Below are 44,750 nucleotides of genomic sequence, written 5' to 3'. Positions count from 1 at the left end.
TAGTTTCGGCAAAAACCATCCTACCCGCCCGGAAAGGGCAATGCTCTAATTTTTACATCCGCCTACCCACAGATTCTGCGGAGGAGGCATAAATCTTATGAATGTCCCATCTGGTTCCGTGGCAACTCAAATCCGTTGCGATTTGTCAACTTGTCAAGCACGACCCCTTCACGACCCCAAATTTCGCGACAAAGCCAGACTCAATGGCGCCATTGAAATGGCCCTCTCCCACAAAACCCTGCACAATTTTCTCGCCTTCAAACGCCAGCTGGAGCAGGCCTTCCAGTGCCGATCGACCTTGGCTTCGAAAGCACCCTGAATCCAGAAGTGAAAAAGGGACATCGCCGGGAAGGTGTTCTATGCCCAGGTCGCCGGCTACCAGCACCCACAGCCCGGCCAAGAGATCTTCTCGACTTACGATCAGACGACACCTTTGTTTACGATTGGACGACATTCCGCTTTACAGATGGACGACAATAGTTTTTACTGTCAGCCATCATGGACAATACTGACTATCCACGCTTACTGCAGCTCCGACTGGAAGAAGCCCTCGGTGACACTCCCGTGGTACTGATCCACGGCCCACGCCAGTGCGGCAAAACCACATTGGCGCAAAAAATCGGCAAGCAGTACGGCTACCACTACCTGAGTTTTGACGATGTCAACCTGGTTGCGGCCGCCAAGGCTGATCCGGTTGGATTTGTCGACCGCCTGGGCCAACGGGTTATTCTCGATGAAATTCAGCACGTCCCGGAGCTGTTCAGTTCCATCAAGCAAAGCGTGGACCGTCAGCGTCAGCCTGGCCGCTTCCTTCTTACCGGCTCCGCCAACGTACTGCTGCTTCCCAAGCTTGCGGACTCCCTGGCCGGGCGCCTGGAAATCCTGCCTTTGCGCCCCCTGGCCCGTTGTGAAATTGAACAGAGCGGCTCCGGATTATTGTCGCAGCTGCTGAACAGAAGCTTTGATATCCACTGTACGGGCAAGCTGGGAGAACAGCTTGCGGCTCACATTGTCGCCGGAGGTTTTCCGGAACCCCTGCAACGACGGAGCGAGCGGCGCAGGCGGCTGTGGTATCAGAATTATGTCGAAACGCTGGTACAGAGGGATATTCGCGACCTGGCACGCATCAGCAACCTTGATGCGATCCCCAAAGTTCTGCAGCTGGTCGCAGTGCAAAGTGCGCAATTGCTCAACATGAGTACGATAGCCGCGCCGTTTCAGATCACCCGCCAGACAATAACGGCCTATTTCGCCCTGCTGAAAAATATCTTTCTGATCGACACCTTGCCGGCATGGCACGGCAACAGGGGAAAGCGCCTGGTCAAAACCCCCAAAGTGCATATGACCGACACCGGCCTGGTGGCTGCCCTGCTGGGGATGAATGCCGCTCAACTGGAAGCCGACCGCATCATGCTCGGGCACCTGCTGGAAAGCTTCGTCTATAATGAATTGCGCCGCCAGGCGAGCTGGGCCGACAGCAATCTTGAATTTTTTCATTTCCGGGACAAGGATCAGTACGAGGTCGATATCGTTATCGAGCTGGATGGACGCGGAATGATTGCCATAGAAGTCAAGGCTGCAGCCACCGTCACCGAAAAGGATTTCAAAGGGCTGAAAAAGCTGCGCTCAATAGCGGGCCCGGCCTGGCTGGCGGGCATTGTGTTCTACGACGGCGAAAGAGTCCTTCCCTTCGGAGAGCAGATGCTTGCCGTGCCGATCAGTGCTTTGTGGGGTTCCGGCAGAGAATCCTGAATCCGTGGGTTTGTGCCGGATGAAGAGTGTAAGTGCTTGGCCTGGATGCGATTTTCAAAAAATCTAAGGCGCACCCATAGGTTCGCCGGTGATTTTTGGGAAACGCAGGCAGGTCAATGGCTTGCGCTATTCGCCGGTGACAAGCTCACGGATTCAGGAGAATGACATGTGATTTCAGCCTGGACACATGTTTCAATCCTTGCCCCTGTCAGCGTCCATCGGCGTAATCGGCGGCAGAAAAGGGTTTTTGCAGTCCCCCGTGGGGAGATGGAGGAGCCAGGCTGATTCTGACCAGAGACGGACTAAACACTACAGGAGAACCGTCCTGCGCGCCAACGGCTTAAATCCCCCAAAAAAACCGAGCAGCCTCCGCCCCGGATTTTTCCTTGACAGCCCCCCGACAGGGGCCCTATAGTTCGTTGTTCCGGGTGAATTCCCGGGAAAAAATCAAAGCGAGAGTGAGGTGAAGTGGTTATGTACGCGGTGATCAAGACCGGAGGAAAACAATATAAAGTTTCCGAAGGCGACCTGCTCAAGGTCGAAAAGCTCGTCGGATCGGTGGGAGATTCCATCGAACTGGACGAAGTCCTCATGGTCGGCGGAGAAGAGGTTAAAGTCGGAACACCTCTATTGCCCAATGCGAAAGTCACTGCCCGGATCGTCGAACAAGGCAAGGATAAGAAAATCCTCGTCTTCAAGTCGAAAAAACGGAAGGGCTATCGCAAGAAGAACGGGCACCGTCAACCCATTACCCGACTCAAAATTACCGGTATCGAGGCCTGAGGGAGGAAACCATGGCACACAAAAAAGCTGGTGGCAGCTCCAAGAACGGTCGCGATAGCGTTGGTAAGCGCCTCGGCGTGAAACGCTTCGGCGGCCAGAATGTCAGTGCGGGATCGATCCTGGTGCGGCAGCGCGGCACCACCATCCATCCCGGCAACAACGTCGGTTGCGGCAAGGACTACACCCTGTTCGCCCTGATCGACGGCGTGGTCAAATTCGAGCGGCTCGACAAGACCCGCAAAAAGGTCAGCGTCTACGCCGACTGAATTTCGCCACCGAGAGAACAACTGCCCAAAGCCCGAGGTTCACTGAACTTCGGGCTTTTGGCTTTCAAAGGCGGCTAAAGGCACAAGGCTAAGGGCAAAAGGATCTCCTTTGGCCTTTCGCCCTTAGCCTTGTGCCGATTTTAAAACCTATGAACTTCGTCGATGAAGTAAAAATCAATGTCAAGGCTGGTGACGGCGGTCGCGGCGGGCTCTCTTTCCGCCGGGAAAAATTCATTCCCCGCGGCGGGCCGGACGGTGGTGACGGCGGTGACGGCGGCAATGTCATCCTGCGCGTCGATCCCGGCCTCGGCACCCTGCTCGACCTGCGCTACAAGATCCACTACAAGGCCAAAAACGGCGCCCCCGGTCTGAGCCGAAACATGCACGGCAAGAACGGTGAGGACTGCGTCATCAGCGTCCCCCCCGGAACCCTGGTCTATGACGACGACAGCGGCGAACTGCTGGCCGACCTGACCGGCCGCGACGAGCGGATCGTCCTGCTCAAGGGCGGCATGGGCGGTCGCGGCAACGCCCGCTTCGCCACCAGTACCAATCGCGCACCGCGGCATTTTCAGCCCGGCACCGAGGGCGAGGCCAGGCGCCTGCGACTGGAACTCAAGCTGCTCGCCGACGTCGGCCTGGTCGGACTGCCGAATGCCGGCAAAAGCACCCTGATCAGCGCCATCTCGGCGGCCCGACCGAAAATTGCCGACTACCCCTTCACCACCCTGGTGCCGAACCTCGGCGTGGTCGGTTTCGGCGGTTATCGCTCCTTCGTGGTGGCCGACATTCCCGGCCTGATCGAAGGTGCCAGCGATGGTCAGGGGCTCGGCAGCCGCTTTCTGCGTCACATCGAACGGACCGACCTGTTTCTGCACCTGGTCGACCTATCTCCGCTGCAGGAGGCCGACCCGCTGGAAAGCTTCGCCATCCTCAACCGCGAACTCGGCCGCCACAACCCCGAACTGGCCGACAAACCACAGCTGATCGCGCTCACCAAGCAGGATCTCACCGAGGTCCGCGACCGCACCCCGGAGGTACGGGCCCATTTTGAGCAGCTCGGCTACCAGGTTTTCTGCATCTCGGCGGCCACCGGCGAGGGACTGGAGCCGCTGGTCCACGCCCTCGGCCGAAAGCTGGACGAACAGCGCCGATCGACCCCGGAAACGGAAAGTTGACAGCAATCCCGGACAAAGGGTAATCTTGACCTCTTTTTTCAACAAAAATCGCTAGTTATACTATGAAAAAACAGCTTCCGGCAGACATAAGACGGGTCGTCATCAAAATCGGCAGCACCGTCATCTCCGATGAGACCGGCCTCGACGACAAGATGCTGGATGCCATCTGCGAGGATGTCCACCAGCTGCTGCTGCGCGGTCACGAGGTGATCCTGGTCTCCTCGGCGGCCGTCGCCGCCGGCAAGGCCGACCTCGGCATCAGCGGCCGGCCGCAGACCATCCCCCTGCGCCAGGCCGCCGCCGCCATCGGCCAGAGCCGTCTGATGCGCGCCTACAAGGAACGTCTTCGCCCCCACGGTCACAAGGTCGCCCAGGTGCTGCTGACCCGTGACGACCTTGCCAACCGGCGCCGTTACCTCAACGCCCGCAACACCCTGATGACCCTGATAGAGCACCGGGTGGTGCCGATCATCAACGAAAACGACACCGTGGTGGTCGACGAACTGCGCTTCGGCGACAACGACAACCTCTCGGCCATGACCGCCAACCTCGCCGAAGCCGGGCTGCTGGTCATTCTTTCCGACGTCAACGGGCTTTACGACCGGGACCCCGGTCGGCACCACGACGCCCGCCTGATCCCGACGGTCGAGCGGATCGACGCCCGGATCGAAGCGATGGCCGGGGAAAGCGCCTCCAACCTCGGCACCGGCGGCATGGCGACCAAACTCAAGGCCGCCAAACAGGCCGCCCTGTGCGGGGCAGCGACGGTGATTCTCAACGGCCGGGTTCCCGGCAACCTGCTGCGCCTCTTCAACGGCGAACAGGTCGGCACCTCTATTCTGCCTGCGCAGGACAAACTGGCCGCCCGCAAGCACTGGATCGCCTTCACCAAGAAACCGCGCGGCAGACTGCTGCTCGACGCCGGCGCTCTCAGAGCCGTCTGCGATGGAAACAAGAGCCTGCTGCCCTCCGGCATCAGCACCATCGAGGGCCGCTTCGAACGGGGTGACGCGGTTCGCCTCTGCGACCTGCAGGGACTTGAGGTCGCCCGCGGCATCGTCAATTACGCCGAGGCTGAACTGCTGCAGATCATCGGTCGAAAGTCATCCGAGATCGCCGCCATTCTCGGCTACAAGTACGGGGATGAAGTGGTTCACCGCGACAACCTGGTGCTGCAGCCCGAGTTGCCGGACGGAGGACCAGGCCCTGAAATGAGCGAACCTAGGGAGAAGAACTGATGACCATCGCCGAACAGATGAAGCAGATTGCCATCGATGCCCGCCGCGCTTCGCGACGCATGGCTGACGTGTCCAGCGGCGTCAAGAATCAACTGCTGATCAACATGGCCGCGGCCCTGGAGAATGAAGCCGCCACCCTCCAGCGGGAGAATGCCAGGGACCTTGAGGCCGGCCGCGCCAAGGGACTTTCGGCCGCCATGCTCGACCGGCTCGAATTGGACGACAAGCGCATCCGCGGCATGGCCGACGGTCTGCGCGAGGTCGCCGCCCTGCCCGACCCGGTCGGCGAAATCACCGGTATGTGGCGCCGCCCCAACAACCTGCAGGTCGGACGGATGCGGATTCCGCTCGGGGTGATCGGCATCATCTTCGAGAGCCGTCCCAACGTCACCGCCGACGCCGCCGCGCTGTGCCTGAAAAGCGGCAACGCGGTCATCCTCCGCGGCGGCAGCGAAGCCCTGCACTCCAACAGCGCCATCGGCGCCATCCTGCAACGGCAGCTGACCGATCTCGGCCTGCCCGCGGCGGCCGTGCAGGTGGTGACCACCAGCGACCGGGCGGCGGTGACCGAGCTGCTCAAGCTCGAAGAACAGATCGACCTGATCATCCCCCGCGGCGGCGAAGGCCTGATCCGCTTTGTCTCCGAACATTCGCGCATCCCGGTCATCAAGCACTACAAGGGGGTCTGCCACGTCTTTGTCGATGCCGGCGCCGACCTGGAGATGGCGGAAAAGATCGCCGTCAACGCCAAGGCTCAACGTCCCGGCGTCTGCAACGCCATGGAGACCCTACTGGTCCACCGGGAGATCGCCGCCGAGTTTGTCCCGCGGGTGGTCAAAGCTCTCACCGCAGCCGGGGTTGAAGTGCGCGGCTGCCCACAGGTGCGCAATCTCGCCCCCGAAGTCAAGGCGGCGACGGAAGAGGACTGGGACGCCGAATATCTCGACCTGATCCTGGCGATGCGGGTGGTCGACGGCCTCGAAGCCGCCGTCGACCACATCAACGAACACGGTTCGCTGCATACCGAGGCGATCGTCACCCGCGACTACGCCAACGCCCAGCGTTTCCTGCGACTGGTCAATTCGAGCACGGTGGTGGTCAACGCCTCGACCCGCTTCGCCGATGGCGGCGAACTCGGGCTCGGCGCCGAGATCGGCATTTCCACCACCAAGCTCCACTCCTTCGGCCCGATGGGCCTTGAAGATCTGACCACGCGCAAATTCATCGTTCTCGGCGAAGGGCAGATCAGGAGCTGAGGAATGAAACTGGGCATTCTCGGCGGCACCTTCAACCCGATCCACCTGGCGCACCTGCGCATCGCCGAAGAGGTCCGCGAAGCCTGCCGCCTGGACAAGGTGCTGTTTCTTCCGGCCGCCACCCCCCCGCACAAGCAGGTAGCTGCCGCGGTCCCGTTCGCCATCCGCTTTGAGATGGTGCGGGCGGCGATTGCCGACCACGACAAATTCAGCGTCAGCGACATCGAACAGCAGCACCCGGGGAAAAATTATTCCGTTCAGACCCTGCAGCTGCTGCGACAGGAATTTCCACGGGCCGAGTTCTATTTCATCATCGGTCTCGACTCGTTCCGTGACCTGCCGAGCTGGAAAAATTATCAAAAACTGTTCGAATTGACCCACCTGGTGGTCGTCACCAGGCCCGGCATCAATGACGGGAACCCCTTTGAACTGCTTCCCGTTGCAGTTCAAAATCAGTTCTGCTATAGTTGCTCACCCGAAAAATGGCAGCACCAGAAGGGCAAAACCCTGCTGTTCCTGAATGATACTCCTCTCGGGATTTCCTCCACCGGAATCCGGGAACTGGTCGCCACGGGTCGATCGATACGTTACCTGGTCCCTCCGGCGGTCGCGGCGTTGATCGCGCGACACGACCTCTACCGGAGCTAGAAAGGATACTTGGCTTGCAGTCGAAAGACCGGGCTCTGCTCTGCACCCACCTGGCGCTGGAAAAAAAGGCGCTGGATCTGAAAATTCTCGAAGTCAACGGACTCTCCTCCCTGACCGATTACCTGGTCATCGCCAGCGGCACCTCCGACCGCCATGTGCAGGCCGTCGCCGAAGAAATCCGCGTCGGGCTGAAACGGGACCACGGCATCCAGCCTCTGGCCGTTGAGGGCATGGATGACGGCCGCTGGGTTCTGCTCGACTACGGCGATGTGATGGTTCATGTCTTTCAGCCGGAGGTCCGCAGCTTCTATGACCTGGAAGGGCTCTGGAGTGAAGCCCCGGAAATTGTTCCGGAGGCGGAAGAGCCGACGTGAAACTGAGGCTGGTCTGTGTCGGCAAGCTCTCCCGGGACTGGCTTCGGGAAGCGGCCGCCGACTACCGGCAGCGACTGCAGCGCTATCTTCCTTTCGAGCTGGTCGAACTGAAGGAAGAAAAGGGCGGCGGCAAAAAACCGAACACGGCCCTGCTGCGGGAACGGGAAGGCGAACGGATACTCGCCCAGCTTGCCGCGCCGGGAACAACCCTGGTGCTGGACGAACAGGGGAAACAACTCAGCTCGGTTGAACTGGCCCGGCTACTCGACGAGCAGATGACCGCCGGCCCGCAGAATCTGAATCTGGTCATCGGTGGCGCCTGGGGCCTGAGTCCGGCCGTCAAACAGCGGGCCGACAGGATCCTCTCCCTGTCGCGGCTGACGTTCACCCACCAGATGGCACGCGTCATCGCCCTGGAACAACTCTACCGGGCGATGACCATTATCCGCAATGAACCGTACCACAATGCCTGAAGGAGGCTGGAGGGGCAATGAATCAGGAAGAACTCGAAGCAGCTAAACAACTCCTTCTGGAGATGCGCCGGCAGGTTCTCCAGGAGGTGCAGGGATCGATGCACACCTACCGTGAACTCGGAGAAGAAAGCCTGCCGGACATCAGTGACGTCTCGGCCAATGCCGCCAATCGCGACGTACTGCTCAATCTCGGCGCGACCCAGCAGCAGAAGATCCGCGATATCGATGCCGCCCTGGAGCGCATCCGCTCCGGCGAATACGGTGTCTGCGTCCGCTGCGAGGAGGAAATCAGCCAGGCCCGGATGAAGGTCCGCCCCTTCTCGCGCTTCTGCATCGACTGCAAAACCGACATTGAAAAGTTCGGCGAATAGACACCGGCCCGCCTCCCGCGGCGCGGCGCTCTGCCGGCAACAGGATAATCCGCCGGCCGGACAAGACAAACGCCTGGTTTCAGGTACAATGTTATTCCAGTGGGCAACCTGCCCCGGGAGCATGCCATGACAATTCTCGGATTTTTACTGCTGGTCATCCTTTTCCTGTCGTTCTTCATCTACTGCAGCTGGCTTAATCCGGAAGACATCACCCTGATCTACTGGACCGGCAAAAGCATCACCTTTTCGCCGGCACTGCTGATTCTCGGCTTTGTCCTGGTCGGCCTGTGCATCGGCTACGGCGCGCATATCTACAGCGTCCTGGTCCACGGGGTCAAACACTGGCGCCGTGAACGCAGCGAGAAGAAAAGCAAGGAAATCAGCGCCATCTACCGCGAAGGCGTCGGCAGACTGCTCTCCGGGGATCTGAAAAAAGCCCGGGTTCTGCTGCAGAAAACTCTCGAACGCGATCCGAAGAGCATCGATTCGCTGATCGCCCTGGCCAGCGTGCAACTGCAGGATGGTGAAGGCAGCGAAGCAGTCAAACTGCTGCTCAAGGCGCGGGACATCGACGGTAAAAACCTGGAAGTGCTGTTCAAACTCGCCACCACCTACCAGAAACTCGACCAGACCGACGAAGCGATCGAGGCCTACCAGGCGATCCTCGCCCTTGAGGCCGACAACCGCAAGGCGTTGCGCTCGCTGCGCGACCTGCATATCGCCGCCGGCAACTGGCAGGAAGCCTATGACCTGCAGAAACGGGTGATCAAGGTGGCCCAGAAGAGCAAACGCCTCGCGGATGAAAAGAAGCTGCTGGCCAACCTGCGCTACGAAGTCGCCCGCCTGATGCTCGAAAACGGTGAAGCCGACAAGGCCCTGGGAGAATTCCAGGACCTTGTCAAGGACGCCCCGGAACTGGTTCCCGCCCGCGTCTCTCTGGGCGACGCGCAGAAAGCCGTCGGCCGGGGAGACGATGCGGTCCGTACCTGGCAGGAAGGCTACCAGAAGCTGGGCCGCAGCATCTTCCTCTCCCGCCTTGAAGATTATTACATGGAGACCGAGGATCCGGCCGGCCTGCTGACCTTTTACCGCGACGCGACCAGCCGAAAACCTGACGACATGCTGCTGCGGCTCTTTTTCGGCAAATTCTGCCTGCGGCTGGAAATGGTCGAAGAGGCGATTGACCAGCTGTACATAGTCGAAAGTTCCGGCATCGAATCAACCCAGCTCAACTTCCTGCTCGGTGAAGCCTATCGACGACGTGACCGGATCGAGGACGCGGTCGAAGAATACAAGCGGGCGCTCGGCACCAACAAGCATCTGCGTCTCGGCTTTGTCTGCGATCACTGCGGCAAATCCTACCAGGATTGGCAGAGCCGCTGCGATGAATGCGGCAACTGGGGCGGGTTGAGTCTCATCAACCGCCAGCTGTTCCACGAAGCCCGGCCGATCGAGGTCAGGGAAATCCACCACGGTGAGAGATAGAAATGAAACACAATGCGAAAGCCCCCCTGGCCCTGGTCATCCTCGATGGCTGGGGCCAGGCTGATTGTACTCCCGACAACGCCGTCTGCCAGGCACGGACTCCGGTTCTCGATCGATTATTCAAGGAATTCCCCCACACCACCCTTGGCGCCTCCGGACTCGATGTCGGCCTGCCTGACGGACAAATGGGCAACTCCGAAGTCGGGCATCTCAACATCGGCGCCGGCCGGGTCGTCTACCAGGATCTGACCCGGATCAGCAAAAGCATCGAAGACGGCGACTTCTTCACCAACCCGGTGATGCTTGAGGGCATGCGCAAAGTTCGCGAAAACGGCGGCAAGCTGCACCTCTGCGGCCTGCTCTCCGACGGCGGCGTCCACTCGCACAATACCCACCTCTACGCGCTGGTCGAAATGGCCAGGCAGCAGGGCATCGGGGAGATCTGCATCCATGCCTTCATGGACGGACGCGACACGCCGCCGAAAAGCGGTGCCGGCTACCTGCGGGAGCTGGAAAATCAGCTCAAGAAAATCGGCGCCGGAGCTATCGCCACGGTCAGCGGCCGCTTTTACGCCATGGACCGCGACAACCGCTGGGAACGAATCGAACGCGCCTGGCAGGCACTGGTCAACGGCCGGGGAATAACCGCCACCGACAGCGCCGGGGCCATCGAAGAAGCCTACGCCGCCGGGCAGAGCGACGAATTCGTCGAGCCGCGCGTCATCCTGCGCGACGGCAAGCCGCTCGCGACAGTCGACGATGGCGACGGCATCCTCTTTTTCAACTTCCGCGCCGACCGGGCCCGCGAACTGACCCGGGCCTTCACCTTCGACGATTTCGACGGTTTTGACCGGGGAGGACATCCCGAACTGGCCTGCTATCTCTGTCTCACCGAATATGACGAAACCTTCGGCCTGCCGGTTGTTTTCCCTCCGGAAAGCTACCCGGACATCTTCGGCGAGGTTCTCGCCAAGGCGGGTAAAACCCAGCTGCGGATCGCCGAAACCGAAAAGTATGCCCATGTCACCTTCTTCTTCAACGGTGGCGTCGAGGAGCCCTTCGCCGGGGAGGACCGGGCGCTGATCCCATCTCCGAAAGATGTTGCCACCTACGACCAGAAACCGGAAATGAGTGCCGCCGAGGTGACTGACGAAGTCGTGGCGCGGATCGAATCAGGACAGTATGACGTCATCATCCTCAACTTCGCCAACCCCGACATGGTCGGACACACCGGGGTTTTCCCGGCAGCGGTCAAGGCGATGGAAACCGTCGATGCCTGTCTCGGCCGCGTGGTTGAAGCGGTCCAGGCAGCCGGGGGCGGCCTGCTGATCACCGCCGATCATGGCAACTGTGAAAAGATGAGCGATCACGGCCAGCCGCACACCGCCCATACCAGCGACCCGGTCGCCCTGCTGCTGGTTGATGACCGCTACCGTCGGGCCGGTCTGCAACCCGGGGTTCTTGCCGACCTGGCCCCGACCATGCTGCAGCTGCTCGGGCTGCCGCAACCGGCCGCCATGACCGGCCGCAGCCTGCTGCAGACATCCTCCTGAATCTGTGAAGCCCACGGATTCAGGATCCTGACGTCACATCGGAAGCCGGAGCAGGGGCTCGACAAACGTGACCTTCGGAGGGGGATGTGCACTGGAAACAAGCACTGCTTGATGAGTTTGCGGCGGCCGGCCGCTGGTTGCTGCCGGCCGTCTGCCCGCTCTGCGATGACCGGCGCGACGTCCACCTGCCCCTGTGCGGAAGCTGTCTTGACGCTCTGCCGCCATTGCCCGAAGCGCGTTGTCCGCGTTGCGACCTGCCCTACCCGGCCATAGAAGGATCACCCCATCTCTGTGGCGACTGTATCACCTCTCCCCCTCCTTTTGATGCCGTCTGTGCGCTCGGACCCTACAGCGGATTGCTGAAACAGGCCATCGGCCGGCTCAAGTACCACCGCCTGCCGCTGCTCGATCAACCGCTGGGCCAGCTGCTGGCCGCAACCGTCCGCCATCGCTGGCCGCATTATGCACCGGACCTGATTATCCCGGTGCCGCTGCACCCGCGACGATTGCGCGAACGCACCTTCAACCAGTCGCTGCTGCTGGCCCGGATGCTGGGAAAGACACTGTCGGCCCCGGTGTCCTCCCGGTTGCTGCGTCGGGTGCGGCATACACCACCACAACAGGGGCTGAATGCCGCTGAAAGGCAGAAAAACATGCAACAGGCCCTGAGGATCGATGATAAACTTAACGACAGATCGATCCTGCTGGTCGATGACGTCATGACCACCGGCGCCACCGCCCGGGCCTGCAGCAGGATGCTGCGGCTGGCCGGTGCGGTCGAAATACGGGTGGCGCTGCTGGCGCGTGCCCCACGCCATCTGCAACCATGAGGCACATTTTTTGCTGCCGACAAGGGTCAAGGACATTCCGTTGCAACCGGACAAAGAAACCATGAAACAGGCGCCATTAACCGATTTTCTCAAACTGCTGCCGGTCGAACTGCTGTTGCGCACCATGCCCAGCGGCCTGTTCCTGGTCGATACGGACCAGCGGGTGGTCTACTGGAACAGCGAAGCGGAACGGATCACCGGCTACAGCGCCGAGGAAGCACTCGGCCGTCACTGCTCCTTTCTCGAAGGAGTGGAATGCGGCCGCGGCTGCGGGCTCTACAGCCCGACCGTTGAAAAACCGGTTATCGGCGCCTTCTGTACCATTTACACCAAGACGGGCGATTCCCTCATCATCAGTAAAAATATCGACTATCTGCGCAAGGATGGTGAGATCGTCGGCGGCATCGAGTCCTTCATTGATGTCACCGAGCAGAAAAAACTCGAAGCCGCCCTGCGCCGCCAGAGCGAACAGCTGGAAAGCACTGTCGCCCAGCGCACCGCCGAACTGGAAAAGGAACGCAGCCGCCTGAACAGCCTGCTTGAGGCGATGACCGACTTCGCCTACATCGTCACCGATGATTACCAGGTTTCCTACATGAACCGGGCGATGATCGAACAGCTCGGCGACCATATCGGCGAGTGCTGTTTCAACTCCTTCCACGACCTGGACCATCCCTGCCCCGACTGTCCCATCGAGCGGGTCGGCGCCGGTGAAATCGTCCGCGAAGAACGCTTTATCCCGAAACTGAAACAGACCCACGAATTGCTGCACACCCCCCTGGCGAACAGTGACGGGAAGACGTTGAAACTGGCGGTCTGCCGCGATATCACCGAACGCAAGGCGGTGGAGCAGGCGTTGCGTGACGCCAATAAGGAGCTTGACGCCTTCGCCCACACCGTCTCCCACGACCTGCGTTCGCCGCTGACCCCGATTATCGGCTTCGCCGAGTACCTGCGCGAACAGTACCGGGACAAACTGGATGAGCAGGCCCTCGGGCTGCTGCAGGACATCGAAACCCAGGGACTCAAGATGCTGCAGCAGATGGAAGACCTGCTGGTCCTGGCACAGATCGGCAAACTGCCGCAACCGGCCGAGCCGCTGTCGACCAATGCCGTGGTCGCGGATGTGATGGAGAACCTGCGGGATGAGATCGCCGACAAACAGGCCGAGATCAGCGTCGGCCCGCTGCCCGCGGCCCGGCTGCCGGAAACCCTGCTGATCCAGATGTTCAGCAACCTGATCGGCAACGCACTGCGCTACGGCTGCGAACCGAGAGGCACGATCGAAATCAGCGGAGATCGGGAAGGCCGACGGTTGCGCTACCAGATCCGCGACCACGGCCGGGGACTGGAAGAAAAGGAACGGGAACGGATTTTCGAACCCTTCACCCGCGGCCGGTCCAGCACCGGCGAGGGCACCGGCATCGGCCTGGCGATCGTGGCAAAACTGGCCCGCATCTACAATGGCCGCGCCCGGGTCGAGGAAACCCCGGGGGGCGGCTGCACCTTCGTCGTTGAAATGCTCGAACCGGAATAATTCCTGACCCGGATTATTCGCCACACTCCAGCCGCCGCCGCAACTCCGCCAGGGCGGCAGCGACACCGCGACGACCCGCCATCGACAGCCCCATCCTCCGCTCAACCAAACCCGGCTCGACCGCGAGCAGACTGAACTCCTGCGGCAACGCGTCAAGAGCCATGGCCAGCTGCAGAACACCGGCCGGCCCGGCATGGGCATCAAAACCACCCGGCTCCAGGCAGAGCAGATCGGCGGCATCCAGCCAGCGCCAGCTTCCGGGACTCCGCCCCATGCGCACGGCATCAACCAGCCAGACCCGTTCATACCCCTGCCAGAGATCGAGCAGTCCGAGGCCGATCGTGCCGGCCTCGACCACGGCCACCCCGGCCGGAAGAGGCTCCCCGGCAAGACGTTCAGCGACCGTCACGCCGATACCATCGTCCCCCATCAACGGGCTGCCAACACCGATAATGAGCAGCTCAGGCGAAGTCAACGGTCAACAGGTGGGTTGAGCAACTGACACAGGGATCATAGGCGCGGATCAGTTTTTCACACTGACGGGTCAGCTCTTCGCGCCCGGACGACAGCAGTTGCGGCACCAGGGCACGCAGGTCGGCTTCAATATTGGCCAGGTTCTGGGCCGTCGGAATCACGCAGTCGGCCTGTTCGATACGTCCATCGGCGGCATAGCGATAAGCGTGGAAAAGCAGGCCGCGGGGGGCCTCGATAGCCGCCGCGCCCCAGCCCGGCCCCTTGGGTGTCGGCAGCTCTTCCGGCGCCAGGCCGGCAAGCAGCAGATCGTCGATCAGATGAATGGCCCGCTCGACGCCATGGACTACCTCCACCAGGCGCGCCGCCAGAATCCGGTAGGGATTGCAGGTGGTCGGTCCGACCTCCAGGGCCGCGGCGACCTGGGTCGCCATCGGCGAGAGATGGTCGAAATTGTTCCGCAACCGCGCCAGCGCGCCGACCATGAAACTTTCTCCCGACAGGCGGGCGAATTTGGCGTTTGAATGCGGCACCAGGTATTCCTCGATCACCTGCTGGTAATCCGCCACCGCGCAGTCAACCCCGGCACTGGAAACCAGGCGCCGGCCGAAAATTGGATAGTCTCCGTCACCGCGCAGGGAAAAGTATTCCGTTTCCCGTTCAAAATCGGGGTAATCGAGGGCGGCGAAAATATCAACGCTCGCTTCCAGATCGGGCAATGCCGCGACCAGGTCGCGACGCAGTCCCTGCAGTTCGGCCGCCTCCGGCAGCCGCAAAAATCCGCCGACCGTCGGCGTCACCGGGTGCACCGGGCGGCCGCCGACAATCCGGCAGATATCATTGGCCAGTTTTTTCAGCTGCAGGGCATGGCCGACCAGGGCGCGTTCACTGCGCACCAGCGGCAGAATACTCGAAACCCCGTAGTAATCGGGAATCGCCAGGAAAAAGAGTTGCAGCAGGTGACTCTGCAGAATTTCCCCATGGGCCAGCAGCAGGCGCAGGATACGGGTCTGTTCACTGACCTCGATACCGAGCGCCTGCTCGGTGGCACAGAGCGAAACCAGGGTATGAGAATTGGAGCAGATCCCGCAGATGCGCGCGGCAATGGGGGCCACTTCGGTGTAATGTTTGCCTTTCAGCATCGCCTCGAAAAAGCGGGGCGACTCGACGATTTCAAGCCGCAGCTCACGCAATGTGCCGCGCGCGCTGTCGATCACCAGGTTGGCATGCCCCTCGATGCGGGCCAGGTGCTGGACAGCAATTTTCATCCCCGCTTCTCCCCGCTCAGGTTGAAGATGCGCAACTCATTGAGGATATCCTCCTCACTCAGGCCGTGTTCTTCGAGAATCCGGTAATAGGGGCCGGAGCGGGGCGCGTCGACCTGGCCGCGACAGCCGCGGCAGCGGTCACCCTCGGCGATGCAATGGGCGTCGCAGCCGGCACGGGTCAACGGCCCGAGGCAGACCACTCCGCGTTCGAAGGTACAGGGCAGCTCCAGCAGCTTGCATTCGGCGCAGACAGCATAGGTCGGCAGCTCAGGCATCCGATCGATCAACAGGGACTGGAGGATGGCAAGAAATTCCCGGCCGTCGATCGGGCAGCCGGGGACCCGGCCGTCGACCTTGACGAAGGCCTCCAGCGGCCGGGGATGCCGGTATCGCAGATGGCCGACCGCCGTCCCGTAGACTTCCCCCACCAGCTGTTCCGAGGTCCTGTCCGTGCAAAGAGCGTTGATGCCGGTGGTGTCGGCACAGGCGCCCAGAGCGAACAGCTGCCGGCTGCGGGCGCGAATCGCTTTGAGGCGGCGGATCTCCGCGGAGCTGCAGATACTCCCTTCGACAAAGGCGATGTCGAGCGCCTCGCCCTGGTCCGAGCTGATCTCACGAAATTCGACGATCTCCATCAACTCGACCAGATCGAGCAGCTCCCGCTCAAGGTTGAGGACCGTCAACTGACAGCCTTCGCAACCGGTGAAATCAAAAAACCCGACTTTCGGCTTCATCGTTCAATCGCCTCGCGCAGGTGCTGTACCTGGCTGTAGGGGAAAATCGGCCCGCACTGGCAGACCGTGATATCGTTGATCTGGCACCGCCCGCACTTGCCGAGTCCGCACTTCATGTGCCGTTCCAGGTTCAGGTAAATGGTCTCGGTGGTGAAACCGAGACCGAACAGCAGCGGATTGACGTTGCGATACATCACCGCCGGACCGGAAACCGCCGCCACCGCGCGCGCCGGTACGATATCGAGATCCCGGAACAGGTGGGTGATATCCCCGCCGGTCACTCCCCACTGGGAACCGAAATGCTGCACCGCGAAGCGGCAGTCGAGCTGATCCCCCAAATGCCAGCGCTTCAGGTCATCCCGGAACAGGGCCTGGTCGATGCTGTGAGAGCCGTAAAGCAGCATCACCCGGCCGAACTCCCCGCGTCGGGCAAGGATGGTCAGCAGCAGAGAACGCAGGGTCACCAGGCCGATACCGCCGGCCACCAGCAGCACATCCCGGCCGACGAACTCCTCGACCGGAAAACCGTTACCGAAGGGACCGCGCACACCGATGGCGTCACCAGCCTTGAGCCGATGCAGCGCCCGGGTCAGGCTCCCCTTGGAACGGACCACCAGCTCTATTTCGTGGCCGTCGGCATCGGGCGCTGAAGCGATGGTCAAAGGCGCTTCACCGACGCCGAACACCGAGACCTGCATGAAGGCACCGGGACGGAAAGAGACCGGCTCGGGAAGCCGCAGGCGGAACAGCTTCTCCCGCCCGGTGAGAGAATCGACCGACAACAGCTCGGCCATCTGCGGCTGGTATTCAAGACCGGGAGAGGGACTCTGCTCGGCCGCGACCTGTTCGGCGAAGAGGCTGTTGAGAACCTCCGTGTTGTCGATCCCGGCCAGGCACTCGCGGGCGCAGCGGCCGCAGCCGACACAGGCGGTGCGCTGGTGTTTTTCCCACAGGTACTTGTACTTGCGAAAGAATCGATGACGCTGGCGGTCAGTCTGGTCGGGGCGGAAATCACTGCCGCCGGAAACCCTGGTGAACTGGTCGAACTGGCAGGAATCCCAGGTTCGCACCCGCTCGCCGCCCTGCAGATTGAGATCCAGCCGATCCTGGACATTGAAACAGTAGCAGGTCGGGCAGAGTAGATTGCAGGAACCGCAGCCGAGACAGCGCTCACCGATCTCCTGCCAGATGGCGTGGTCATAGACTTCGCCCAGCACCGGAGCGAGCGATTCCATCGGAAAACGGATGCTGCGCTGACAGCTTTTGCCGGCCGGAGGCAGTTGTGGATTGTCAACCTCGCGGATTTCCGGCAGATACCGGCGCAACAGACGCAGACCACGGGCCGAACCGACCCGGGCCAGGTACCCATCATTGCTACGATGGAGAAAAAGATCGAATCCACTGTCGATCTTGTCAGTGCCGAGACTGGTACAGAAACAGAACGCGTCCGGCTCGCAGTCGACACCGATCAGTACCGTTGCCTGACGCTTGGCCTGGTAGGTACTGTCGGCCTCCCCTTCAAACAGACAGTCGTCGAGGACCTGCACCGCGTGCAGGTCGCAGGGGTGCATGCCGAAGATCACCCGCGGCACGGCAGCCTTTTCGGCTTCCAGCATCACTTTGCCACCGAGCCGGAAACGAAACAATTTTTCCCAGTTGGGAAAAAGGAATTTTTTCGGCGAATGGACCCGCGGCGGGAATTCAAGCTCCAGCTCGGCCGGATCGCTGATGCGGTCGAGCGTGTAGCGTCCATCCTTCATCCGGGCACCAACCACCTCGTAGGCGACACTCAGGGAACGCACCAACCGGTCGATATCACCGCGGGAGAGGAGATACCAGGCACCGGGTCCAGCCTGTTTTTCAGGCTGACCGGGCCGGGGCTGGATCTGGAGAGCTTCGTTTTTGTCCAAGAGGAACCATTTCTTTCGCAAACAGGAGGCTTCAGTCTACGCAAGGGGGCTTTGCCGGGTCAAGCGGGAGGGATAAAGAGACCGCTCACCAATTCACCACATACGGTTCAAGGCGGCTCAAACGTCGTCAGATGCAAGGCACACGAAGACTGAAACCACAGGCGTAGCGGCAGCTACGTCGAGGAGTGAAGGCTGAGCGCAACGCCGCAGGCGGGTGCGTATCGGCCGCCCTCCCCTCACCACCGTTGAAGGCGGTTGAGACGTGCGTAGATGCAAGGCGTCTCACGCGCCGAGAAATGAGGCGTAGCGGCAGCTACGTCGGAATGACGAGGTGCGGGAGCAACGCAGCAGATGCGTGCGTATCGGCCGCCCTCGCAGCAGGCGGATGCTTATCGGCCGCCCTGCTCCTTAGTGATGTTGTATTGCTTGATCTTTCTGTCCAACGTCTTCCGGGCGATTCCGAGAATGCCGCTGGTCCTGAGCTTGTGATAACCGGTCTGACGGTAGACCTGCTCGATGTAAAGCCGCTCGACATCTTCGAGAGACAGCTGCTCCCCGGGCAGGGAAAATTCGACCGGACCTCCCTCGGAGATCTTGACCGGCAGGTGGGCGACGTCGATGACATCTCCCTCGGCGAGGATGGTGGCCATCTCGATGACATTTTCCAGTTCCCGGACATTGCCGGGCCAGTGGTAGCTGACCAGCAGAGAAAGCGCCTCGGAGGTGATGCCCTGATCGCCACGCGGCGAATATTTCTTGATGAAAAACTGTGCCAGCGGCGGAACGTCATCTTTACGCTCACGCAGCGGAGGAACCTTGAGGGTCACCACATTGAGGCGGTAGAAGAGATCCTCGCGAAAATTGCCAAGCCGGACTTCGGCCTCCAGGTCCTTGTTGGTGGCGGCAATAAAACGGACATCGGCCTTGCGGACCTTGGTCGAACCGACCGGGATGAACTCCTTTTCCTGGAGCACCCGCAGCAGTTTGGCCTGCAGGGCGGCGCTGATATCACCGATCTCATCGAGAAACAGGGTACCGCCGTCGGCCTCCTCGACCAGCCCGCGATGATTGGCCGCCGCCCCGGTAAAAGCGCCCTTGATGTAACCGAAGAGCTGACTTTCCAGCAGCGTATCGGTCAGCGCCGCACAGTTGATGGTCAGAAAACGCTCTTCATTGCGCCGGCTGCTGTAGTGGATGGTCGAAGCGACCAGTTCCTTACCGACACCGCTCTCCCCCTGGATGAGAACGCTCGCCTCGCTCGGCGCGACTTTCCTGGCCAGGTCAACGACCTTGCGGAAAGCACTGCTGCGAAAAATGACCTGGTCCGGATCAAAACGCCGGCGGATCTCGGCCTTGAGCGAACGGTTCTCGGTCACCAGGCGGTTACGCTCAATAATCTTGTCAACCAGAGCAAACAGTTCATCGGCGAAGAAGGGTTTGATCAGGTAGTCATGGGCCCCCTGTTTCATGCAGTCGACGGCGCCGCGCACGGTGGCAAAGGCGCTCATCATCACCACCGGCAACTGCGGCTGCATCACCCGCAGGCGGCGCAGCACCTCCATACCGTCCGTCCCCGGCATCTTCACATCGAGCAGCACCAGGTCGGGCTGGGCGTCACGCTGCTCCTGCAGCATCTTCAGCAGCGGCGCCCCACCGGCAAAGGTATCGACCTGAAACCCGCGCGATTCGAGCATGGCGCGTAGAAAATCCAGAATCTCCTGCTCGTCGTCACAAACCAGAATCCAGCCCTGTTGCATAATGTCATCCTTGATGGTCTCGCAAATTCTCTACCGATGGCTAAGCAAAATTTTCGCACAACAACGGGGTGCGGACATTTTGCGAGGTCATCATCCTTGGCTATTCAAATGGCGAAACCGCATTGTCGCAGCAGTTGATTCACTGGGCCGAACCATAGCAGATTCCGCAGACCTGCGGCAACGGCACGAATCCAGAATAAAGACGGCCGGGATGGCGGCCGATTATTTACATTGAGAAGAGAATGCCGAAAACCATCCCCGAATCAGTAATTCAGGGATGGTCAAAGAGATGAATCTGCGGTATATTAGTAAAATTGAATGGTAAGTACCACATCTTGCTACCCGGACTTCATTAGAACAAATGAGGCATCGGCATGTGGCAAAAAGCCCTGACCGTCATTTCAAGTGAACGTTACACCGTCCTGTTCGCATTGCACATGGGGGGCCTTTACCTGCTTCCCGGGCTGTTCGGCGGACACCCCTGGCAGCCGACTCCCACCTGGTTCTTTGTCTTCCTGACCCTCTCCTACCTGATGGCGGTTCTGTTTCGCAGCTGCTACCGCACCCGAACCGAACATCTCGCGGGACTTCCGGACCGCATGGAGCCCCCCTGGCTGTTCAAATTGATAGTTTTCTGTATCGAATGGGTCAAGGCGATTGCCGGTGCCGTGCTGGTGATCTGGTGGATCGGCGGTCTGCTCTTCATTCACGATTTTTTCAGCCAGTATTCTCTTATCATTCCATGGCTGGTCAGTCTTCTGCACTCCATCCTGATCTACCTGCTGGCCCAACTTAACCAGAGCCTGTTCGACCTCATTTCTTTCGGCGCCACCCAGGATTGATCCAGGCAGCACCTTCTCCACTTCCGGAGCCGGGAGCCGCGAAGCGACTCCTGACTCCGGTTCCCACACAACATGGCTCAACCGTTGAAATTCGCACCAATCCAGGCCAGGATGGGCCAGGCGACCAGGACCAGGGTACAGGTCGCAAAAAGCGCCAGAACGATGGTCAGCGCAGCGAGCCAGAGGTTGGCGACCGGGTTGCGTTCAACCTTACTGATACCGGCTTCATGGGTCATGGTTTGGGATTTGAGAGCTGTCATGACAAGCCTCCTTGTTGTCGTTGGCCACTGTGTTTAATGGTGACCATGGTTTAAAGTATCCTTCCGGTGAACAGTTCCTACTTCCGGTCATGCTCAGGGGCATTGATCAGGCCGAGGGCCCGCTTGTAGCCCTTGACGCCTTCATGGCAGACCGCGCAGCGGGTTTCTGACGAAAAGGCGGTGCTGCCATCATGGCAGGCTCCGCAGTAGTTCCCTTCCGCCAGACTCTTCATGGTGAAATCATCCTTCGCTTCCGCAGTGCCGGCCTCGTAGGCGAACAGCCCCTCGTGGCAGGAGTCACACTCCAGCCCCAACTCTTCAACATGCAGGGTATGACTGAACAGAACCCCGACCACCGGTTGCTTGAAATGGATATCACCTCCATGATCGACATCCTCGGCAAAACCGGGGCCGGCAATCAGCAAGACCAGTCCGCATATCAGACAGATGAAAAACAAGCGCATGACATGAACCTCCTCAGGGTCGACCCGCCGGCTTCAGCCACGGGTGTAGAAAACATTGGGTTTGGTTCCGGCTTCCGGCCGCAAGACCCAGACGGTCCGGCCGATCTGGTGAACCACCCGATGAACCGGATCGTCATCCCGGGACAAGTCACCGAAAATCCGTGCCTGTGCCGGACAGGCGGCGGCACAGGCGGTCAGCTTCCCGCCCCGGTCAAGCCGCGCCTCCCAACAGAAATCGCACTTGTCGACCGCCATCTTTTCCTCGTTGAAATAGCGGGCGTTGTAGGGGCAGGCCATCTGGCAGGTCAGACAGCCGATACACTTCTTCGGGTTCATCATGACGATGCCGTTACGCCGGTCCTTGTAGGTTGCCCTGGTCGGACAGACCCGAACACATTGCGGCAGATTGCAGTGATTGCAGAGCACCGGGATGAACTCACGCTGTTGCCCCTCGGCATCGGGTCGAACCCGTTCGAGAATGTCGGTCCGGTAGCCGTAGGCCGGCACGTGGTTGGTCTTGGCGCAGGCCTGCTTGCAGCGTTCACAGTCGATGCAGCGATCCTGGCGGATCAACATCCCGTAGTGCGGCTTGTAGGGATACTGGGCGAGGAAATCGCCGCTTGAGGCGAAACTCCGGCGAACACTGCTGGTCACCGCGAGAATGGTTCCCCCGGCGAACACTCCGGTGATGGCAAAACCGAGCTTGAGAAAATTGCGCCGCTGCCGGTCGGGCAGGTTCTCGATCCCTTCGTTTTTCAGATTGTCGAACTTCAAAGCTGTCATAACGATATCTCCAGTGTCGAATCACAGGGGTTCAGTGATGATGAGAGTCAACCTTGTGACCATCGAAAATCTTTTCTCCGAGCAGAAACAGGCAACCGGTCAGACCGAACCCGCCCAGAGTGACCAGGATTTCCAGATAGGACGGAAAATACTCGATCAGCCCTCTGGCCTCGTTGACCCCGAGGGAGTAGTAAACCGGAACGGCCTGTCCAACAATGACCATGTTGTAACGCATGAAGAACAGGCCGACGATCATCAGCGCCGACCCCACAAACATGAGGCGCAGATCGGTTCCCCTGGAGCAGATGAAGAGAATCAACGGCAGAACAAGGGCCAGGCCTATTTCAAAAACCCAGAAATTGACGGCGTAAGGACCACGGATCAGCGCCATGGCTCCCAAATAGGCACCGCCGGGCTCCCCGGCGAGCAGAGCGACCATCCGCCAGACGGTAAAGAACGACACGATGCAAATGCCGAGAATAGCCACCTTGCAGCAGGCGTTCATGGCCTTCGCCATGGTTTCGTTCATCGACTCGCCCCTGAGACGATAGGCCAGGACGTGGAAGAAGATCAGTACGGCGGCCCCGGTCATGACCGCCGAAGCGATGAAAAAGATCGGCAGGTAGGCGCCGTGCCAGAAGTCACGCCCATTGAGCAGGCCGAACACGCCTGCCAGGTTGCTGTTAGCCGCGACCTCGCCGATCACCGCAATGAAACCGCAGACAACCGCCAACCGGTATTTCCGGAGATAGAGAAAAGCGAACTCCAGGATCATAACCATCAGGGCGACCCCGTAGAGGGTGCCCATCCACCAGATATTCGATGTCAGATTGGGAGAGATGATATTGTAGAGCATCATCCGGATCGGAACCTTGATCTCCGCGCTGATCACGAAAAACCCGGCGCACAGGGTTACGATCGCCAGAAATACCGCACGCTTGGCGAGCGGCACGAATGATTCGACCCCGAAAATGTGACCGATGCTCGAAACCAGACAGAGGCCCGTCGACGTCACAACAAAATAAATGTACGTCGAGATGAGAACCCCCCAGGTCAATTCCCGACTGACGTTGTAATAGATGTGATGCCCCCCCACCGTAGCCATCAGCCCGGCGGCTGAACCGGCCAGCATGATCAGGGCGCAGATCAGCAGGGCCAGATAGTAGGAGTTGCTGCACGATTTGATGCGGTCGACAAGCAGGCTTTCAAGCTCATTGAGTGTCATGCCGTTGACGATGGTTCGCTGAGTCATGGTACAGTCCTTTCCTTCCCTGAATGATGTGATTCCAAGCCCACGGGGCCACTCCAAAGGGCTATCTCTGCTCACCAAACGGAAGAGCTTCGATCTTCGCGGAAACCGTTTCCGACAGGTTGCGGCGCACCTTGCCCATCAGACAGTAGGGGCTGCCGCTCTGGTTCGGTTCCGTCGCCGGCTGAAAATCCCCGCGCTGCCAGGCCAGCAGGGCACCCGCCGCCGAACCACTGACCCCGAGGTAGATCCGGATCCCGTGCCCGGTGAGCAGACGAAACGCCTTAGGGCCGACCCCCCCGGTCAGCACATGGGTCACCTGCAACTGGATCAGGACTTCCGCCGTCCGCTGCCCGGCCCCCTGCAGCACCGCCCGGTTCTCGCTGTTGTCCAGCACCAGCCAACTGTCCTCATCGAGGTTGTAGACCAGCAACCAGTAGGCGCGCCCCAGCCGGTCATCAATAGTGCAATCGGGGGTGGGGCCGCAGCTGCTGACAGCGATTTTCATGATCGGCTCCTCTGCCACCCGGGGCGATTCATAAAACCAGCGCCTGATTTCCGGCGTCTTCCAGGCTGCGCGTTTCCCGCCAGCGGGCCACCAGCTCCGCCGGTTCGGCGGGAGAAGTCTGCCAGTGCCAAACCCACTGCCGCTCCAGGCCGGACAGCAACCAGGTCGGGCGGTCACTGGAAACGATTCCGGAAACCAGCTGTTCGGCCAGCCACTGGCCGAAAGAGGCTGTCTCCGGATCGTAGGTATGCAACTGCCAGGAAGGATTCTGCTGCTCACCGGGGATGCTGACGATGAAGAAGAGGCGGGCCAGACCCTTATGGGGGGAAACCAGGCGATGGTAATAGGGAATGGCGACTTTCATAAACCGAGCCCTCCGAAACGCTGCAACACAAACCACGCCCGATAAGACTCCAAGAGCTGTGCCGAAAACACGATGAAACAAATTTAATTTTAAAATACCAACAAATTCAGTGACTTTTACCTTGGCCCGGCAACCTGGACCGGCCCGAAAGAAACCCGGCAGGTGTTGCAGGTGCAACGCCTATTTATTAAAACATTTTATGACAACCGTTGCGATCAACGTGTTTTTCGGCGATTTATGGTAGGCAGGAAACGATGAGACTGACAGGAAAATCCGGGAATCAACATCCGTTCTAAAAATTAGTCAAATATAATTGTTGCAGACAAATGAAGTGTTGCAGCAGGAAATGCAACATTTCAGCCACTGCGTCGCGTCCGGCAACCGCGGGACACGGCAGGCATAACGTCTGTGACCGAATCAGGGGGAGAAGGACTACAGGAGTTGGTAGCGCTTCATCCAGCGCCACAGGGTGGTCCGATCGACACCGAGATCGGCGGCGGTCTGCTGACGATTTCCGTGGTGCCGGTCGAGCATTTCAATAAGAGCTTCCCGTTGCGGCATCCGGGCAGGGCGAGACGGAGAAGCCTGGGCGGACAGGTGCTCGACAAATCCCCTGGGAAGATGTTCCGGCCCGAGTTCGCCATTACGCCCCAGGATCACCATCTGTTCAAGCAGGTTGAGCAGTTCGCGGACGTTGCCCGGATAGTCGTAGTCGAGCAGTTGCTGCAGAACGGCGGGCGCCAGTCCCCGGATCTGCTTGCCGTACTGGAGATTCAGACGTTCAAGAAAGCAGTCCACCAGCAGGGGGATATCCTCGGGGCGCTCCCGCAGCGGTGGGAGGCAAAGCGAAACCACGTTGATCCGGAAATAGAGATCGCGACGGAAGGTCCCCCTGTCAACCATCTGCTCGATGTTGCGATGGGTGGCGGTGACGAACCGCACATCGGCCTGCTGCGGCTGCCGGGCTCCCAGCGGCTGGTACTCGTGGTTCTCCAGCACCCGAAGCAGCTTGACCTGCAGCGGCAGGGGCAGGTCGCCGATCTCGTCGAGGAACAGCGTCCCCCCCTCGGCCATTTCCAGGCGGCCGGGCCGGTTTTCCACCGCCCCGGTATAGGCACCGCGCCGCGCTCCGAAGATTTCCGCCTCCAGCAACTGCTCGGGCAGGGCGCCGCAGTTGACCACCACCAGCGGCCCGTCACGGCGCGGACTCAGGTTGTGAACCGCCCGGGCGACCAGTTCCTTGCCGGTGCCGCTCTCTCCCTGGACCAGGACCGTGGCGTTGCTGGCGGCAATGTCCGGCAGCACATCAAACAGGCGGCGCATCTTCTCCGAGCGGCTGATCATCTCCTCAAAAGCATAGCGGGTGCACAGCTCTCTTTTCAGGCTGCTCAGCGAGGACAGATCGCGGATTGTCTCCACCGCACCGATGATCCGCCCGCCGGCGTCCCGCAGCACCGAAGCACTGATGGAAATGGGAACCTTGCGACCGCCTTTGTGCAGGATGTCGAACTCCCGGTTGATCACCGGCTGCCCGGTCGCCAGGGCCTCGCGAACCGGGCAGTCCGTGCCGCAGGCCACCGAGGCGAAAACCGCCTTGCAGGGCCTGCCGAGTACTTCGTCGCAACGATACCCGGTGATCTCTTCCGCTGCCCGGTTGAAAGAGGTGATGCACAGCTTCCGGTCGACAGTGAACACCCCGTCAGCCAGACTGTTGAGAACATCTTCGGACATCTCAGGATGGAGCTGAACAGTCTGATTCGGCATGTTGTGGACCTCGTTGCAGTACAGGACGAACCTGATGCAGAAACACGCACAGAAGAAAAACTGTGCCTAATTAGGATAATCAAACATTGGCTTTTCCGCAACAGAAATCGACTTCTGAATAGCTGGAATTTTCTCGGCAGATCCGCATCTTGCGAAATTTTCCGTTATCTTCAACAGGTTCCGCGCCGAAACCGTATACGGCAAACCCGCTTCCGGCCTCTTGATTTTTCCGCGGATAGCCCCGTATAGTGACTTTTCATCCTCACCCCTGAACCCGCGAGCGCATTCCGGCAGACCGGACAGTCATCCATGCACGAACTCGGCATCACCCGCAGCATTGTCGACATCGCCGAACGCACCGCCCGGGAACACGGCGGCACCAGAGTCACCTCGGTCACGGTCGAGATCGGCGCCCTCTCCGGAGTCATTCCCGATGCCGTGGAGTTCTGCTTTGAAGCCTGCAGCAAGGGCACCCTGCTCGACGGCGCCCGGCTGATCGTCGAATCAATTCCCGGCCTCGGCCGCTGTCCCGACTGCGGCCGGGAACAGGAGATCGACAACCACAGCTTTGCCTGCGGAGACTGCGGAGCCCTCGGCCTGGAACGGCTGCAGGGGGAAGAACTGCGTATCAAGGAACTGGAGGTCGACTGACCATGTGCATCGATTGCGGCTGTGCCGAACGGACCGAACAGGCTCACCATCATCACGACCAGAACCAGGCTGGCCGCACCATCCGGGTCGGCGAAGACCTGCTGGCCAAGAACGATCGGCTGGCGGCCGTCAACCGTGCCCGCTTCGCCGAATACGGGCTGCTGACCCTGAACCTGGTCAGCTCTCCCGGCTCGGGCAAGACCACCCTGCTGGAAACCACCCTGCGCGCGCTCAGCAATGAACTGCGCTTCGCGGTTCTCGAAGGCGACCAGCAGACCGCTAATGACGCCGAACGCATCGCCGCCACCGGCGTCCCGGCCCACCAGATCAACACCGGCGCCGGCTGCCACCTCGACGCCCACATGGTCGGCCACGGCGTCGACCATTTCGACCTGGCGAATCTCGACGTGCTGCTGATCGAAAATGTCGGCAACCTGGTCTGTCCGGCCTCCTTCGATCTCGGCGAAGACTGCAAGGTCGCCGTCCTCTCCATCACCGAGGGAGAGGACAAACCGCTCAAGTACCCGCAGATGTTCCGCGCCGCCGAACTGGTGATCATCAACAAGCTCGACCTGCTGCCGCACCTCGACTTCGATCTTGAAACCTGCCGCGACTACCTCCGCCAGGTCAACCCGCAAGCCCGCGTCATCGAACTCTCCTGCAAATCGGGCGCGGGGATGGAAACCTGGTACAACTGGCTGCGCGAACAGGTGGCGAAGAAAAAATAACCTGAATTCTCCTCTCGAAAAGAGGGAAGAGGTTTTCACCAAGAGCACAAACGCACCGAGGCCGATCAAAAGGTCATGGATGCAAGGCTTGCGAAGGCTGAGGCCGCAGGCGGGAGCTACGTCGAGGACCGAAGACTGAGCGTAACGCAGCAGACAGGGCCTTTTCATCGGCCCTCCCATAAAAACGCCAGGGCCGATCAAAAGGCTTGAGATGCAAGGCGCCGACAGGCTGAGACCACAGGCGTAGCGGAGCTACGTCGAGGATCGAAGACTGGCGGCAACGCCGCAGATTGAGTCTTTTCATCGGCCCCCTACGGAGACGAAAATGTGTTTAGGTGTTCCCATGCAGGTCAAATCCATCGCCGACGACACCGCCACCTGTGAAATCGACGGGGTCCGGCGCGAAGCCTCGCTGATGATGGTCGACGGGGTCGAGGTCGGCGATTTCGTTCTCATCCATGCCGGCTTCGCCATCGAAAAGATCGACCCGGAAGAAGCGGAGCTGACTCTGAAGGCGCTGCGCGAAGCCCTCGATATGGGACTGGTGCCGGAATGAACGAACTCAATTTGACCACCGCCTGGCGCGATCCCGAGGTGGCCCGCGGCCTGCTGGCGCGAATCGAACGGACTGTCGCCGGCTACCGGGGAGAAATGACCCTGATGGAGGTCTGCGGCACCCACACCATGGCAATCTACCAGCACGGCATCCGCGCCCTGCTGCCGGAAACGATCCGGCTGATTTCCGGCCCCGGGTGCCCGGTCTGCGTCACCCCGGTCGACTACGTCGATCATGCCGTGGCCCTGGTCCGCCGGCCCGACACCATCATCACCACCTTCGGCGACATGGTGCGGGTCCCGGGCTCGTCGAGCAGCCTGTTGCACGAGCAGGCCCGGGGTGCGCAGATCAGGATCGTCTATTCCCCCCTCGATGCCGTCGCCCTCGCCGCCCGCAACCCGGACAAGCAGGTGGTCTTTCTCGGCGTCGGCTTCGAGACCACCACTCCGACGGTCGCGGGAGCAATTCTGGTGGCTGAAAAACAGGGACTGACCAACTTCAGCGTGCTCGGCTCCCACAAGACCATGCCGGCACCGATGGCGGCCCTGACCAATGATCCCGAACTGCAGGTCGACGGCTATATCTGCCCGGCCCATGTCTCAACGATCATCGGCGTCAACGCCTATCGGCCGCTGGTCGAACAGTGCCGGGTACCCTGCGTTGTCACCGGCTTCGAACCGCTCGACATGCTCCGGGGGATCGAAATGCTCGCCCGCCAGGTGGTCGAGGGACGCGCCGAGGTCGAAAACGAATATTCGCGGGTCGTCAAACCGGACGGCAACCCGAAAGCGCGACGCATTCTCGAAACCGTCTTCGAACCCTGCGACGCAACCTGGCGGGGGATCGGCACCATCCCCGGCAGCGGTCTGAAGATCCGCACGGAGTATGCCGACTACAACGCCATCCGCAAGCTGCCGGTCAGTGTCGAAAAACCGGTCGAGCACACCGGCTGCCAGTGCGGCGAGATCCTCAAGGGCAAGGTCCGCCCCGGCGACTGCCCATTGTTCCGCACCGCCTGCACCCCGGAGAATCCGGTCGGAGCCTGCATGGTGTCGAGCGAAGGAACCTGCGCGGCGGAGTACAAATACGGCAATATCTCATGATGAAAATCCTTTCGCCGCCAGGACGCCAAGAGCGCCAAGAAAACCTTTTTTAACGGAGAGTCGCAGAGAGGGAGAGGACACAGAGAAAACCAAAAGCAGTTTCTGGTTTTAAACCCAAAAGATTTTCTCTCCGTCTCTGCTCCTCTCCGCCTCTCCGTTAAATGAGTTTTTGACCTTCTTGGCGTCCTTGGCGACTTGGCGGCCTAGTTTCTTTTTGCAAAGGCAGAATTCCATGAATCCCGACATCATCCTCCTCGGCCACGGCAGCGGCGGCAAACTGAGCCACCAACTGCTCGACGACATCATCATTCCCGCCCTCTCGGGAGTCGCTCCCGAACAGCAGAACGACGCCGCGGTGCTGCCGGCCGTCGACGGTGAGCTGGCCTTCACCACCGACTCCTACGTAGTCGACCCGATCTTCTTTCCCGGCGGCAATATCGGCGACCTGGCCGTCAACGGCACGGTCAATGATCTGGCCATGGCCGGGGCGGAGCCGGTGGCGATCAGTGTCGGGCTGATTCTCGAAGAAGGGTTGGCGATCACCGAACTGAGGAAAGTGCTGGAATCGATGCGGCAGGCGGCCGACGCCGCCGGGGTGAAGATCGTCACCGGCGACACCAAGGTGGTGCCGCGCGGCAAGGGCGACAAGATTTTCATCAACACCGCCGGCATCGGCCGGATACCCGCAGGGCGCAAGATCGGCGGCAACGCCGCAAAACCGGGTGACAAGGTCCTGATCAACGGCGCCATCGGGGACCACGGCATGGCGGTACTCGCCAGCCGCGAAGGGCTGGAACTGAACAGTGATATCGAAACCGACAGCGCCGCCCTCAACGACCTGGTCGAAGCCCTGTTCACCGCCTGCGGAGAAGACCTCCATGTCCTGCGCGATCCGACCCGCGGCGGCGTTGCCACCACGCTGCGGGAGATCGCCGGGCAGTCCCGGGTCGACATCACCCTCGACGAAACCGCGCTGCCGATCCACGAGAGCGTCCGCGGCGCCTGTGCCATTCTCGGCCTCGATCCGCTGTTCGTCGCCAACGAAGGAAAACTGCTGGCGATCGTCACCGCCGACCGGGCCGAGCCCGCCCTGCAGGCAATGCGCCGCCATCCCGCCGGCGGAGAAGCCGCCATCATCGGCGAGGTCAGCGCTGTATCAAGCGGCCGAGTGCTGATGCGCACCACCATCGGCGGCCTGCGCGCCATCGAAATGCTCGCCGGAGAACAGCTGCCGCGAATCTGCTGACAACGCCTGCAGGAACCATAACCGTCCCCCCGACCCTGACAACATCCCTGCGGATGATATACTGACTGCTGAATCGGTCTGTCCGGCACTGCACCAGCGACTCTGCCCGGATTGTAAAACTCTGCCTCCCTTCCGCCAGAGGTGGCATGTCCGCACCAGCTGTCCGACATTCTTCCCCCGGTTCTCCGGCAACGGTCTTCTTCCTGTTATTCTGCCTGCTGTTGCTCGGCCCGGTTGCGCACAGCGCAGCGCCTCCGCTGCAACTGACCAATGCCGAACAATCCTGGCTCCAGCACCATGCCCGGACCATCCGGGTCGGCATGCTGCCCAACTATCCCCCCATTGAATTCACCGAACAGGGGCGCCACCAGGGCCTCACCGCCGACTACCTGCGACTGCTTGAAAAACGCCTCGACATCCATTTCCGCCGCATCCCGGCGCGGAACTGGGACGAACTGCTGCAGATGGCCCTTGACCATCGCATCGATCTTATCGGCTCCATCCAGCAAACCCCGCAACGTTCCAGAAAACTGCTCTTCACCAGTGTCTATGTGCGCCTGCCCAATGTCATCATCACCCGCAAGGGCGGACCGAAGAAATTGACCGAACAACAGCTGGCCGATAAAAAGGTCGCTGTTGTCCGCGGCTACGCCAGCGAGAGCTACCTGCGGAAAAACGTTCCGGAAGCCCGGCTGGTGGCTGTCAACAGCGATCTCGATGGATTGCAGCAGCTGGCCTTCGGCAAGGTTGACGCCCTGGTATCAGATCTTTCGGTGGCCAGCTGGAACATCGACCGGCTGGGTCTGAGTAATCTGCAAGCCAGCGGTTTCATCGATTTCCGCTGGAATCTGCGCTTCGGCATCCGCAACGACTGGCCGGAACTGCAGAAAATTCTCAACAAGGCACTCGATGCTATCCCGCAACAGGACAAAGACGAGTTGTTCCGACACTGGGTCGGACTCTCCTCCGAAAAGCCGCTCAACCGCAGAGAGATCGTCATTGTCGCCCTGGCACTCGCCCTCTGCCTGTTGCTGGTGCTGGCCATCGGGCTCTGGAACCGTATGCTGGGACGGGAAGTCAGGCGGCAGACCCTGGCATTGCAGCAGGCCCTGGAACGGGAACGCAACGCCCGCACCGAAGCAGCCGGCAAAGAGGCCCAGTTGCGGGAGTTGACCGACAACCTGCCGCAGACGGTTTTTGAAACCGACTGTGATGGGCGAATCACCTATGTCAACAACCAGGCTCTGGAATGGAGCGGGTACAGTCGGGAGCAGATTCTCAGCAGCCGGATCCAGGATTTTCAGCACCCTGACGACCAACCACGCATCGAAGAACGCATTCGGGCACTGCTGAACGACGATGACGCCACGGGCCGCCTCCACCGAATCTGTCTGGCCGACGGCCGGTTGCGCAACACGCTCATTTATGCCCGCGCGATTCACTCGGGCAACAAACCGGTCGGTCTGCGCGGTATCCTGGTCGATATCACCGAACGGCAGCAGGCCGAACAGGAATTGCGCGAAAGCGAAGAACGCTTCCGGGAAATTTTCAACGGAACCACCGAAGCCCTGTTCATTCACGATGCCGGGGATGGCCGGATTCTGGACCTCAACCATACCGCCGAAATCATGTACCGGGGCAGCCGGGAACAACTGCTTGCCAGCGATATCGACAAACTCAGTTCAGGCACCGCTCCCTATACCGGGGAAGAGGCCAGGGTCCTCGTTGAAAAAACCCGCCGGGATGGACAGCAGGTTTTCGAATGGCACGCACGCCGCCTTGACGGTGAGCTCTTCTGGGCCGAAGTCAGCCTGCGCACGACCACCATTGCCGGCAAGCAGGTCATCATCGCCGGGGTTCGCGACATCAGCCAGCGCAAGCAGATGGAAGAGTTCATGCTGCAGTCGGAAAAAATGTTGACCATCGGCAAACTGGCCGCCGGCATCGCTCACGAAATCAACAATCCGCTGGCAGGCGTCCTGCAGAACCTGCAGATACTCTCCCTGCGCCTCGACTCCAAGGGAAGGACCAATCAGGATGCCACTGCAGAAACCGGGCTCCCTCCCGAAGCCCTGGCCGCCTACCTGAAACGGAGACAGATACCGCACATCATCGACAGTGCCACCGAAGCCGCCCTGCGCGCCCGAACCATCGTCGAAGACCTGCTGACATTCAGCCGCCGACCGAACCGGAAACACCCGGTTGATCTGGCAACCGTTATAAAGACCGCCCTTAAACTGGCCTCCACGGAATACGACCCGGAACAGAATTTCGATTTTCGCCACATCCGCATAGAGAAACGAATGGCGTCCTCTCTGCCGACGATTCAGGGAACCTCCGACCAGTTGCAGCAGGTGGTCCTCAATCTGTTGCGCAATGCGGCTCAGGCGATGATCGAAGCGGGCACTGAAAAGCCAACCATCTCCATCACCCTTGAACAGCATGACCAACATATTCTGCTGCAAATCAAAGACAACGGTCCCGGCATGGATGAACAGACCCGGCTGAGAATCTTCGAACCTTTTTTCAGCACCCGGCTTGGACGCGGCGGAACAGGGCTCGGCCTGGCCCTGGTTTCCTACATTGTTCACCAGAACCACGGCGGCAGCATTTCCGTTGAGTCAAGCCCCGGACGGGGCTGCTGTTTCAGCATTCGGCTGCCAATTCCCAGGGAGGATTCATGATTTCAGCAGCAACACCGAAAGCCATTCTGATTGTCGACGATGAGCCCTCCATTCGTGACAGTCTGCAGATGTTCCTGGAAGACTGCGGGCACCAGGTCAAAACCGCGGCATCGATGGCAGAAGCCCTCAAGCTGCTGGGGCGGGAACCGTTCGGCCTGGCGATTGTCGACGTCCGCCTCAGCGACGGGAACGGCAACCAGCTGGCCCTTGAAGCCCGCGCCCTGCAACCCCAGCTGCGAATCCTGATGCACACCGGGTCAATCGAATACCAGCTACCGCCGGAGCTGGTGGAACTGGGACTCGGCGAAGACCAGGTGCTGCGCAAACCGCAACCCGACCTGATGACGGTGCTGCGTCGCATTGAAACGGAACTGGGCTGTCTGGAGTAGCGCTCCGTAACCCTCTACCGCCGAAAGGCGAGGGATTTTGCGCCGAATCAAGAGCTGCGTCGCACAAGCGAAGAGGAAGACAACGCAGAGTCGGTGCAAAAGACCCGCCCCAGCACAAAAAAAAACGCGTCCGGCCCTTGCAGGCCCGACGCATCAAATAACAGTCAAAAGCGCGGTGTCAGGATCGGAGATTCTCATCCCCAAAACGATGTTTGATCATTGTTTTATCAGAACAACTTATCGGCAGTCAAGGTTTTTTTTAAAATTTCTTTCCGCTGCAAGATAAAATAAACTCATTACCAAAACAGGTTTTTACCGCCCCGCCACGACACTTCGACCGTTATCGGCGACCTTCACGGTGCCGTCCGGCAGGCAACTGTCCGAAACCACAGTCTCTCCCTGTCCCGCCCCCAACCGAAGTCTGCACCAATCCCCGTTGCCGTCGAGCTGGAACCGCTATAGCTTGGCCCCTGCAAGACTTGAATCTGTAAGCCCCTTGTCGGTGAACAGCACAAGTCGTTGACTCACGAATTCAGGAAAGAGGTCACCATGACGCAACTCTGGAAAATATGGCTCGGACAGACTTTTGCCGCTGTCTTTCTGGGCCTCGCGCTGTTACTGATCGGACTGGCCGGATTTCAGTTCTGGAACGGCATCCTGGCCGGACACGAGCTGATCTCGATTCTGGTCCGGGCACTGAATACAGCCATCATCGCCCTGGCCATTTTCGAACTCGGCATCGGGATCAGCCACGAATATGCCGTCCCGCACAACAGCCGCCACACCTTTTCAATCATCCGCCGGCAACTGACCCGTTTTGTCGGCACCGTCTGCGTTGCCCTGGTGCTCGAAGGACTGATCATGGTCATCAAGTACAGCCAGCTCGATCTGGCCGGCAACCTCTACTACCCGGTGGCGATCCTGGTCGGCGCCAGCGTGCTGCTTTCCTCGCTGGGTCTGTTTCTCCACCTGTCACGCGACGATGTCGAACGCCAGCAGAGCAGCGGCCAGGGAAACGCGCATCCCACCTTGCGAAGCGCACAGCACCGGAACCGCGGACTGAAACAACTGCAGAAAAAATAACCTCGGGAGATTCTCCCTAGACCTTTCGACTTCCGTGGCCGATATGGTTGCTAAGCCCATTTACGGTGACGGAGCCGACCATGCCCCAGACGTCAATGATCATAAGTTCACTGTCCAGTTCCCGGGATTACCTGCTGCGCCTGGTCGACTGCACCCGGATTTTCTCCCGCATCCTCTGCGTCCGCAACAAACAGGAAGCTATCGAACGGTTGCAGACTGAGGAGATCGACACCATTTTTCTTGACTGGCAGCCGCCCGAGGTGGAGCAACTGAACAGCCTGGCCGAGGTTCTGGGCGACCGCGAAGAGTGGTGCGACATCCCGCTGCTCCTGTTCACTCCGGACCCGCAGCGGGATGCGGAAATTCTCGCCCTGCAGAAAGGGGCCGGCGACTGTTTCGACTACGGAATCACCGCCCGCGAACTGGGCGCCCGGCTGCACCATCACCTGGCGCACAAGCAACGCACCGATGAACTGCGGGCGGAGAACAGTCAACTGGCCAAACTCGCCATCAGCGACCGCCTGACCGGACTGTACAACCGCTCCTATTTTGATGTCGTACTGGAATTTGAGGCGGCACGCTGCCAGCGACATGGCTCGGTGCTGTCACTGCTGATCATTACCATCGACAGTTTCAACTGGCTGGAAAACAATTTCGGCCATCGCGTCGGCGACAGCCTGTTACGTCTGACCGGAGATGTCATCCAGGTCACGGCGCGAAAAAGCGACATCCCCTGCCGCTTCAACTACCAGGACTTTGCCATTATTCTGCCGGACACCCCGACCCCTGACGCCTTCCTGCTGGCCGAACGCATCCGCCGGGAGGTTATGATCAACGGGCCGAAAAAACCGTTGAGCCACTTCACCCTTTCCCTGAGCATGGGCATCAGCGGTCATGCCGGCAACGGGATCATCGACCCGCGCAACCTGGTCGATGAAGCCTATTGCGCCGTGGAAACCGGTCGTCGGCACGGTGCCGGACGGACCGAAATTTTCCATCATGATCCGCAGATCCTGACCCGCAACGGCCACAGACTCGACATCGAGCATCCGCAGGGGCACGCCTAGGAGTCTTTTCGATCAATAGCTACGGCTATTGCCCTCAAATGAGCTAAAATCTGACCTCAATCAGCCAAATTTTCGCTTCAGCCCGGATAGTCCGACAGACTCCTGAACGGCTGCACGGTTAAGGACGTGGGACCAGGAAAACCTCAGGTCATGAGGATCTTTTCGCGACGGATCAGGATCTCGAACGCCAGGCTCATCTTGCGCACCAGGCGATTGAGGTCGGCCATCCGTTCACCGAGGCTGCCCTCGCCGCCGGCGATGTAAAGAACATTGACGGTCCGCCGGGCCAGTTTGACCGGAAGCAGCAGCACCGAGGTCGGCTTCTCACCGCCCAGCGCCTTGATCAAACGACCGTTCTGCCCCCGATTGGGAAGCCCGCCGAGATAGGGGCTGCCTTCCTCAATCACGGTCCTGACCACCGAGGCCTTTGTCAGATCGATACTGAACTGGGGAAAATCATCGAGGTTTTTCTGCCCGGCAACCGCTTTCCAGCCGTCAGCCTTGTCTTCACGCAGGACGAACAGCGCGGCGTGACTGAATTCCTGGCCGAGATAACGGATCATCACCTCGCCGATCTCTTCGCGGGAGGTTGCCGAAGCGAGCCCTTCGGCAACCGACTCCATGGTTTCGGGAACAGCCACGGCCGGCGGTTCCTCTTCAATAACGACGGCCTCTTCGAGCTTTTCCTCGTCGGTTTCCTCATGAGCCTGCTGGACCGCCTCGGCCTCGGCCGCGGTGCCTTTCCATTCACCGATACGGGCGATGATATTCTGGAACCGTTCCTCGATTTCGTAATCGTAATAGCGTCCGAGAGCCTGCAGCAGGCGGACCTCGGGGGCGATCAGCGGTTTGATAATGAAATCGGTGATGAAGGCGATCTCGTCAATGGCACGCAGGTCGGCCGGGTCGGCCATCGCCAGACTGAGACGTTTTTTTTCAAACTTGATCGGCACAACCTTGTACTTCAGCGCCAGTCCCCGCGGCACCTTTTGAATCACGTCAGCCGGGACATTCTGCAACTGATCCGGGTGGACGTAGGGCACCGCGAGCTTTCTGCTCAAAAAACGGGCCAGGGTTTCTTCTTCGATCAGCCCCAGTTCGATCAGACTGGTGCCGATTTTGCCGCCGTAGACAACCCGGTTGAGCAGTGCCTCGTCAAACTGCTCACGGGTGATCAGGTCCGCTTCCCTGAGCATTTCCAGCAGTGTCACAGCCATCTTTTCCCTCCCTGAAAAAATACCATTATTTCAGCTTAACCTGCTTTACCCTCTCTGCCAATAAAAAAACGTTGCAATAATCACAGGTTATCGTAGAGTCCAGAGAAGACAAAAAGAGCAGGCTCCGACAAGGAACGGGGCAGGTGGCACATCAAGACGCTGCCCAATGAGCGCGGCAGCTACGTCGCACAAGCGAAGCGGGACAGCAACGCAGAGTTGATGAAAAAGCCGGCGTCCTCATACACAAAAAAGACGCGCCAATCAGGAGGAATCGACGCGTCAAGAGGTTGTTGCAGTGAGCAAGACTGGTACTCACGTTGGTTGTTTAAACCCTATCAAGGTGGTCCGCTTTTTCAACCGCCTGACCTGATTTTTTTCTATGACCAGGGATTTTTCACTTCTCATCGCCGAACTCGAACCACGTCTGCCCGCCGCAGGCTCACCGGCAGCGAAGCGTTTGCTGCACGGACGGGGCGGCGCCTTCCCCGGCCTGGAACATCTGGTTCTCGACTGGTATCCACCGCTGCTGCACCTGATCTGCTACCGTCCGCCGGCAGAGGATCTCCCCGGCCGGCTGGCGACCTGGCTGGCGGAGCGCCTCGATCCGCAACCACGCGGCCTGGTCCTGCAGCGCCGCGACCTGCCCGGCGCCCCGCAGAACCTGGTCTGGGGCAGGATGCCGGAGCATCCTCTTGCCATCGAGGACGGACTCCGCTACCAGCTGCACTTCGACCGCGGGCAGAACATCGGCTTCTTCCCCGACATGGCGGTCGGTCGCAGGCTGGTCCGCAAACGGGCCGCCGGTCAACGGATTCTGAACCTGTTCGCCTATACCTGCTCCTTCTCGGTCGCCGCCCTGAACGGCGGCGCCGGACAGGTCATCAACCTGGACATGAGCCGCAACGCCCTCGACTGGGGACGCCGCAACCACCAGCTGAACAATCTCGACCCGCGCCGGGCCGGTTTTCTCGCCCACGACCTGTTCAAATCCTTCGGCAAACTGCGGCGGCTCGGACCCTTCGACCTGGTCATCGCCGATCCGCCCGACACCCAGGGCAACAGCTTTGTACCGGAACGGGACTGGCCGCGGCTGCTGAGAAGGCTGCCCGAACTGCTTGCTCCCGGCGGGGAACTGCTCGCCTGCATGGCCGTACCCCGCCTCGGCCGCAGCTTCCTCGCCGCCACCATCGCCGAACACGCGTCCTTCCTGGAGCTGATGGAAACTCTGCGGGCCGGCGAGGACTTCCCGGAAGCCGACCCCGACAAGGGGCTGCACCTGCTGCGCTACCGAAACGTTTCAACGCCCAAAAACTGCTTTTGATTTTCTCTGCGTTCTCTCCCTCTCAGCGACTCTCCGTTAAAAGGGTTTTCCTGGCGGTCCCGGCGCCTCGGTTTTCCGAATTGACAGTTGCCTTTTCCCGCCGGGAGACTACAATCGTTTCCTGCACAATCTTTTTGTTCCTGAAGGAGTCACCATGAAACTCGTCCATCCCGATCCCGAGCTGAAAAACCAGTTTGCCAGTGACAACTACGCGCCGATCTGCCCGGAAGCCATGGCGGCGATGCAGGCGGTCAACCAGGGGCATGTCAACTCCTACGGCAATGATCCCTGGACCGCCCGCGCCTGCAACCTGTTGCGGGAGTTTTTTGAAACCGACTGCCAGGTCTTCTTCGTCTTCAACGGCACCGCGGCCAATTCCCTGGCCCTGGCCTCCCTCTGCCAGAGCTATCACAGCATCGTCTGCCACGAACTGGCACACATTGAAACCGACGAGTGCGGAGCGCCGGAGTTCTTCTCCAACGGTACCAAGATCCTGCTCGCCACCGGCAACGGCGGCAAGGTCGACCCGGCCCAGGTTGAGTACCTGGTCACCCGGCGCAGCGACATCCATTATCCGAAACCGAAAGTCCTCAGCCTGACCCAGTCGACCGAACTCGGCACTGTCTACACCCCGGATGAGCTGCAGACCCTGCGCGACTGCGCCGAAAAGCACAACCTGCGGCTGCACATGGACGGCGCCCGCTTCGCCAACGCCCTGGCCGGACGTGATCTGCCTCCCGCCGAACTGACCTGGAAGGCCGGTATCGACGTGCTGACCTTCGGCGGCACCAAGGTGGGGATGGCGGTCGGCGAAGCGGTGATCTTTTTCAACCGGGAACTGGCGGCGGAATTCGATTACCGTTGCAAGCAGGCCGGCCAGCTGGCCTCGAAAATGCGCTACCTCTCCGCCCCCTGGATCAGCCTGCTGCAGGATGGGGTCCTGGTGCGCCACGCCCGCCATGCCAACGCCATGGCGACCCGACTGGGCGACGAACTGCAGGCCCTGCCCGGGGTCGAGGTGGTCCATCCGGTCGAGGCCAACGCGGTTTTCGTCCGTTTCCCGCAGGGAGTGATCGAAACCCTGCAGGCCGACGGCTGGTATTTCTATACCTTCATCGGCAGCGGTGAAGCGCGGCTGATGTGTTCCTGGAATACCCGGGAAGAGGATGTCAGCCAGCTGATCTCCGCGGTGCGGGCCGCCCTGCCGGAGACGGGATGACAACAGCAGATCGATGACCATCCCCGCCTCGCTCTATGCCCCCCGGCCCTGCCGGCTGCTGGAAACCAGCGATCTGACTCCGCAGGAGAAGCTGTTCCGACTGCAGCTCGCGGACGATACCTCCCTGGGACACCAGCCCGGTCAGTTCATCCAGCTGTCGCTGCCCGGACTGACCGAGGCGCCGATCTCCATCGCCAGTTCACCGACCCGCGGCCCCGTCTTTGAACTCGGCGTGCGCCGCGCCGGGCGGCTCACCTCCGCCCTCCACCAGCTTGCTCCCGGCGCCACGATCGGCATCCGCGGCCCCTTCGGCCGCCCCTTCCAGCTCGACGCTCTGCGGAGCGGGCCGTTGCTGCTGATCGCCGGCGGCTGCGGCCTGGCGCCGCTGCGTTCGCTGATCCAGTACTGCCAGGACCGGCCGGAAGAATTCGGCGCGGTCCATATTCTCTACGGTGCCCGCTCTCCCGCCGACCTGATGTTCAAGGACGACCTGGCCGTCTGGCAGCGCAGTGACCGGCTCGACTGCCGCACCACCGTCGACCGGACCCCGGCCGCGTCCTGTTACGACGGCGACACCGGGCTGCTTCCCGAACTGCTGTCACGACTCGATTTCGACCCGACCGACTGCCGGGCGGTGCTGGTCGGCCCGCCGCCGATGTACCGTCCGGTCATTGCCGAACTGCGCCGACTCGGCCTCGACGGCGACCGGCGGATCATGCTCTCCCTCGAACGGCAGATGCGCTGCGGAGTCGGCAAGTGCGGCCACTGCAGCATCGAGCACCTCTCTTGCTGCAGCGACGGCCCGGTTTTCTGGCTGGAAGAGGTGGAAAATTTGCGGGGCGCCCTGTGAAAACCACCCTGACCACCTGCCCCTGGTGCGGCACCGGCTGCAATTTTTATCTGTTCACTGACGAACGGGGACAGCTGAGCGGTGTCGAACCGGCCGCCGGCCATCCGGTCAGCCGGGGGCAGCTCTGCCTCAAGGGCTGGAACGCCCATGCCTTCGTCGCCCACCCGGAGCGGCTGACCGTGCCGCTGTACCGCCGGCAGGGGGAGCTGGTCCCCTGCGACTGGAACAGCGCCCTCGACCTGCTGCACGAAAGGCTGAGCGCCATCGCCGAACGGCACGGTCCCGACAGCCTGATGTTCCTCGCCTCGGCCAAGGCCTCCAACGAGGAAAACTTTCTGCTGATGAAGCTGGCCCGGGCCGGCTTCGGCACCAACAACATCGATCACTGCGCCCGGCTCTGCCATTCCTCGACCGTCTTCGGCCTGGCGGAGACCCTCGGCTCGGGGGCGATGACCAACAGCCTGGACTGCTTCGAGCAGACCGACCTGGTGCTGGTGATCGGCTCCAACACCACCGAGCAGCATCCGCTGATCGGCAGCCGGATCCTGCAGGCGAAACAGCGCGGCGCGGATCTGATCGTCATCGACAGCCGGACCATCCGCCTGGCCCGGCACGCCGACCTGCACCTGCGGCCGCGAAACGGTACCGATGTCGCCCTGCTTTGCGGCATCATGCGACAGATCCTCGCCGACGGCCTGGAAGACCGCGACTTCATCGCCGCCCGTTGTGAAAACTTCGCCGCCTTCGAAACCTCGCTGCGGGACTGCACTCCGGAGCGGGTCGCGGCCATCACCGGGGAACCGGAAGAACAGCTGGTCGCGGCCGCACGCCGTTTCGCCCGCGCGGAAAAGGCAATGATCGTCTTCGCCATGGGCATCACCCAGCACAGCCACGGGGTCGACAATGTCCGGGCGCTCTCCAACCTCGCCCTGCTGACCGGCAACCTCGGCCGCCCCGGCACCGGCATCAATCCCCTGCGTGGCCAGAACAATGTCCAGGGGGCCTGTGACATGGGTGCCCTGCCCGATGTCTACAGCGGCTACCAGAAGGTGAGCGACCCGGCGGTGCGGAAAAAATTCGCCGCCGCCTGGGGCGTGGATCTGCCGGAACAACCCGGACTGATGGCCACCCACGCCATGGAGGCCGCCGCGGAGGGCCGGATTCGCGGCATGCTGATCATGGGAGAGAACCCGCTGCTTTCCGAGGCGAACCAGGGCCTGATCCGTCAGGCGCTGCAGAAGCTGGAGTTTCTCGCCGTGATCGACATCTTCCCCACCGAAACCGCGCAGTTGGCCGACCTGGTGCTGCCGGCGGCCTGCTACGCCGAGCGGGACGGCAGCTACACCTCCACCGAGCGCCGGGTGCAGCGCGGCCGTAAGGCGATCGAACCGCCGGGCGAAGCCAGGGCCGACTGGCAGATCCTCCGCGCCCTGCTGGGGCGCTGCGGTCTGCAGGCCGACGACACCGGACCGGAGCAGACCATGATGGAGATCAGCACGCTGACCCCGAGCTACGCCGGCATCAGCTATCCACGGCTGGAGGGGGCCGGCCTGCAATGGCCCTGCCCGGAGGCGGAGCATCCCGGCACCCCGATTCTGCACGTCGAGAACTGCAGCCGCGGCAAGGCCCGCTTCAGCCCGGTGACCTACCGGCCCTCAGCCGAGGTGCCGGACACCGACTACCCTTTTCTGCTCAACACCGGCCGCACCGGAGTCCACTGGCACACCGGCAGCATGACCCGCCGCAGCCACCTGCTCGACCGCGAGGAGCGCGAGCCCTATGTTGAAATCCATCCGCAGGATGCCGCCCGCCATCAGCTGAAAGAGCGTCAACCCCTGCAGATAAGCAGTCGCCGAGGCAGCATCGAGGCGTTGGCCAGAATCACCGACCGAGTTCCGGCGGGTCAGCTGTTCATCCCCTTCCACTTCGTCGAGGGTGCCGCCAACGCCCTGACCAACAACGCCCTTGATCCGGAATCGGGCATCCCCGAGTTCAAGGTCTGCGCCGTGAGGCTTCAGCCATGTTGAAACAACTGGCAGAAAAGGACTTGCTCCGTCTGCTGGAACGGATCGCCACCCGCCGGCGGTTGCTGACACCGCAGCGGCAGAGTGACGGCAGCCGGCTGCTGCTCCCCTGGCCGGGCGGACTGCCGGAGCTGGTCGGGACCCCGCTGCAGCGCAAACCGACCGAAATCTTCTTTCCCCAGCTTGAGCTGCTGATGGAGCTGGATAACAGCGGCGATGTCAGACTCCCGGTGCCGGCGGATAAACCGGTCGCCCTGCTCGGCCTCGACCACTTCGATCTGGCCGCCATCGCCTTTCTCGACCGCTTCTTCCTCAGCCGACCGACCGACGACGCCTACCTGCGTCGCCGCCATGACGCCCTGCTGGTCGGCCTGAGCGGACTGGCCGGGCCCCAAGGGGCAACCCTTCCCCCGGCGGAGACCTGCGATCTGGAACTGATCCTCGTCCCGGACAAACTGCTCGCCCGCCCCCACGCGAAGCTGGGCGAGGAACTGCTGGCAGGTTTCACCGCGGCCGATCCGACGGCCCTGCGCGCCATCGACCGGAGCCCCGCCGAACGGCCCGCGACCCTGCTTGCGGCCGCCCGGCTGCTGCAGGAGGATCAGGTTCCCGAAGCGTTCTGGGAAGAAATCGCCGCCCGCTGCATCGCCTGCGGCGGCTGCAACTTCGCCTGTCCAACCTGCAACTGCTTCGGCGTCCAGGACCGGACCTTCGGCAACCGGACCGAGCGCAGCCGGCTCTGGGATTCCTGCCAGCTCGACGCCTTCATGCGCGAGGCCGGCGGCCACAACCCCCTGGGAACCGAAACCCTGCGCACCCGCCGCCGCGTCTATCACAAGCTGGTCGCCGACCCGCTGCGCTGGGGTGAACTCGGCTGCGTCGCCTGTGGCCGCTGCGACCGCGCCTGCCCGACCGGCATCGGCATGCTCGCCCTGTGCGAGGACCTGGTGCGGCGGTAAGCCCCCCCCTCAGTCCCCCCTGCGACACGCCACCTCCCGCCTGTGCTGCGGCAGACAGGGGCTTGGCATTCTGTATGCACAACTGTTGTCGACAGGAGGTCACCATGAAAATTGCACTGATTGCCGATGACGAACCACTGACAAGACGTCAAGTCGCCGAAACCATAGAATGTTTTGGCTTTGACAGGATCATTGAAGCCGCAGACGGCAGCCAGGCGGTCAGCCTGGCATGCAGTGAGACCCCTCTCTTAATCATCATGGATATTTCGATGCCGGGCATGGATGGAGTCACGGCTGCCGAAAAAATGGGCAGCCGCGTCGCGGCACCGATCATTCTGCTCACCGGAACCAGCGATCCCGACACCATTGCCCGGGCGCGCGACGCCGGCGTACTCGGCTATCAGCTCAAGCCCTTTCAACCCGCCCAGTTGCAGGCCACCGTTGAACTGGCGATCCATCAGTTTGTCGAACTTAACAACCTGCGCGACGAAAACGCCCGTCTCAAGGATACTCTCGCAACGCGCAAACTGGTTGATCAGGCCAAGGGGATCCTGATCGCAAACGGCCTCAGCGAACCCGAGGCCCACCGCAAGATGCAGAAGCTGGCAATGGACAAGCGCAAATCACTGAAACAGGTTGCCGAAGCGATTCTGCTTACTGCCGACTGAAGGCGCAAATGGGCTGACGATGCATTCAGCAGAGGAGCAACAAAATAAACTGCTGCAGGCGCAGATCGATATTGGCCGCAAGCTGGCGTCGAGCACCGAACAGGATGAACTGCCAACGCAGATCCTGCATCTGTCGAAAGATATTTTCGGATTTGAAAACGCGATCATCAGGCTGAGCAAAAATGTTCAGACGCAGGGCGAGGGCAACGCCGCAGATGGACGTTTTTCATCAGCCTGCTAACGGCGCAGCAAACGCTCGACGACCACCTCCGCCGGTTCCGGTTTGGCAAACAGGTAGCCCTGAGCTTCAGGGCAACCGTTTATACGCAGAAAGTCAAGCTGCCTTTCAGTCTCGACCCCCTCGGCGATGACCGTCAGGTTGAAGTTCCGGCCAAGGGCGATGATCGCCCTGGTGATGGCTTCGGCGCCTTGATCAGAGCTGGTACCAAAATTTCGGACAGTGCATTAAGGTGGACAGCCCCGCACTGACGAAAGAGAGGAACCAATGAGCAAAACGAAACGTAAGCGCTATTCAGCCGAATTCAAGGCCAAGGTCGCCCTGGAGGCGATCAAGGGCGAACAGACCATTCAGGAACTGGGCAGCCGCTACGGACTGCATCCCAATCTGATCACCAACTGGAAACGGCAGGCCATCGAGAATCTGGCCGAGACCTTTTCCACCAAGGCGGAACGCACCCGCAGTAACGACGATCCTCAGATCAAGGAGCTGCACGCCAAGATCGGGGAGCTCACGGTGGAGCGGGATTTTTAGCCAACGCCTTCGGTCGCATTCGTTGAGCCACGCCCGAAGGGCCTCCTCCGCAGAATCTGTGGGTAGGCGGATGTAAAAATTAGAGCATTGCCCTT

The 44,750-nt window shown here is 60.9% G+C and carries 46 protein-coding genes and 1 pseudogene; 32 read left to right on the top strand and 15 right to left on the bottom strand.

What is annotated here, in order from left to right; all coding sequences use genetic code 11:
• Nucleotides 1-145: 145 nt before the first annotated feature.
• Complete coding sequence (locus C2E25_RS12705; RefSeq protein WP_103116107.1) at nt 146-400, bottom strand: hypothetical protein; 255 nt, start codon at nt 398-400, stop codon at nt 146-148.
• 98 nt (nt 401-498) lie between these two features.
• Here C2E25_RS12705 and C2E25_RS12700 point away from each other — a divergent pair, with 98 nt between their 5' ends.
• The 14 genes from C2E25_RS12700 (at nt 499) to C2E25_RS12635 (ending at nt 13,744) form a co-directional block, all read left to right on the top strand.
• Nucleotides 499-1,752 (top strand): ATP-binding protein, encoded by a 1,254-nt coding sequence (locus C2E25_RS12700; RefSeq protein WP_103116106.1) that lies wholly within the window; start codon nt 499-501, stop codon nt 1,750-1,752.
• Between the two features lie 474 nt (nt 1,753-2,226).
• A complete protein-coding gene (rplU, locus tag C2E25_RS12695) occupies nt 2,227-2,535 on the top strand; it encodes a 50S ribosomal protein L21 (protein WP_103116105.1) in 309 nt (102 codons plus the stop codon).
• Between the two features lie 11 nt (nt 2,536-2,546).
• Nucleotides 2,547-2,801, top strand: a complete 255-nt coding sequence (gene rpmA, locus C2E25_RS12690) for a 50S ribosomal protein L27 (protein WP_085010934.1) — start codon at nt 2,547-2,549, stop codon at nt 2,799-2,801.
• Between the two features lie 149 nt (nt 2,802-2,950).
• Nucleotides 2,951-3,979, top strand: a complete 1,029-nt coding sequence (obgE, locus tag C2E25_RS12685) for a GTPase ObgE (RefSeq protein ID WP_103116104.1) — start codon at nt 2,951-2,953, stop codon at nt 3,977-3,979.
• Between the two features lie 62 nt (nt 3,980-4,041).
• Entirely contained in the window at nt 4,042-5,217 is a 1,176-nt protein-coding gene (gene proB / locus C2E25_RS12680; protein WP_103116103.1) for a glutamate 5-kinase, read from the top strand.
• Complete coding sequence (locus tag C2E25_RS12675) at nt 5,217-6,473, top strand: glutamate-5-semialdehyde dehydrogenase (RefSeq protein ID WP_103116102.1); 1,257 nt, start codon at nt 5,217-5,219, stop codon at nt 6,471-6,473. The genes proB and C2E25_RS12675 overlap by 1 nt, the downstream gene beginning before the upstream one ends.
• Before the next feature lie 3 nt (nt 6,474-6,476).
• Nucleotides 6,477-7,121 (top strand): nicotinate-nucleotide adenylyltransferase, encoded by a 645-nt coding sequence (nadD, locus tag C2E25_RS12670; protein ID WP_103116101.1) that lies wholly within the window; start codon nt 6,477-6,479, stop codon nt 7,119-7,121.
• Nucleotides 7,122-7,135: 14 nt separating this feature from the next.
• On the top strand, nt 7,136-7,495 hold the full coding sequence (gene rsfS / locus C2E25_RS12665; protein WP_103116100.1) for a ribosome silencing factor: 360 nt from the start codon (nt 7,136-7,138) through the stop codon (nt 7,493-7,495).
• Nucleotides 7,492-7,968 (top strand): 23S rRNA (pseudouridine(1915)-N(3))-methyltransferase RlmH, encoded by a 477-nt coding sequence (gene rlmH / locus C2E25_RS12660; RefSeq protein WP_103116099.1) that lies wholly within the window; start codon nt 7,492-7,494, stop codon nt 7,966-7,968. Before rsfS ends, rlmH begins: the two co-directional genes overlap by 4 nt.
• A 17-nt stretch (nt 7,969-7,985) precedes the next feature.
• Nucleotides 7,986-8,339: a TraR/DksA family transcriptional regulator gene (locus tag C2E25_RS12655; protein ID WP_085010940.1), complete on the top strand. Its 354-nt coding sequence runs from the start codon at nt 7,986-7,988 to the stop codon at nt 8,337-8,339.
• A 126-nt stretch (nt 8,340-8,465) separates the two neighbouring features.
• Nucleotides 8,466-9,824, top strand: coding sequence for a tetratricopeptide repeat protein (locus C2E25_RS12650; RefSeq protein ID WP_103116098.1), 1,359 nt, complete (start codon nt 8,466-8,468; stop codon nt 9,822-9,824).
• A gap of 2 nt (nt 9,825-9,826) precedes the next feature.
• A complete protein-coding gene (gene gpmI / locus C2E25_RS12645; RefSeq protein WP_103116097.1) occupies nt 9,827-11,377 on the top strand; it encodes a 2,3-bisphosphoglycerate-independent phosphoglycerate mutase in 1,551 nt (516 codons plus the stop codon).
• Nucleotides 11,378-11,463: 86 nt separating this feature from the next.
• Nucleotides 11,464-12,207: a ComF family protein gene (locus C2E25_RS12640; protein ID WP_103116096.1), complete on the top strand. Its 744-nt coding sequence runs from the start codon at nt 11,464-11,466 to the stop codon at nt 12,205-12,207.
• A gap of 10 nt (nt 12,208-12,217) precedes the next feature.
• Complete coding sequence (locus C2E25_RS12635; protein WP_103116095.1) at nt 12,218-13,744, top strand: PAS domain-containing sensor histidine kinase; 1,527 nt, start codon at nt 12,218-12,220, stop codon at nt 13,742-13,744.
• Between the two features lie 13 nt (nt 13,745-13,757).
• Here the strand turns inward: C2E25_RS12635 and C2E25_RS12630 are convergent, their stop codons facing one another.
• The 5 genes from C2E25_RS12630 to C2E25_RS12610 form a co-directional block, all read right to left on the bottom strand.
• Nucleotides 13,758-14,219 (bottom strand): hydrogenase maturation protease, encoded by a 462-nt coding sequence (locus C2E25_RS12630; RefSeq protein ID WP_269845113.1) that lies wholly within the window; start codon nt 14,217-14,219, stop codon nt 13,758-13,760.
• Nucleotides 14,206-15,483 carry a Ni/Fe hydrogenase subunit alpha gene (locus C2E25_RS12625; protein ID WP_103116093.1) on the bottom strand — a complete coding sequence of 426 codons (1,278 nt, stop codon included), beginning with the start codon at nt 15,481-15,483 and terminating at the stop codon, nt 14,206-14,208. Before C2E25_RS12625 ends, C2E25_RS12630 begins: the two co-directional genes overlap by 14 nt.
• The gene (locus C2E25_RS12620; RefSeq protein WP_103116092.1) at nt 15,480-16,217 is read right to left on the bottom strand and encodes an NADH:ubiquinone oxidoreductase; all 738 of its coding nucleotides are present in this window, start codon (nt 16,215-16,217) and stop codon (nt 15,480-15,482) included. The genes C2E25_RS12625 and C2E25_RS12620 overlap by 4 nt, the downstream gene beginning before the upstream one ends.
• The gene (locus C2E25_RS12615; protein ID WP_103116091.1) at nt 16,214-18,127 is read right to left on the bottom strand and encodes a 4Fe-4S dicluster domain-containing protein; all 1,914 of its coding nucleotides are present in this window, start codon (nt 18,125-18,127) and stop codon (nt 16,214-16,216) included. Before C2E25_RS12615 ends, C2E25_RS12620 begins: the two co-directional genes overlap by 4 nt.
• A gap of 389 nt (nt 18,128-18,516) precedes the next feature.
• Nucleotides 18,517-19,884, bottom strand: a complete 1,368-nt coding sequence (locus C2E25_RS12610; protein WP_103116090.1) for a sigma-54-dependent transcriptional regulator — start codon at nt 19,882-19,884, stop codon at nt 18,517-18,519.
• A 374-nt stretch (nt 19,885-20,258) separates the two neighbouring features.
• Between C2E25_RS12610 and C2E25_RS12605 the strand changes: the two genes are divergently transcribed.
• On the top strand, nt 20,259-20,726 hold the full coding sequence (locus tag C2E25_RS12605; RefSeq protein WP_103116089.1) for a hypothetical protein: 468 nt from the start codon (nt 20,259-20,261) through the stop codon (nt 20,724-20,726).
• 77 nt (nt 20,727-20,803) lie between these two features.
• Here the strand turns inward: C2E25_RS12605 and C2E25_RS12600 are convergent, their stop codons facing one another.
• The 7 genes from C2E25_RS12600 to C2E25_RS12570 form a co-directional block, all read right to left on the bottom strand.
• Nucleotides 20,804-20,986, bottom strand: coding sequence for a hypothetical protein (locus tag C2E25_RS12600; protein ID WP_103116088.1), 183 nt, complete (start codon nt 20,984-20,986; stop codon nt 20,804-20,806).
• A gap of 77 nt (nt 20,987-21,063) precedes the next feature.
• Nucleotides 21,064-21,450, bottom strand: coding sequence for a cytochrome c3 family protein (locus tag C2E25_RS12595; RefSeq protein WP_103116087.1), 387 nt, complete (start codon nt 21,448-21,450; stop codon nt 21,064-21,066).
• A 33-nt stretch (nt 21,451-21,483) separates the two neighbouring features.
• Nucleotides 21,484-22,233 carry a 4Fe-4S dicluster domain-containing protein gene (locus tag C2E25_RS12590; RefSeq protein ID WP_103116086.1) on the bottom strand — a complete coding sequence of 250 codons (750 nt, stop codon included), beginning with the start codon at nt 22,231-22,233 and terminating at the stop codon, nt 21,484-21,486.
• A gap of 31 nt (nt 22,234-22,264) precedes the next feature.
• A complete protein-coding gene (gene nrfD / locus C2E25_RS12585) occupies nt 22,265-23,485 on the bottom strand; it encodes an NrfD/PsrC family molybdoenzyme membrane anchor subunit (protein WP_233189424.1) in 1,221 nt (406 codons plus the stop codon).
• Between the two features lie 61 nt (nt 23,486-23,546).
• Nucleotides 23,547-23,990: a NifB/NifX family molybdenum-iron cluster-binding protein gene (locus tag C2E25_RS12580; RefSeq protein WP_103116085.1), complete on the bottom strand. Its 444-nt coding sequence runs from the start codon at nt 23,988-23,990 to the stop codon at nt 23,547-23,549.
• A gap of 28 nt (nt 23,991-24,018) precedes the next feature.
• The gene (locus C2E25_RS12575; RefSeq protein ID WP_103116084.1) at nt 24,019-24,354 is read right to left on the bottom strand and encodes a hypothetical protein; all 336 of its coding nucleotides are present in this window, start codon (nt 24,352-24,354) and stop codon (nt 24,019-24,021) included.
• A gap of 432 nt (nt 24,355-24,786) precedes the next feature.
• A complete protein-coding gene (locus tag C2E25_RS12570; RefSeq protein WP_103116083.1) occupies nt 24,787-26,118 on the bottom strand; it encodes a sigma-54 interaction domain-containing protein in 1,332 nt (443 codons plus the stop codon).
• A 309-nt stretch (nt 26,119-26,427) separates the two neighbouring features.
• Here C2E25_RS12570 and hypA point away from each other — a divergent pair, with 309 nt between their 5' ends.
• The 9 genes from hypA to C2E25_RS12525 all read left to right on the top strand — a co-directional run bounded on the left by hypA (nt 26,428) and on the right by C2E25_RS12525 (nt 35,625).
• Entirely contained in the window at nt 26,428-26,769 is a 342-nt protein-coding gene (hypA, locus tag C2E25_RS12565) for a hydrogenase maturation nickel metallochaperone HypA (RefSeq protein WP_103116082.1), read from the top strand.
• A 2-nt stretch (nt 26,770-26,771) separates the two neighbouring features.
• Nucleotides 26,772-27,497: a hydrogenase nickel incorporation protein HypB gene (gene hypB, locus C2E25_RS12560; protein WP_103116081.1), complete on the top strand. Its 726-nt coding sequence runs from the start codon at nt 26,772-26,774 to the stop codon at nt 27,495-27,497.
• Nucleotides 27,498-27,822: 325 nt separating this feature from the next.
• Nucleotides 27,823-28,053, top strand: coding sequence for a HypC/HybG/HupF family hydrogenase formation chaperone (locus C2E25_RS12555; RefSeq protein WP_103116080.1), 231 nt, complete (start codon nt 27,823-27,825; stop codon nt 28,051-28,053).
• Nucleotides 28,050-29,156 carry a hydrogenase formation protein HypD gene (hypD, locus tag C2E25_RS12550; protein ID WP_103116079.1) on the top strand — a complete coding sequence of 369 codons (1,107 nt, stop codon included), beginning with the start codon at nt 28,050-28,052 and terminating at the stop codon, nt 29,154-29,156. The genes C2E25_RS12555 and hypD overlap by 4 nt, the downstream gene beginning before the upstream one ends.
• A 232-nt stretch (nt 29,157-29,388) precedes the next feature.
• A complete protein-coding gene (gene hypE, locus C2E25_RS12545; RefSeq protein WP_103116078.1) occupies nt 29,389-30,402 on the top strand; it encodes a hydrogenase expression/formation protein HypE in 1,014 nt (337 codons plus the stop codon).
• 146 nt (nt 30,403-30,548) lie between these two features.
• Nucleotides 30,549-33,086, top strand: coding sequence for a PAS domain S-box protein (locus C2E25_RS12540; protein ID WP_103116077.1), 2,538 nt, complete (start codon nt 30,549-30,551; stop codon nt 33,084-33,086).
• The gene (locus C2E25_RS12535; RefSeq protein ID WP_103116076.1) at nt 33,083-33,475 is read left to right on the top strand and encodes a response regulator; all 393 of its coding nucleotides are present in this window, start codon (nt 33,083-33,085) and stop codon (nt 33,473-33,475) included. The genes C2E25_RS12540 and C2E25_RS12535 overlap by 4 nt, the downstream gene beginning before the upstream one ends.
• A gap of 549 nt (nt 33,476-34,024) precedes the next feature.
• On the top strand, nt 34,025-34,558 hold the full coding sequence (locus C2E25_RS12530; protein ID WP_199177429.1) for a hypothetical protein: 534 nt from the start codon (nt 34,025-34,027) through the stop codon (nt 34,556-34,558).
• Nucleotides 34,559-34,638: 80 nt separating this feature from the next.
• A complete protein-coding gene (locus C2E25_RS12525) occupies nt 34,639-35,625 on the top strand; it encodes a GGDEF domain-containing protein (protein WP_103116075.1) in 987 nt (328 codons plus the stop codon).
• Between the two features lie 143 nt (nt 35,626-35,768).
• On the opposite strand, the gene C2E25_RS12520 is transcribed toward C2E25_RS12525, so the two are convergent.
• Nucleotides 35,769-36,842, bottom strand: coding sequence for a general secretion pathway protein GspE (locus tag C2E25_RS12520; protein ID WP_103116074.1), 1,074 nt, complete (start codon nt 36,840-36,842; stop codon nt 35,769-35,771).
• Between the two features lie 379 nt (nt 36,843-37,221).
• On the opposite strand from C2E25_RS12520, the gene C2E25_RS12515 reads away from it, so the two are divergent.
• The 7 genes from C2E25_RS12515 (at nt 37,222) to C2E25_RS12485 (ending at nt 44,124) form a co-directional block, all read left to right on the top strand.
• Nucleotides 37,222-38,163: a class I SAM-dependent methyltransferase gene (locus tag C2E25_RS12515; RefSeq protein ID WP_103116073.1), complete on the top strand. Its 942-nt coding sequence runs from the start codon at nt 37,222-37,224 to the stop codon at nt 38,161-38,163.
• Between the two features lie 154 nt (nt 38,164-38,317).
• Complete coding sequence (locus tag C2E25_RS12510) at nt 38,318-39,382, top strand: threonine aldolase family protein (protein ID WP_103116072.1); 1,065 nt, start codon at nt 38,318-38,320, stop codon at nt 39,380-39,382.
• Between the two features lie 13 nt (nt 39,383-39,395).
• Entirely contained in the window at nt 39,396-40,232 is an 837-nt protein-coding gene (locus tag C2E25_RS12505) for an FAD/NAD(P)-binding protein (RefSeq protein ID WP_103116071.1), read from the top strand.
• A complete protein-coding gene (fdhF, locus tag C2E25_RS12500) occupies nt 40,229-42,259 on the top strand; it encodes a formate dehydrogenase subunit alpha (protein ID WP_103116070.1) in 2,031 nt (676 codons plus the stop codon). Before C2E25_RS12505 ends, fdhF begins: the two co-directional genes overlap by 4 nt.
• Nucleotides 42,253-43,215 carry a 4Fe-4S dicluster domain-containing protein gene (locus C2E25_RS12495; protein ID WP_103116069.1) on the top strand — a complete coding sequence of 321 codons (963 nt, stop codon included), beginning with the start codon at nt 42,253-42,255 and terminating at the stop codon, nt 43,213-43,215. Before fdhF ends, C2E25_RS12495 begins: the two co-directional genes overlap by 7 nt.
• A gap of 104 nt (nt 43,216-43,319) precedes the next feature.
• Nucleotides 43,320-43,883 carry an ANTAR domain-containing response regulator gene (locus tag C2E25_RS12490; RefSeq protein ID WP_103116068.1) on the top strand — a complete coding sequence of 188 codons (564 nt, stop codon included), beginning with the start codon at nt 43,320-43,322 and terminating at the stop codon, nt 43,881-43,883.
• A gap of 19 nt (nt 43,884-43,902) precedes the next feature.
• Nucleotides 43,903-44,124, top strand: coding sequence for a hypothetical protein (locus C2E25_RS12485; RefSeq protein ID WP_103116067.1), 222 nt, complete (start codon nt 43,903-43,905; stop codon nt 44,122-44,124).
• Here C2E25_RS12485 and C2E25_RS18140 read toward each other — a convergent pair.
• A pseudogene (locus tag C2E25_RS18140) lies at nt 44,121-44,309 on the bottom strand (EAL domain-containing protein); the annotation flags it as partial. The gene C2E25_RS12485 and the pseudogene C2E25_RS18140 sit on opposite strands and share 4 nt — an antisense overlap.
• A gap of 79 nt (nt 44,310-44,388) precedes the next feature.
• Here C2E25_RS18140 and C2E25_RS12475 point away from each other — a divergent pair.
• The gene (locus tag C2E25_RS12475) at nt 44,389-44,655 is read left to right on the top strand and encodes a transposase (protein ID WP_103116066.1); all 267 of its coding nucleotides are present in this window, start codon (nt 44,389-44,391) and stop codon (nt 44,653-44,655) included.
• Nucleotides 44,656-44,750 lie beyond the last annotated feature (95 nt).

It is taken from the genome of Geothermobacter hydrogeniphilus (assembly GCF_002898515.1).
GTDB lineage: Bacteria > Desulfobacterota > Desulfuromonadia > Desulfuromonadales > Geothermobacteraceae > Geothermobacter_A.
The sequence above is the reverse complement of the archived record's forward strand: the minus strand, read 5'-3'. Positions and strand labels throughout refer to the sequence as shown.

Coding starts and splice junctions, on each gene's coding strand:
- C2E25_RS12700 (WP_103116106.1), top strand. CDS start 499: ATGGACAATACTGACTATCCACGCTTACTGCAGCTCCGACTGGAAGAA.
- rplU (WP_103116105.1), top strand. CDS start 2,227: ATGTACGCGGTGATCAAGACCGGAGGAAAACAATATAAAGTTTCCGAA.
- rpmA (WP_085010934.1), top strand. CDS start 2,547: ATGGCACACAAAAAAGCTGGTGGCAGCTCCAAGAACGGTCGCGATAGC.
- obgE (WP_103116104.1), top strand. CDS start 2,951: ATGAACTTCGTCGATGAAGTAAAAATCAATGTCAAGGCTGGTGACGGC.
- proB (WP_103116103.1), top strand. CDS start 4,042: ATGAAAAAACAGCTTCCGGCAGACATAAGACGGGTCGTCATCAAAATC.
- C2E25_RS12675 (WP_103116102.1), top strand. CDS start 5,217: ATGACCATCGCCGAACAGATGAAGCAGATTGCCATCGATGCCCGCCGC.
- nadD (WP_103116101.1), top strand. CDS start 6,477: ATGAAACTGGGCATTCTCGGCGGCACCTTCAACCCGATCCACCTGGCG.
- C2E25_RS12655 (WP_085010940.1), top strand. CDS start 7,986: ATGAATCAGGAAGAACTCGAAGCAGCTAAACAACTCCTTCTGGAGATG.
- C2E25_RS12650 (WP_103116098.1), top strand. CDS start 8,466: ATGACAATTCTCGGATTTTTACTGCTGGTCATCCTTTTCCTGTCGTTC.
- gpmI (WP_103116097.1), top strand. CDS start 9,827: ATGAAACACAATGCGAAAGCCCCCCTGGCCCTGGTCATCCTCGATGGC.
- C2E25_RS12625 (WP_103116093.1), bottom strand. CDS start 15,483: ATGAAAATTGCTGTCCAGCACCTGGCCCGCATCGAGGGGCATGCCAAC.
- C2E25_RS12620 (WP_103116092.1), bottom strand. CDS start 16,217: ATGAAGCCGAAAGTCGGGTTTTTTGATTTCACCGGTTGCGAAGGCTGT.
- C2E25_RS12610 (WP_103116090.1), bottom strand. CDS start 19,884: ATGCAACAGGGCTGGATTCTGGTTTGTGACGACGAGCAGGAGATTCTG.
- C2E25_RS12605 (WP_103116089.1), top strand. CDS start 20,259: ATGTGGCAAAAAGCCCTGACCGTCATTTCAAGTGAACGTTACACCGTC.
- C2E25_RS12600 (WP_103116088.1), bottom strand. CDS start 20,986: ATGACAGCTCTCAAATCCCAAACCATGACCCATGAAGCCGGTATCAGT.
- C2E25_RS12595 (WP_103116087.1), bottom strand. CDS start 21,450: ATGCGCTTGTTTTTCATCTGTCTGATATGCGGACTGGTCTTGCTGATT.
- C2E25_RS12590 (WP_103116086.1), bottom strand. CDS start 22,233: ATGACAGCTTTGAAGTTCGACAATCTGAAAAACGAAGGGATCGAGAAC.
- nrfD (WP_233189424.1), bottom strand. CDS start 23,485: ATGACTCAGCGAACCATCGTCAACGGCATGACACTCAATGAGCTTGAA.
- C2E25_RS12580 (WP_103116085.1), bottom strand. CDS start 23,990: ATGAAAATCGCTGTCAGCAGCTGCGGCCCCACCCCCGATTGCACTATT.
- C2E25_RS12575 (WP_103116084.1), bottom strand. CDS start 24,354: ATGAAAGTCGCCATTCCCTATTACCATCGCCTGGTTTCCCCCCATAAG.
- C2E25_RS12570 (WP_103116083.1), bottom strand. CDS start 26,118: ATGCCGAATCAGACTGTTCAGCTCCATCCTGAGATGTCCGAAGATGTT.
- hypA (WP_103116082.1), top strand. CDS start 26,428: ATGCACGAACTCGGCATCACCCGCAGCATTGTCGACATCGCCGAACGC.
- hypB (WP_103116081.1), top strand. CDS start 26,772: ATGTGCATCGATTGCGGCTGTGCCGAACGGACCGAACAGGCTCACCAT.
- C2E25_RS12555 (WP_103116080.1), top strand. CDS start 27,823: ATGTGTTTAGGTGTTCCCATGCAGGTCAAATCCATCGCCGACGACACC.
- hypD (WP_103116079.1), top strand. CDS start 28,050: ATGAACGAACTCAATTTGACCACCGCCTGGCGCGATCCCGAGGTGGCC.
- hypE (WP_103116078.1), top strand. CDS start 29,389: ATGAATCCCGACATCATCCTCCTCGGCCACGGCAGCGGCGGCAAACTG.
- C2E25_RS12540 (WP_103116077.1), top strand. CDS start 30,549: ATGTCCGCACCAGCTGTCCGACATTCTTCCCCCGGTTCTCCGGCAACG.
- C2E25_RS12535 (WP_103116076.1), top strand. CDS start 33,083: ATGATTTCAGCAGCAACACCGAAAGCCATTCTGATTGTCGACGATGAG.
- C2E25_RS12530 (WP_199177429.1), top strand. CDS start 34,025: ATGACGCAACTCTGGAAAATATGGCTCGGACAGACTTTTGCCGCTGTC.
- C2E25_RS12525 (WP_103116075.1), top strand. CDS start 34,639: ATGCCCCAGACGTCAATGATCATAAGTTCACTGTCCAGTTCCCGGGAT.
- C2E25_RS12520 (WP_103116074.1), bottom strand. CDS start 36,842: ATGGCTGTGACACTGCTGGAAATGCTCAGGGAAGCGGACCTGATCACC.
- C2E25_RS12515 (WP_103116073.1), top strand. CDS start 37,222: ATGACCAGGGATTTTTCACTTCTCATCGCCGAACTCGAACCACGTCTG.
- C2E25_RS12510 (WP_103116072.1), top strand. CDS start 38,318: ATGAAACTCGTCCATCCCGATCCCGAGCTGAAAAACCAGTTTGCCAGT.
- C2E25_RS12505 (WP_103116071.1), top strand. CDS start 39,396: ATGACCATCCCCGCCTCGCTCTATGCCCCCCGGCCCTGCCGGCTGCTG.
- C2E25_RS12495 (WP_103116069.1), top strand. CDS start 42,253: ATGTTGAAACAACTGGCAGAAAAGGACTTGCTCCGTCTGCTGGAACGG.
- C2E25_RS12490 (WP_103116068.1), top strand. CDS start 43,320: ATGAAAATTGCACTGATTGCCGATGACGAACCACTGACAAGACGTCAA.
- C2E25_RS12485 (WP_103116067.1), top strand. CDS start 43,903: ATGCATTCAGCAGAGGAGCAACAAAATAAACTGCTGCAGGCGCAGATC.
- C2E25_RS12475 (WP_103116066.1), top strand. CDS start 44,389: ATGAGCAAAACGAAACGTAAGCGCTATTCAGCCGAATTCAAGGCCAAG.